Below are 56,480 nucleotides of genomic sequence, written 5' to 3'. Positions count from 1 at the left end.
CATACACGCCCGCGGACTTGCGGAGGGATGCGCCATGAAGCTCTACGGCCTTGCCATCAGTAATTATTACAACGTAGTTAAGCTCGCCCTTCTTGAAAAACAGCTCGCTTTTGAGGAGGTTAAAGTCGCACCATCCCAGGAACCCGAGGTGATTGCCCACAGTCCGATGGGCAAGATCCCCTACCTGCAGCATGAAGACCTTTACTTCAGCGAATCCCAGGCGATTCTGTTCTACCTCGAGGCCTACAAGCCCACCCCGCAGCTTTATCCCAAGGACCCGGCGCTGGCCGCCCGCGCCCAGCAGATTCACCAGTTTATCGACCTCTATATCGACGCGCCGCCGCGCACCCTGCTCGGCGCCGCTTTTTTTGGCGGCACGGCCAGCGAGGAGGCGATCGAAAAAGCCGAAAAACAGCTCGAACGGAACCTGCGCGCCCTGAACAGCATCATCAGCTTTTCGCCCTTTGTTGCCGGCACCGTCCTGACCCATGCCGACTTCGCCGCCTTTATGACCTTTCTGTTCGCGCAGGCAGTGATGGGGCGACTGGGGCGCCACGACCCCCTCTCCCACCTGCCCGGCATCGGCGCCTATATCCAGATGATGTCCGAGCGGGACAGCTGCCGGCGAGTACTGGAGGATCAAAAGGAAGCCCTGGCGTCCCTGCAGGGCAACTGAGCGTCGCCTTTAATGGCTCCAATCCGTATAATGCCGGCCGGGCGATTCAGCCCGTCCGCATTTGCCGTTGTCAGGAGCCCTCAATGCACACCCTTCCCCGCGCAGCGTTGCGCGTCCTCTGCGTATTGTCCGAGCAGCCGTGATGGGGTCACAGGTGCTGTTAATTTTGATAGCGGTCGTCGGCGGGATCGCGATCACCGTGCAGGGCCAGATGATGGGGGTCATCGACCGCCAGCTGGGAACCCTGGAGAGCGTGTTTCTCACCTACGCTCTGGGTACCGCCATCGTCTCCTTGCTGGTGCTCGCCGTACGGGGAGGCAACCTCGGCCAATGGCAGCAGCTGCCCTGGTGGACGCTCACCTCGGGCCTGGTCGGTCTGGTGATCGTCTCCAGCATCGGCTTCAGCGTCGCCCGGCTGGGAGCCGTGAGCGCCTTCACCCTGATCATCGCCAGCCAATGCGTGATCGCGGCCCTGATCGACCACTTCGGCCTGTTTGGCGCCGAGGTGCGCGCCATCAACTGGCAGAAGCTGGCCGGCATCGCCACCCTGCTGTTCGGCGTCTGGCTGACGATCCGCTAACCCAAATTCTCTAGGAGATTTCCATGATTCAGAAGTTGTGTGCATGGCTGCTCCACCTTGCCGGATGGACGCTGGCGATCGAGCAGCCCCAGATTCGTCACTACGTGCTGATCGGCTTTCCCCACACCAGCAACTGGGACTTCATCCTCGCCATGCTGGCCAAAGGCGCCCTGCGTTTTAAGTTCCACTGGGTGGCCAAACACACCCTGTTCAAAGGTCCCATGGGGGTGGTCATGCGCGCCATGGGCGGCATTCCCGTGGACCGGCGCAAAAGCAGCGGGTTTACCGAGCAGCTCTGCGAGCGTTTTGCCCAGGAAGAGGAGCTGGTGGTCGTAATCACCCCGGAAGGCACCCGCTCACGCACCCCGCACTGGAAATCCGGTTTCTACCACCTGGCCCGCCAGGCAAAGGTTCCCGTGGCGCTCGGCTACGCAGACTTCAAGCACAAGCGGCTGGGGATTGGCCCGCTAATCGAGCTGACCGGTGATATAACGGCGGATATGGACCGCATCCGCGCCTTCTACGCCGACAAGACCGCCCTCTATCCCGAGCTCGCCGGCCCCATCCGCCTGCGCGTCGAGTACGAACCCAAGGCCGACGCCGGGGCGCCGGAGCCGACCTCCTCTAGCTGAATTCAAGAATGGAATAAAACACGGGGCCCCGGAGCCGGGGATCTAACGGTGGCCGGCTCAGCTGTTAAGCAACCAGGCCCTGGCCTGCGCCGGGTAGTCGAACACCGCCGCCTCGATCTGCTGCAGTTCACAGACGTACTTGGAGTGCACGCAGTAATCGGAGAAGGCGTCATGGGAGCGGACAATCGCAACCTTGCTGAGCGCCGGCGCCACCTCCTTGATGCGGGCGGCGAAGGTATCGATATCAATCAGGCTCAGGGCGCTCAGGTCCCCCTCACTGAAATCCACCAGCGCAAGCCGCCACGCGCCGATTTGGGTATCCGTTTTATTCAGCGCCCGGGCCATTTCCGGGCGCTTGAGCGTGCCAAAGTGCTTGATGAGCACGATGTCGTATTGGCGGATATAGCTGATACTGACCGGCATTTTTGAACCCTCATCTTCAGCTACGGGTTTACCCCTATACTAAGGCGGACGATCCAACCGCTGAAGCGATTTCCACCAATACGGACAAGAACTTGTTTTGGGTCAAACTCCCGGGCGATTTCCCTGGAACCGACAACGCCCGGCCCTTGTGAAAGCGGTAGAGGGTGCGCCGGCAAACCGACAATCCACTTGCAGCCGGCACCAAAACAGGCAAGGGTTATGCAAACGGTTACCCGCTGCAGAGCCGCTGATGATTGCTGAACTCTCGCGCCATAAATCGACCCTTCGCATGCTGGCCGGCTTTGTGCGCCCCTACCGCGGCACCCTGCTGGCGGCGGCGACCGCGCTGGTGATCACCGCCGGGGTCACCCTCGCCCTGGGACAGGGCCTGCGGCTCCTGATCGACCAGGGCTTTCTGGCCGGATCGGAAGCAGCCCTGAACCGTTCGGTGGCGCTGATTCTGTTGCTGACCCTGATTATTGCCCTGGGAACCTTCGCCCGTTTCTACCTGATCTCCTGGCTGGGCGAACGGGTCAGCGCCGACATCCGCCGGGCGGTGTTCGACCACCTGGTCGAGCTGCAGACCGCCTATTTCGAGACTAACCGCAGCACCGAGATTATCTCCCGCCTGACCACCGACACCACGCTGCTGCAGTCCATTGTCGGCTCATCGCTCTCCATGGCCCTGCGCAGCGCCCTCACCTTCGTCGGCGCTCTGGTCATGCTGGCGGTCACCCAGCTCGAGCTGACCCTGATCGTGCTGGGAACGGTGCCGCTGGTGTTGCTGCCGATACTCGTCTTTGGCCGCCGGGTACGCCGCCTGGCCCGGCGCTCCCAGGATTCGGTGGCCGACGTGGGCAGCCGCGCCGGAGAGGCAATCGAGCAGATCAAGACCGTGCAGAGTTACACCCGCGAGGAGCTGGAAAAAGCGGCCTTCGCGCGGCAAGTGGAGGCCGCCTTCGCGGTTGGCCGCCAGCGCATCCGGCAGCGGGCGCTGCTGATCGCCACCGTGATACTGATGGTGTTTGGCGCCATCGCAGGCCTGCTCTGGAAGGGCGGTCATGAGGTATTGACAGGCAGTCTCAGTGCCGGGGAGCTGGGGGCTTTCCTGTTTTACGCCATTTTGATGGCCGTATCGGTGGCCACCCTCTCCGAGGTACTGGGCGAAGTGCAGCGGGCGCTGGGGGCGGCCGAGCGCCTGATGGAGCTGCTGCAGGTGCCGGCACGGATCAAGGCGCCTGCGGCGCCTGTGGATGCCGACGATCTGGAACCCTCGCTCACACTGGCAGCGGTCACCTTCGCCTACCCCTCTCGCCCCGGACAACCGGCGCTGCAAGCGCTTGATCTAACCGTTGAAGCGGGCACGCTCCTGGCCCTGGTCGGGCCTTCGGGGGCGGGCAAATCCACCCTCTTTGAGCTGCTGCTGCGCTTTCACGATCCAAAGCGCGGCGTTATCCAGTTGGGCGGTGTCGATCTTCGCCAGCTGGACCCCAGGGCCCTGCGTCGGCAGATCGCCCTGGTGCCCCAGCAACCGATCCTGTTCAGCGGCACCCTCTGGCACAACATCGGTTACGGCGACCCGGCGGCCAGCAAAGAGCGCGTGATGGAGGCCGCCAGGGCCGCCCAGGCCCACGATTTCATCCAGGCCCTGCCCAACGGCTACGACAGCGACCTGGGCGAGCGCGGCGTCCGCCTCTCCGGCGGTCAGCGCCAGCGTATCGCCATCGCCCGGGCGATCCTCAAAAATCCCCGCATCCTGCTGCTCGACGAGGCCACCAGCGCCCTGGATGCCGAAAGCGAGCACGCGGTGCAGGCCGCCCTGGGCCGGCTGATGGCGGGTAGAACCACGATTGTCATCGCCCACCGCCTGGCCACGGTGCAGAACGCCGAGCGTATCGCCCTGATCGACCAGGGCCGCCTGATGGACCAGGGAAGCCACGCCGAACTGCTGCAGCGCTCACCCCTCTACCGGCGCCTGGCCGAACTGCAGTTCCAGGAGCCCCCCAAGACCGGCAAACCGCCGCTCTCCGGTCCCGACCTCCGCGCGCAGAGGCTCTAAACTGAGGGCAGATTCAACGCCGACTCAGGAACGCCCCATGAACTGGAAGCGCATCGAAGGCTTTGTCCAGAACCTCTTTTTGCCCGCGGTCACCGTCGGTACCGCCACCATGGAGGCTTGGCTCAACTATTCAGTGTCCCAGGTCGACCAGGGCCTCAAGGAGCAGATCACGGCGGTGGACATCGCCATCAAGGAGGCACGGGACGAGCGCGAACAAATCAACGCCGAGCGCGAGTTCAACTTCCGTATCTACGAGCTGGTGCAGAAATCCCTGGAGGAGAACAACCAGCAGAAACAGGAGGTGGCCAAGCAGTTCGTGCTGGTCATGGTGGACGGCGAGCTGCGCAAACGCCTGCTCGGGGTGCTGGAAGCCGGCGGTACGCCGGCCATCCGTGAGGAGACCGCCCGGGTGATCGCCCAGGAGCAGGTCTTTGAAACCGAACAGCGGGCGGTACTGAAGAGCAGCCGCGACAACCCTCCCTCCTTCGACTGGGAGGACTGGGATTACGATATCTTCTGGTGCGCAAGCTCCGGGGCAGAAACCCGCGAGCAGGCCAATCTGATCGTCGACCAGCTCCGCCGGGAGGGCGCCAGAGGGCGCCTGCGGGTGCGCGAGTTACCGCCGTCGGTGAATGCCAAGTCGGGCTACAAGATCAGCGGCTACGTGATTCGGCGCGGTGGCGATGAGCGCCCCCAGGCCCAGGCGTTGGCGGAGCTCGCCGAACGGGTGCTGGCCGAGAGCGGCTTTCCCGCCGCGTTCGTCCAACAGCCCACCACCCAGCAGACCCGCTGGTACATCAGCGCCTTTGTCTGTCCCTGATCGTCCCGGCCGTCTGGGCCAGCGGGTGCCCAACCTGCCCGGGCGCACCGCGTGACTCACCCGGCCTGGAAGGCGTCGCGGGTAAAGTTCTCGCAGCCGGCAGGGGTAACGCGGACATTGTCCTCGATGCGGATCCCCCCGTAAGGACGCAGCGCATCCACTTTCGCCCAGTCCACCGCACCGCGGTGCGGCGCCTCGGCCAAGCGGGCCAGCAGGGGCTCGATAAAGTAGAGCCCCGGCTCCACCGTCACCACCATGTCCGTTTCCAGCGAGCGGGTCAGACGTAGAAAGGGGTGGGAGAGCGGGGGCGGTGCCGGCGTGCCCGCGGGATCCGCCTGCAGCCCGCCGACGTCGTGCACCTGAAGTCCCAGCAGGTGACCCAGGCCATGGGGGAAAAAGGTGGATGTGATACCGCTCTCAAGCTGCCCCTCCTCACTCATATCCACCAGCCCGAAGTCCCGCAGGATGCGGGCCAGTGCGCGGTGCATGGACAGGTGCAGAGAGGTGAAACCCTGGCCCGGGCGTACCTGTTCCAGGAGGTTGCGCTGGGCGGCGTCCAGGGCATCGATCAGTTCGCCGAAAAGGCCCGACTCGCCGCTGTAGGTGCGGGTGATGTCCGATGCGTAACCGCGCACCTCCACCCCCGCGTCCAGCAGAAAACTGAGCGGGCGGGCCGGCGGTTGCCGGTCCAGGTGCTGATAGTGAAGCACGGCAGCATGGGTGTTAAGGCCGACAATACTGCTGTACGGCAATTCCGTTTCCCGGGCGCCGGTCGCCGCGAGGTAGGCCTGGTGAATCCCGAACTCGGATTCGCCGCCACGGAAGGCTGCCTCGGCGGCGCGGTGGCCCGCCACCGCCACCCGGTTGGCTTCGCGCAGGCACTCGAGCTCGTAGCCGCTTTTGACCGCCCGCTGCCAATTAAGGGCGCTGAGCACGGGCGTCGGGTTGACGGCCTCGATGCCGAGCCGCTCGGCCAGGGCGGCCTCCTCGCCGATGAAGGCCAGGTGGCCGCCGTGGGGCAGCGACCGCTCCAGCTCTTCCCTTGAGTGCATCTCGACGATGTCGAAATGACGGGTCCAGAAGCCCTCGGGCCGCCCCGCCGGCAGGTGCCAGAAGTCCACCGGGTCATAGTGGTAGAGCAGGGGCCGCTGGTGAGGGCGCACCAGCAGGGCACAGTCCACCTGGCGCGGCAGCGGCACCCAGCGCTTGAAATGAGGATTGGCGACGAACGGCGCGGCCTGGTCATCCTGGAAGCGGTAGCGCGGGCTGCCGCTGAAGAGCAACAGGCCGTCGTACCCCAGCGAAGGCAGTACCTCTTCGAGCTGGCGTTGCAGCATCTGCAGGTGTCGGGCGTAGCTTGTATCGATATCGGTCAAACCGGTGTCTCCGTAAATTGGGTTTGCTGGGCGGCCTGTTGCCAGAGGCGTTCGAGGGCGCCGTGGCGATTGCGGGCCAGGCGGTAGAGGCGCAGCTGCAGCGGAATCTCCCAGCTGGCATCGCCAGCGGCCACCAGCCCCTGGCTGTCTCCGCTCTCCAGTATCCGCCGCGGCAGCCATCCCAGGCCGTAGCCCTGGGCGACCATCGCCTTGACGCTGATGGCCTGGGAGTTCTCGTTGACGCTCAGCAGGTGCGGCGGCGTGGGCAGACGCCGCAGGTGATCGGCGATCACCGGGGCGATAAAGGTCTTGGCGTTGTAGCTGATGTAAGGGAGCGGCCCGCGGTCACTCCCCGGTAACCAAAACTTGGGTTGGCCCTGGCTGTCACGGGCGGTAACCGGTACCAGGGTTTCTTCAGCCACGACCAGGTGGCTGTAGGCCTCCCCTTCCAGCACCTGGAGAAAATCGATCGCCGGGTGCCAGTAGCAGAGGATCAGGTCGCAGTCGCCACTTTGCAGGGCCTGGACGAAATCACTTCCCATCCAGGCGGTCGACTGCAGGTTGACCGCCATCTCCACGTCACTCTCCAGGGCCTCGAACCAGGGTTGGAAGAAGCTGAGGTAGAGGGTCTGGTTGGTGGCGAACTTGAGCTTCTGGGCTTCGGCCCGCTCCAGGTCCAGGCACTGCTCGCGGGTGTCACGCACGATCTCGATAATGCGCTGGGCGGAGGCGCAGAACAGCTCGCCGGCCGGGGTCAGCGAAAGCGGCAGGGTATTGCGGTCGATCAGCATCACCCCCACCTCCTCCTCCAGCATCTTGATGCGGCGGCTGAAAGTGGGCTGGGTGACATTCTGCTCCTCGGCCGCACGGGAAAAGTGCCGGGTGCGCGCCAGGGCGCAGAAGTCTTCAAGCCAGCGCAATTCCATCAGCGCGGCTCCCCTGCACCCGAATAGCTAGCGGTTTCCCGCCCCCGTTGGCGCATCAGCGTTCCTTTTGGCTGTGTTTGAGGTTCTGCCTAACGCAGCTTAGCCTGTACCGCCAGAATCGGCTGCAGCACCGCCGCGCCCAGGCGCCGGCTGCGCTCGGGCGACCACCCCTGGAGCGATCCGGGCAGGTCGGCATTGTCCTTGAAAGGCATTTCAAGGGTCAGGGCCAGGCAGTCAAAGCGCTGCCCCACCTGGTTGCTGGCCAGGGTCAGGGTCTCTTCCTCGAACTGCCCCTGGGGATAGCCGTGGGTGACCTGAAAATCCGGGCTGGCGTCGAGAAAGGCGTCCTTGAAGGCGCCTTCCAGGCCGGCGATACGCGCGCTGTAGCCGGGGTTGTTCTCGCAGCCGACGACGAAATTGTAGGGCAGTCCCTCGTCGCCGTGAATATCCAGGTACAGATCCACCCCGGTGGCATCCATCTGGTTGCGCACCGCCAGCACCTCGGGGCTGCGCTCGGCGCTCGGCGCGTGCCATTCGCGGTTGAGGTTAACCCCCGCGGCGTTGGTGCGCAGGTGACCGCGCACGCTGCCATCGGGGTTCATGTTGGGCACCAGGTAGAACACCGCCTGCCCCAGCAGCTTGCGGGTCACCGGGTCGGATTCATCCAGCAGGCGCTCGATCAGCCCCTCCATAAACCACTCCGCCATGGTCTCGCCGGGGTGCTGGCGGGCGGTAATCCAGACCCGCCGCTTTTCCGGGTCGGCGCTGCCGATCTGGAGCAGGTCCAGGGGCCGCCCGTCCAGGCTCTCCCCCACAGACACCACCCGCACCCGGGGCGAACCCTCGGCGCGGGCCAGCAGGTCCAGGTGACGCTCCCAGCTGTAGGGGGCGAAGTAGGCGAAATAGACGCTGTCCGTGGCCGGCTGGTGCTCGATCACCAGCGACTCGCCGTCGAAGTGGGTCGGTACCCGGAACCAGTTGCGCCGGTCGTAGGAGGCCACCGCCTTGTAATCGACCCAACCATCGGGGTAGGCCGCATCGCAGGCGTTGAGCAGGCGCAGCCGGCAGTGCTGGCCGCGTGCCCCCTGCAGGCGGAAATAGAACCACTGCAGGAACGCCGAATTACGGTCGGGAAGGATCCGCAACTGCACATCGTCGGGACGCGCCAGCTCCACCACCTCGATATTACCGCCGTCGAAGGCGCTGCTGATACGCAACCCGACGTTGCTCACAGCCGCCCCTCCTCGACCCCGTGACAGGCCACCTGGCTGCCGTCGCTCTGGGGCACGAGCTTCGGCACCTCCTGGCGGCAGCGGTCGTTGGCGTGGGGGCAGCGACCGTGGAACACGCAGCCGCTGGGCAGGTTCACCGGGGTCGGCACTTCGCCCTGCAGCTTGATGTGGTTGGGGCGATGGTCCTGCAGCCGCGGAATGGCGCTGAGCAGGGCCTGGGTGTAGGGGTGCCGGGGCGTGGCGAACAGGGTCTTGGTGGGCGCCAGCTCGCACAGTGTACCCAGGTACATGACCGCCACCCGGGTTCCGAAGTGCTCCACCACCGACAGGTCATGGGTGATGAACAGGTAGGTCAGGTTGTGCTCCTCCTGGGCCTTCATCATCAGGTTGAGTACCTGGGCCTGAATGGAGACGTCCAGCGCGGAGATGGGCTCGTCCGCCACCACGAACTCGGGGTCAAGGGTCAGGGCCCGGGCGATGGAGATGCGCTGGCGCTGGCCCCCGGAGAACTCGTGGGGGTAACGCACCCCCCAGCCGGGATCGATCCCCACATCAAACATCACCGCCTTCACCTTGTCCTTGACCTCGGTCTCGGACATCCCCGGGTTGTGAAAGCGCACCGGCTCTTCCAGGGTCTGGGTGATGGTCTTGCGCGGGTTGAGCGAGGCGTAGGGGTTCTGGAAGATCATCTGCATCTTCTTGCGGTAGGGCAGCACCGCCCGGTCGGACAGCTGATCGATGCGCTCGCCGTTGTAGTGGATGCTGCCGCCGGAGGGCTTGAGCAGCCCCATCACGGTACGGGCCACGGTGGACTTGCCGCAGCCGCTCTCCCCCACCACGCAGAGGGCCTCGCCCTTCATGACGTCAAAGCTGACGCCGTTGATGGCGTGGACATTCTCCTGCTTACGCACGATCTTGCCGCCCTGGAACTTGAGCTGGTCAAGAAAGTCGCCGGAGATGTTGAAGCGTTTTTCCAGGTCGCGAACCTGCAGTATCGGTTGTTGTGCATTCATCGTTCAGTCCTCAGCTCGCTTCCTGTGCCGCCTTCTCTTTCATCTCGCGCACCATGTGGCAGGCCACCTGACAGCCGCCGGAGCGGGTGAAGCCCGGTAGTGTCTGCTTGCACACATCCATCACGAACTCACAGCGCGGGTTAAACGCGCAGCCCGCGGGAATATTCTGCAGGCTGGGCATGGATCCCGGAATCTGGTTCAGCCGCTGTCCCGGCAGGGTCTGCTGGGGCAGCGCGTTGATCAGCCCCTGGGTGTAGGGGTGCTGGGCGTCGTTGATGATCTCCTTGGTCGGCCCCTGCTCGATCACCCGCCCGGCGTACATGACGATCGCCTTCTGGGTCACCTGGGACACGACGCCCAGGTCATGGGTGATCAGGACCAGTCCCACGTTGTTGGATTCGCAGAGCTCCAGCAGCAGCTCCATGATTTCCGCCTGGATGGTCACGTCCAGGGCCGTGGTGGGCTCGTCGGCGATGATCAGCACCGGGTCCAGCAGCAGCGCGATGGCGATGATGACCCGCTGGCGCATGCCGCCGGAAAGCTCGTGGGGGTACTGGTCGATGCGCTTTTCCGGCGACGGAATGTGCACCTGGCGCAGCTTCTCGACCGCGATCAGGCGCGCCTCCTGGGTGCTGATCTTGCGGTGCGCCTTGAGGCACTCCACCATCTGCTGGCCCAGGGTCAGTACCGGGTTCAGGGTCATCATCGGATCCTGGAAGATCATGGCGATGCGGTTGCCGCGGATCTCGCGCATCGCATCGCTGCTGAGCTTGCTCAGGTCCTGGCCCTCGAACCGGATCTGCCCGCCGGAGATATACCCCGGGCGGCTGATCAGGTTGAGAATGGAGAACGCCGCCACCGATTTGCCGGCGCCGGACTCGCCGACGATACCGACCCGTTCGCCCCGCTCCACGGTGAAACTGACGTCGCGCAGCGCCTTCACCGCGCCTTGGCGCAGACCGAAGGTCACCTCGAGGTTTTCAACTTCCAATAAGGCCATTTTGATCACCCCTTGTAGAGTTTTGCAGCGGTTAAGGGCTGGACATCGCGCAGCCCGGAGCCAGAGATCAGACTAAATACACTCATGGCTCACCCCTTGTAGAGTTTCGGGTTGAGGACATCACGCAGCCAGTCGCCGAGCAGGTTCATCACCAGCACCAGCACCACCAGCACGATGCCGGGCAGCACGGTAATCCACCAGGCGCCGCTGAAGATGTACTCGAAGCCGCTGGAGATCAGCGAGCCCAGGGAGGGCTGTGAAACCGGCATCCCCAGGCCCAGGAAGCTCAGGGAGGCCTCGCTGATGATGGCGTTGGCCACCTGCACGGTGGAGATCACCAGCAGCGGCGAGAGGGTGTTGGGCAGAATATGACGCCACATGATACGTCCGCTGCCAAAACCCATCACCCGCGCTGCATCCACGTACTCCTTGTGCTTTTCAGCGAGCACGGAGGCACGCACGGTGCGGGCGTACTGGGGCCACTCGGCGATGCCGATCACCAGGATCAGCATGAAGATGGCGAGGTCGGCGTAGAGCTCGGCGCCAAAGGCGGCCTGGAACACCGCCAGCACCACGATGGCCACCATCATGGTGGAGAAGCTGAGCTGGATGTCCGCCATGCGCATCAGGAAGCTGTCCACCCGGCCGCCGAAGTAACCGGCGCTGAGGCCGATCAGCACCCCCAGGAACATCTGCAGCATCACCGCGCAGATACCGATCATCAGCGAGATGCGGGTACCGTAGAGCATGGTGCTGAGCATGTCCCGGCCCTGGGCGTCGGTGCCCAGCAGGAACGCGGGATCGGCGCCCTCCTGCCAGATGGGCGGCAGCTCGGAGTTCATGATGTCGATCGACGCCGGATCGTAGGGGTTATAGGGGGCGATCAGGGGCGCGAACAGCGCCGCCAGGGCGTAGAGTACAAACAGCCCGAAGCTGACCATCGCCACCTTGTCCCGGGTAAAGCTGTGGAACAGGTGGGTGTCCTTGAACCGCGCCCAGGCGCTGGGGCGGGTCGGTATATCGAGAACTTCAACAGGTGTTGTCATGACTTTTTCCCTGCCAGTTTGACGGTGGGATTGACCAGGCCGTAGATCAGGTCCACCAGGGTGTTGGTGATGACGAAGATGGCCCCTACCACGATCAGGTAGGCGACGATCAGCGGTGTATCAACGCGGTTGACCGCCTCCAGGAACAGAAAGCCCATGCCCGGCCACTGGAACACGGTCTCGGTGAGAATGGTGTAAGCCACCATGGTACCGATCTGCACCCCGCCCACGGTGATCACCGGCAGCATGGTGTTCTTGAGGGCGTGCAGGAACCAGATGCGCAGCGGCGAGAGCCCCTTGGCCCAGGCGTACTTGACGTACTCGGACTCCAGCACCTCCATCATCTCCGAGCGGATCAGGCGGATGAACAGCGGCAGCATGATCGAGGCCAGAGAAGCACAGGGCAGCAGCAGGTGCAGCAGGCCATCCTTAGTCAGAAAACCGGTTTCCCAGCTGCCGAACACCGGCACCGTCTCCCCGCGCCCGTAGGAGGGGAGCCAGTTGAGCTCCACGGAGAACAGGTAGATCGCCATGATCGCGGTCAGGAACACCGGGATGGAGATGCCGACGATTGACATGCCCATCACGGTCTTGGAAAACCAGCTGCGCGGATTGATCGCCGAGTAGACGCCCAGGGGCACCGACAGCAGGATGATAATCAGGGTGGCGCCGAACACCAGTTCCAGGGTCGCCGGCAATTTGTTGAGGATCACATCCAGGGCCGGCTCCTTGAAGAAGTAGGAGGTGCCCAGGTCGCCCTCCAGGGCGTTGCCCACGAAGCGCAGGTATTGGGTCAGGAAGGGGTCGTTAAGGCCCAGTTCGTCGCGAAGCGCCTGACGCTCCTCCTCGGATACCGACTGACCCACCAGCTCGCGCAGCGGATCCCCCAGGTTGTCCTGAATGGAGAAGCTGAGCAGGCTGATCACGAACATGACGATCACGGCCTGAAATAGCCGACGTACCACAAAGGCGATCATAGTGTTGCTCTCTCAGCGAAAAATAAAAGACAGGCAGCCGAAGGCGGAGGCCGACGACCGTTGGGTTATGCGGGGTGACTCGGGTGAGCACCTTCCAAGGCGCTCACCCCAGTGCCCCGGGGGGCGGTCCCCGGCGCGCGCCGGGGACCTTGAGGCGACTTACTCCTCGATGACGAGATCACCCAGGTAGGGGAAGTTCATCACGTTGAGAATCGGCTCCACCTTGACCTTCTTGTTCGCGGCCCAGGCCAGGTTCTGCCAGTGCAGCGGCACGAAGGCGGCGTCGTCGTAGAGGATCTGCTCCACTTCCTGCAGCATGGCGGCCCGCTTGGCGGGATCGGTCTCGCTGCCGGCAGCCTTGACCAGCTCATCCACCTTGGGGTTGCAGTAGTTGCCGCTGTTGTACTGACCAGCACCGCTCTCCGCGTTGGGACACAGGGTCAGGAACTCGGAGAAGTTGGCCGAATCCTCGGTGTCGGCGTGCCAGCCGATCATCATCATGTCCGCAGCGCGGGCATCGAACTCGGGCCAGTACTGGGCCTTGGGCATGGTCTTGAGATCAACTTTGATGTTGATCTTGGCCAGCATGGAAGCCGCCGCCTGCGCGATCTTGTCGTCGTTCACGTAGCGGTTGTTGGGGGCCATCATGGTGATGCTGAAGCCGTCCTCGTAACCGGCCTCTTTCATCAGCTGCTTGGCCTTGGCCAGGTCATAGCGGGGCTTGAGCTCGGCCTTGTAGCCGGCGTAGCCCTCAGGCCCCTGCTGGGCAGCGGGGGTGGCGAAACCGCGCATGATCTTCTTGACGATGCCCTCGTTGTTGATGGCGTGCACAATCGCCTGACGTACGCGCACGTCCTTGAACTCGGGGCGACGCTCCTGGTTCATCTGGAAGGTGATGACACGGGTGCCCGGCATGGTGACCAGATCCACGTTGCTGCTGCTCTCGATGCGCTTGTGGTCGGTGGGCGGCACCGGGGCGATAAAGTCGACGTCGCCGGAGAGCAGCGCCGCGACGCGGGTGGGGGCCTCTTTAATGGGGGTCAGGACGATCTCGTCCACGTTGCCCGGAGAGGTGGTATCCCAGTAACCGTCAAAACGCTCGAACTCCACCTTGACGCCCTGCTCACGGCTCTTGACCACGTAGGGACCGGTGCCGGACAGGTGGCTGGAGGCGTAGGAGTCGCCGTGCTTGACCAGGCGATCCTTGGGTTCGCCCTTCTCGTCAGTGCCGGTGTAGAACTTGGAGTCCATGGGGAAGATGTAGGTGGCCGAGTGGAGCACCAGCGGGTAAGGCTCCTTGGTCACCAGGTCGAAGGTGTAGTCGTCCACCACCTTGACCCCTTCGAAAGCAGCGAAGATACCCTTGAAGTCCGGGCTGGTGACGAGGCGGTCGTAGGTCCAGCGGACATCCTCGGCGGTCAGCTCGTTGCCGGAGTGGAATTTGACCCCGCGGCGCAGCTTGAAGCGCACGGTTTTGTCATCGATCCGCTCCCAGCTCTCGGCCAGACGCGGGTCGAAGCCAAGCTCCTTATTCCAGCGCACCAGGGGGTCGAACACCATGTGGGAAAGCTGCAGGGTGCCGCCGGAGAGTTGCTCGTGGGGATCCAGGGAGACGGGATCGGCATCGTACGCCATCTTCAGGGTGGCGGCCTGGGCACCGAGGGAAAGCCCCAGGGTCAGGGCCGCGCCGGCCATCAGGGTACTGAATTTATTCATTGTCACTATCCTAATTGCGAACCCTGGAGCATCTCCCCGGGCGCCGAGTCCAGAAGGGCAGACTTCAACGCCGCCGGGGCGACAACCGCCGGGTTCTTGTTATGGTTGTGTTGAATATTCGACGAAGAAGGTTAGGGCAGGCCCGGGAAGGGCACAATCGAAATTCCGCAAGTGCCCTATTCAGAAAACGCATACCCCCTGATACACAAGCTGAATAGCGAATAGTTTCAGCCAGTTACAGAATACCGAAACAGCCGCAAGCCGGCCGGATCAGTGACAAAAAGGGTCAACCGCTGCGTTCTTCCTGCCAGCGCTGGCAGCACAGGTCAATGGCCCGCTGCAGCACCGGTGTAAGGGCCGCATCAGCCCTGTAGGCCAGCCCGATCTGTTGTTCCAGGCGAATCTCCGCCAACGGTCGCAGGACGATATCGTCCCGCGCCCGGGTGCTCTCCCAGTCGGGTACCAGGGCGCAGCCAACCCCGGCGCTGACCAGCGCCAGGGCGTACTCCAGGGTGCGGATATTAGCCCGCACCGCCGGCTCCACCCCCAGCTCGTGCAGGTGCCGCCGCAGGTGCACCAGGGCGCTGCAGGGATCGCGATTGATAAAGGCGATCCCGGCCAGGTCGCGACAGGCGATACGCTCCCCAAGGCTCAGCTCATGCCCCAACGGCAGCGCCAGTTGGTAGCGGTCCAGCCACAGGGGCTGAAAACGCTCCCCTGGCGCCAGGTCGACCGCATCGATGATCCGGGCGTCGCAGGGCTCCTCGGGGTTGACCAGGGTCAGCTCCAGGGCCTCCTCGGCGGCCACCAGCTCCTTGAGCAGCAGACTCATGCGCTCGGCCCCCAAGGAGCGCATCAACCCCAGCCGAAAGGGTTCCGGGCGCGGCTTGGCGGCAAACAGGCGCTGAATCGCCCGCGCCTCGCCGGTGAGTTTCTTGGACAGGGGGTAGAGCTGCTCCCCGGCCTTGGTGGGGCTGACGCCCCGCGGGTGACGTACGAACAGGCGGGCGCCGAGCTGCGTCTCCAGCTGGCGGATCGCCGCCGAGATCGACGGCTGGGCGATATAGCACAGGCGCGCCGCGGCGCTGATGCTGCCCCCCTCGTAGACAGCCTCGAAGTAATGTAGCGCGCGCAGATCCATAATCGCAGCCTCGTGTATAGGTTTTTGCTATAGGTGATAGAGGTAAAGAATATTATTCCTTTGTCAAAAAAACCCATAACCTGCTTTCATACCCACAATCCAATTGCCGCTTGACCGAGATTTCCCATGACTGCCAAACCCCACTTTGACTGGGCCGACCCGTTCAACCTCGACAGCCAGCTGAGCGACGAGGAACGGATGGTCCGTGACGCCGCCCGCGACTACTGCCAGGAAAAGCTGCTGCCCCGGGTGCTGGAGGCCAACCGCCACGAACACTTCGACCGGGAGATCATGAGCGAGCTGGGGGAACTGGGACTGCTGGGCGCCACCCTGCCTGAAAAATACGGCTGCGCCGGGGTCAACCACGTCTGCTACGGCCTGGTCGCCCGGGAGGTGGAGCGGGTCGACAGCGGCTACCGCTCGGCCATGAGCGTGCAGTCCTCGCTGGTGATGCACCCCATTCACGCCTACGGCAGCGAAGCGCAGCGCATGAAGTACCTGCCCAAGCTGGCTACCGGCGAATGGGTGGGCTGCTTCGGCCTCACCGAGCCCGACGCAGGCTCCGACCCTGCCAGCATGAAGACCCGCGCCGAGCGGGTAGACGGCGGCTACCGCCTCAAAGGCGCCAAGATGTGGATCACCAACAGCCCCATCGCCGACGTGTTCGTGGTCTGGGGCAAGCTCGAGGGTGAGATCCGTGGTTTTATCCTCGAGAAAGGCATGACCGGGCTTTCCGCGCCCAAGATCGAGGGTAAGTTCAGCCTGCGCGCCTCCATTACCGGCGAGATCGTGATGGACGACGTTTTCGTCCCCGAGGAGAACCTGCTGCCCGACGCCCGGGGGCTGAAAGGCCCCTTCGGCTGTCTCAACAAGGCCCGTTTCGGCATCAGCTGGGGGGCGCTGGGCGCTGCCGAGTTCTGCTGGCACGCCGCCCGCCAGTACACCCTTGACCGGACCCAGTTCGGCCGCCCCCTGGCCGCCAACCAGCTGATCCAGAAAAAACTGGCCGATATGCAGACCGAGATCGCGCTGGGGCTGCAGGGCTGCCTGCAAGCCGGCCGGCTGATGGACCAGGCGCAGTGCGCGCCGGAGCTGATCTCCCTGCTCAAGCGCAACTCCTGCGGCAAGGCGCTGGAGATCGCCCGCACCGCCCGTGACATGCACGGCGGTAACGGCATCTCCGACGAATTCCACGTCATTCGCCACGTCATGAACCTGGAGGCGGTGAACACCTACGAAGGCACCCACGACGTCCACGCGCTGATCCTGGGCCGGGCCCAGACCGGCATCCAGGCATTCTGCTAAGCCCCTAATCTGCTAAGCACCTCATCCTCTGAACCCCAGGACAGGAGCGAGACATGCAAAACCGGGCCGAGGTCGTCGACGCCAACTTCCATCGCCGGGTTGCCGCAGGCGACCTGCCGGCCACCGCCCAGCGGCACAGCCTCGAGGCGGCCGGTCTCGACCGGGCGAAGCTGGTTGAACTGTTCGAGAGCCAGGTGCTGAGCCGCCAGCTGGACCTCTGCTCGCGCCGTCTGCAGGCCCGGGGCGAGTCCTTCTACACCATCGGCAGCGCCGGCCACGAGGGCAACACCGCCGTCGCCGCGGCCTTTCGCGCCGACGACATGGCCTTTTTGCACTACCGGGACGCCGCCTTCCTGATCCAGCGCGCCCGGCAGACTCCGGGGGAGACGCCGCTGTGGGACATGCTGCTGAGCTTCGCCGCCTCCAGCGACGACCCCATCTCCGGCGGGCGCCACAAGGTGCTGGGCAGTAAATCCCTGCTCGTCCCGCCCCAGACCAGCACCATCGCCTCCCACCTCCCCAAAGCGCTGGGCGCCGCCTACTCCATCCCCCTGGCCAAGCGCATGGGGCACGCGGGCGAGCTGCCCCACGACGGGGTGGTGCTGTGCAGTTTCGGCGACGCCTCAGCCAACCACAGCACCGCCCAGGGAGCGATCAACAGTGCCTGCTGGACAAGCTACCAGAAGCTGCCGCTGCCATTGGTGTTCATCTGCGAGGACAACGGCATCGGCATCTCCACCGCCACCCCGGCTGGCTGGATTCACGCCGCGTTCGGGCAACGGCCGGGGCTCCGCTACCTTTACTGCGACGGGCTCGACCTGCTCGACACCTACCGGGTTGCCCGTGAGGCGGAGCGCCTGGCCAGGCGCCACCGGGTGCCGGTTTTTCTGCACATGGGCTGCGTGCGCCTGCTCGGTCATGCCGGTTCCGACGCCGAGGTGGCCTACCGCAGTCGCCAGCAGATCGAAGCCGGCGAGGCCCGCGACCCCCTGCTCCACTCTGCCCGGCTGCTGATCGAGCAGGCAGGGCTGCGCGCCGACCTGGTGCTCGATATCTACCGGGAGACCGGCGAGCGGGTCGAGCGGGTGGCGGAACTGGCCATTCAACGGCCCAAGCCCGGTGATGCCCGCAGCGTGATGGGCAGCCTGGTGCCGCCCGCCCGCACACCCCTGCCCGCCCACACTCCGGACGAGGCCAGCCGCGCGACACTGTTCGCCCGCGAGCGCAGCCAACTCGACCAGCCCCAGCACCTGGCCCGGCTGCTCAACTGGTCCCTGACGGACCTGATGGCGGCCCACGACGAGATCCTGATGATGGGCGAGGACATCGGTCCCAAGGGCGGGGTCTACAACGTCACCCACCAGCTCAGTGAGAAGTTCGGCCGCCACCGGGTGATCAACACCCTGCTGGACGAGCAGAGTATCCTGGGGCTGGCCATCGGCGCCGCCCACAACGGTTTTATCCCCATTCCGGAGATCCAGTTCCTGGCCTACGTCCACAACGCGGAGGATCAGATCCGCGGCGAGGCGGCCACCCTCAGCTTCTTCTCCCGGGGCCAGTACACCAACCCCATGGTGATCCGCATCGCCGGGCTCGGCTACCAGAAAGGGTTCGGCGGCCACTTTCACAACGACAACAGCCTCAACGTGTTCCGCGACATTCCCGGGGTGGTGATCGCCTGCCCCAGCAGCGGCGAGGACGCCGTGGAGATGATGCGTGAAGCGGTGCGCCTGGCCCGGGAAGAGCAGCGCATCGTGGTCTTTATCGAGCCGATCGCCCTCTACATGACCCGCGACCTGCACGAGGCCGGCGACGGCCTCTGGACATCCCGCTACCGCCCGCCCGCCGAGGCCCGCCCCATTCCCCTGGGCCAGTTGGGCCAGTACGGCAAAGGCACGGAGCTTGCGATCCTCAGCTACGGCAACGGCTACTACCTCAGCCGCCAGGCCGCCCGGCTGCTGGAAGCCGAGAGTATCGCGCTGCGGGTCATCGACCTGCGCTGGCTTGCCCCCCTGAACGAGGCGGCGATCCTGGCGGCCGTCGCCCCCTGCCAACACCTGCTGATCGTCGACGAATGCCGCCGCACCGGTTCCGTGGGGGAGCAACTGGTCACCCTGTTCGCCGAGCGGGTCTCGCCCCTGCCCGCGTTAGCAAGGGTCACCGCCGAAGACTCCTTCATTCCCCTGGGCCGGGCCGCCACCGCCACCCTGCCGTCGCGGGACGCTATCGTCGACGCCGCCCTGGCGCTGCTGAACCGCGAGCGGCGTGGAACCGCCTGAGCACGTTTTGAGGAGCCCACCCTTGAGGAAAAAAGAGAAAGCCCTGGTGATCTGCCCGGGGCGCGGCACCTACAACGCCACGGAGTTGGGCTACCTGGCCCGCCACCACGGCGACAAGCAGGGCTTGATCGCCCGGATCGACGGCTGGCGCCGGGGCCTCGAACAGACGCCCATCGGCGAGCTGGACGCGCGCGCCCGCTACAGCCTCAGCGAACACAGCCGCGGCGACAACGCCTCGACCCTGATCTGGGCCTGCAGTTATGCCGATTTCCTGGCCATCGACCGGGAGCGGTTCGATATCTGCGCCCTCACCGGCAACTCCATGGGCTGGTACATCGCCCTGGCCTGCGCCGGTGCTCTGGATGAACGAGGGGCCTTCCAAGTGATCAACACCATGGGCACCCTGATGCAGCAGACGCTGATCGGTGGCCAGCTGATCTACCCCGAGGTGGACGATAACTGGCGCCCGATCCCGGGCCGGCACGAGACCCTGGATGCCCTGACCCGGGCCATCAACGAGGAGCCCGGCTGCGCGCTGCACCTGTCGATTCGACTGGGCGGGCTGCGCGTGTTCGGCGGCAACGCCGCCGCGCTCAAGCGCCTGCAGGAGCAACTGCCCCCCGAGCAGGGGCGCTATCCCATGCGCCTGCACAACCAGGCCGCTTTCCATACCCCGCTGCTCACCGACGTGGCGGCGCTTGGGCGGGAGCGGCTGGGCGCGGCCCTGTTCGCCCCGCCACGCCTGCCGCTGGTCGACGGTCGCGGCGGCCAGTGGTCGCCCCATTCAACCCACACCCGCGCCCTGTGGGATTACACCCTCGACCACCAGGTGTGCCAGCCCTACGATTTCACCGCGGCGGTGCAGGTAGCGGTGAAGGAGTATGCGCCCGAGCGCATTATCCTGCTCGGCCCCGGCGCCACCCTGGGCGGGGCCGTGGCCCAGAGCCTGATCGCCATCGGTTGGCGGGGCTGGACCTGCAAAGGGGATTTTCTGGCGGCCCAGGCGGAGGATCCTTACCTGCTGGCCATGGGGCTCGAAGCCCAGCGCCAGCGGGTGGTCAACCGCTGATCGAGCCTTCCCAGGGGCCTAGAAAGACAGCCCGGTTGAAAACAGAATCAGATTGTTACGCGTGCCCCGGCGATGCCCGGGCTCCTGCTGGTGAACCAGGGAGGCTTTGAAGGTCGCGCGGGCGTCGGCCTTAAGACGATAGAACAGCTCGTAATCACGCTGACGGCCGCTCGGTGCGAGATCAATCTCCGCCCGAGTACGGTTGAACTGGTTGCCCACGTAGCCGTTGGAATAGGTCAGCGCCATTTCCCCCCGTTCGATACGCAACGGCTGGCTGAGCAGCACGCCAAGCTGGTGCCGCTGATCCAGCTGGTGATCCAGCCCCAGGGCGAAGCTCGAACTGATCAGATCCGAGATCCCCGTCACCAACCCCGCGCCCCGCTGGGGGCGCGCGCGCCCCAGGTAGGCCGCGGCCGCCAGCTGGGTGTTCTCCGCCAGCTGCCACTCCGCCTGCAGGCCGGTGTAGGTAAAAGGCGTCTTGTCGGAAAGCGCCAGGCCCCCCTGGAACCTGGCCCCCAGCACGCCGTCGGTTTCATGGCCGTGCCCCAGTTGCCACCCCAGCTTCAGCCCTGCCAAGGGGGTGAAGCTCACACTGGCAACCCCGACCCGGGCCTGAATGACGCCGGCGCTTGAGGGCGCTCCCCGGGAGGCCAGGAACGTCAGCCCCCAGGTCACGGGGCCATCGTTACTGGCGTAATGAGTACCCCAGAGAGGGCTGTCGGCATCCAGGTAGGGGAGGCTGAATCCAGTGGCGGAGTAGGCACCGTCGAGCCCGCGCCCCGGGGCGAAACTCAGCAGGGGGCGGGAGCGGTTGCTCATCCCCAGCCGCCATTCCCGGTCTGCGTGTTGAACCCGGTAGACCCCCCCCTGAAAGCCATTCCGGGCGCCACCGACGTACTGCAGGGTCAGTGTGGCTCCACCCCCCAGAGCCAATGGCAGTTGGCGGTCAGAGAAGCGGTAGCGATGCAGCTGGTCATCGGTGCTCGGTTGCGGCTGCGGAGCGGCCAGGCTGCCAAGGTCGATAAAAAAGCCAGCCCCCTGGCTATCAGCCACGGCCAGAGTGTTCCCCGCCAGGGCTGTGCTAAAGCCATCTCCCCAGGCGCGGGACAACTCAACCCTTAAGGCGGCAAGGGACAGCGCCTCGACGCCGCCCGTGGTGCTGATATCGGGGTCGACCACCGAGAGCGCTCCGAGCGGATCGGTTGCCTTCTCCAGGTCCAGCAGCCCCTGGCCGTAGAGGGCCGTTTCTGCGTAGATGCCCTCCTTGTTAGCGGTCAGGAACAGGCGGTCCACCACCGTGGCATTGTCGAGGGTGGGAAAGCGCTCTTTGAGCACCGCCAGGGCGCCGGTCACCATGGGCGTTGCCAGGGAGGTTCCCGCCGCGCCGGCATAATCGGCATCCCCGGTATGGGCGGCCGATACCAGCAATTCGCCATCCACCCCGACCTCGCCCCCCGGAGCCACCAGGCACCAGGCAGCGGCAGAACCGCAAGCCTGGGAGTAGCTGGCCAGCCTCCCGTCCGGTCCCACCGCCGACACCGCCACCCAGTGGTCCGTCAGCTCCGGGAACAGCACCGGCAGCCCGGCCAGCGCCTGGGGCTGAAGGGGGTGGTCCTCGCCCTGGTTACCAGCAGAAAACACCATCACCCGGTCCGCCGCGGCGGCATCGCGAAACGCCTGCAGCAAGCCGGGGAAAAAGCCCTCGACCTGGTCCGCTTCCACGGCATCAATGGGCGTAAATACGCCCCAGGAGTTGTTGGTAAAGGCACTGCCGGTAGCCACCGCAAAATCCACGGCCGCGGCCAGTTGCGCATCGTCGTTGGTCAGTTGACCGGCATCATCGCCAATCCGAATCCCCACCAAGCGGGCCCCCGGGGCCACCCCCGTCACCGGGCTGGCATTGAGCTTGGCCCCGATAATCGCTGCCACATGGGTGCCGTGCCCGTCCGGATCCACCGAAGCCGCCGCCCCGCTGGCACCGGTAATGGCGTTGAAAAAAGCATCGAACTGGCCGTCGAGTTCCAGATGGCTGGCGCGAAACCCGGTATCAAGGATGGCCACGGTCACCCCTTCGCCGTCATACCCCCGCGCATGGGCCTGCAGGGTGCCCACCATGGCGTGGCGATAGTCTGCGCTGTAGGCCTGGGTAATCGTGAACAGGGGCGGCTCGAAACCGTTTTCCAAGCTGTCTCCACCACCGGAGCTGGAGCCACCTCCTCCACCTCCTCCACCACCGCCACCACCGCCGAGGCCGGCCAGGACGGCGACCCCACCGCCACCAATCAGCACTTTTTTCCAGGCGGGGAAACCGTTGTAGACTAGGCGTCCGTCGGCGATCGCAATCCGCTTGTCGACCACCAGCGCCTGGATCTGCGTCTCGAGGGCCAGGCGCTGCTCGGCACTCAGGGCCTCGACCAGCTCGGCATGCAGGGAGACCAGCTTTCCGGGCGTCGTTTTGAGGAGGGTGTGGCCCTGTTCAGCAAGGGCAGTGGGGCTTCTCTGCGCAGCCTGCAACAGGCTCTCGCGCTCGCCTGTCTCCAGCCGGTTAAGGTAGTCCGGGTGCTTGCCGGCCCTGGTCAGGTGGCGGGGGGTATTTTCCGGGTCCTCCAGAATCTGCTCAACGACCCGGCGTTCCAGAGAGAATTCAACAATCTCGGCCGCAAATGCCCGGGCTTGCTCACCAACCGCCGGAGCGATCGCTCCCCAGCACAGCACCGACACCAGACCCGCACCCACCTGCAACTTCCACTTCTTGGCCATGCACTACCCGACTTCATTCAAAAAACAGCGAAACAGGCACCCGAGTGGGGCCGGCGACGAGCCAGAAAACGACCCGATACGCCTTGAAAGGATATGACAACCCGGCAAACACTGCCTCGATTATCGCCGGGCCCGCCGCCACCGGCAAGCCAGGGCGCTCGCCGCTGAGCCTCAAGGCCAACAGCCTCGGGAGGGTGACCGCCACCTTTAACCGCAGGTTTTACGTGTTTTTAAAACGACAGCCTCGCGATGACCCCGCCACTTTTTTCTTTAGTTTTTACATCAGCTAGACTTTCGTGTATCGCCAGGTCGGCGTTTACCCTCTGATTAAAAAGGTAAAAGTGTAATGGAAGAGCTCAACCAACTGGCTTCGCTGAACGGCGAACAGCTCAGCGCCTACAAGGATATGGCCATCGAGTACGGGGTCCTATACGGCGGCAAGCTGCTGATGGCAATCATTACCCTGCTGCTGGGGCTGTGGCTGATTCGCTACCTGGTACGCGGCTTGGACCGGGTCCTCAAAGCCGCCAAGGTGGAAGATACCTTGGCCTCCTTTTTGGACAAGCTGGCTTCCATCACCCTCAAGGTACTGCTGCTGGTCAGCGTTGCCTCCATGGTCGGAATCAAGACCACCTCCTTTATCGCCATTCTGGGTGCCGCCGGGCTCGCGGTGGGTCTGGCATTGCAGGGGAGCCTGGCCAACTTTGCCGGCGGTGTGCTGATCCTGCTGTTCAAGCCTTTCAAGGTGGGCGATTACATCGAGGCCCAGGGACATAGCGGCACCGTGAAGGAGATCCAGATATTCAACACCGTGCTTCACACCGTCGACCGCAAGACCATTATTATCCCCAACGGCAACCTCTCCAACGGCAGTATCATCAACTTCTCCCTGAGCCCCATTCGACGCGTCGATATGGTGTTCGGCATTAGCTACGATGATGACCTGCGCAAGGCCAAGGCGATTCTGCAACGGCTGGTCGCCGAGGACGATAGGATCCTCACGGACCCCGCGAGCCAGGTGGTGCTCTCCGCGCTCGCCGACAGCTCAGTTAACTTCTCGGTGCGCGCCTTCGTCAACGCGCCGGACTACTGGGATGTCTTTTTCGAAATGCAGGAAAAGGTCAAGCTGACCTTTGACGAGGAGGGGATCAGCATTCCTTACCCGCAGCAGGATGTGCACCTGCATCAGGTGGAGAAAACGGCCTGAGGCGCCTCAGCCCATTTCAAAGGGTAAACAGTTTAAAGGGAGCCCAGAGTACCTCCACGCCCCGATCCGCCCAACCGCGCCGAGAAAAGCGCACCACCGCCAGGGCAGTTGATCGGGGCGTGGTTTATTTGCCCTGCGAGCGCGCAAACACAAGGCCCCTGGCCCCGAAACAGGCTAAATACGCCCCGAACCCGGTCGGCCAAGATAGCCGCCGCGCCAAAGCCTGCCGCTCGCCCGCTAGTTGCTCAACCAGAACCACCATACGATCAGCGCCACCAGCCCGATTCCAACGCCGTTAACCAACAGTTCCATCAGAGCACCTCCTCGGCGGATTTCGGCTGGGTTCTATCCCCGGGCCGGAAAAAGCGCAGTCGATTAGCGTTGCTGACCACGGTCACCGATGACAGCGACATGGCAACGCCGGCGATCACCGGGTTGAGCAGCAACCCGGTGAAGGGAAAGAGAACACCCGCCGCCACCGGAATCCCGAGGCTGTTGTAGGCGAAGGCGCCCCACAGGTTCTGCTTGATATTGCGGAGGGTGGCGCGGCTCAGCTCGATGGCATCCGCCACCCCATGCAGAGAACCGCGCATCAGGGTGACATCCGCGCTCTCGATGGCCACGTCGGTGCCGGTGCCGATGGCAAAGCCCACGTCCGCCTGAGACAGGGCCGGCGCGTCGTTGATGCCGTCACCCGTCATCCCCACCCGCTCACCGGCCTGTTGCAGCTCGGATACGATCCGCAGCTTGTCTTCGGGGAGCAGCTGGGCCCGGTAGCTGTCGATACCGGTCGCCTCGGCCACTGCCTTGGCGGTGGCGGCATTGTCCCCGGTGAGCATCATCACCTTGATTCCCTCATCGTGGAGGCGCTTGATCGCCGCCACCGCGTCCTCCTTGATCGGATCGGATATGCCCACCAGCGCCAGCAGGCGCCCGGCTTCAGCGAGAAAAATGACCGTACGGGCCTGGGCTTCCCAAGCCTGGGCGCGCTCCTGCAACGCCCCCAGGGCAATGCTCTGCTCCTCCATCAAACGGCTGTTGCCCAAAAAATAGCGGCGCCCCTCGAAAGAAGCCGTAACCCCACGACCGCTCAGCGCCTCGAAACCCTGTGTCTTCGCGCTCAGGTCGCGACGACCGGTGAAGTTGATCACGGCCTCGGCCAGCGGGTGTTCAGAACCGCTCTCCAGGGCGTAGAGCACGTCCAGCGCCTGCTCCCGCTCCGCCCCTGCAGCCACCTCAAAATCTGTCACCTCGGGCCGCCCCTGCGTGATGGTGCCGGTTTTGTCGAGCACGATGGTGGTCAGGTTGCTGGCCTGTTGCAGGGCTTCACCGTTACGAATCAGGATGCCGAATTCGGCCGCTTTACCGATGCCGATCATGGTGGAGATGGGGGTCGCCAGCCCCAGCGCACAGGGGCAGGCGATAATCAGCACCGTGACCGCGGTAACCAGCATGTAGACCGACTGCGGCGCCGGACCGAAATTGAACCAGGCCAACGCCGTCAGTACGGCAATGATCAGCACCGAAGGGACAAAAATGGCGGCGACCCGGTCCGCCAGCTGGCTGATCGGCGGCTTGGTGTTCTGGGCCCGGCGCACCATGTCCACGATCTGGGCCAGGGCGGTATCACGTCCCACCCGGGTGGCCCGAAAAACCAAGGTGCCGGTACGGTTCAGGGTACCGGCCGAAACCGCATGACCTGCGCCCTTCTCCACGGCCAGGGGCTCCCCGGTCAGCATGGACTCGTCAACCAGGCTGTGTCCTTCAACCACCTCCCCGTCCACCGGCACCTTTTCTCCGGGGCGCACGCGGACGTAATCATCGAGGTGCACCTGCTCCACCGGGACGTCCACCTCGTCGCCATCGCGCAGCACCCGGGCGGTCTTGACCTGCAGGTCCAGCAGCCGTCGAATGGCCTGATTGGTGCGCCCGCGGGCGCGGATTTCCAACGCCTGGCCCAGGTTAACCAAACCGATAATCATCGCCGCCGCTTCAAAATAGAGCCCACGGGCCGAGGCCGGCAGCAGGTCGGGCAGGAGCACCACCAGCATGGAGTAGGCCCAGGCAGAGCCGGTGCCCATGGCGATCAGGGTATCCATGTTGGCGTTATGGTGCCGAAACGCCTTCCAGGCGCCAACAAAGAAGTGACGGCCGGCGGTCAGCAGCACCGCCAGGGTCAACAACCCCACCAACCCCCACCCCAGGCGCTGGGCACCGCTTTGCATGGCCATACCTTCCACGAGGCCGTAAAGCATCAACGAAACGCCCAGCCCCAGGCCGATGGCGGTGTTACGCAGGCGGCGGCGATATTCCGCGGCCTCGCTGGCCTCCCTTTCTGCCTCGGCCGCCCCGGCGTCTTCCACCAGGGTCGCGCCGTAGCCGGCATCAGACACCGCCTCAATCAGCTGCTCGGGCGCAGCCGTTCCTGTCACCAGGGCGCTGCGGCTGCCAAAATTGACATCCACCCGCTCGACCCCGGCCACCGCCCCCAACGCCTGCTCCACGGAGCGCACACAGCTGGCGCATGTCATGCCCTGCAGGGCCAGCTGAATGCCAGGGCCTTGGTCCGCCTGAGGCTGGGCGGCCGGTTGCACACCCGACACCGGCGGCGCCGATGGCTCGTGCTCGACCTTGGCTGGTCCCTGGGCCGAATACCCCAGCGTTTCCAGCAGGCCGATCAGCGCCGGCTCGCCTAAGCGGGTTGTGAAGGTCAATTGTTTGGAGTCCAGGTCCGCGCTCAGCTCGGCCTCGGGATCCTCGCTCGCGAGCGCCTTTCTGATCTTGTTGACGCAGCCGTTACAAGTGATGCCATCCACCCTGAAAGTGTGGGTTTCAGGCGCCAACGGCTGGGCCTGATAGCCCAGGTCGTCCAGCAAGGAGGTCAGTTCAGACCCGCTCAGCCGGCTGTTGAAGGTTAGCCGCTTGGTATCGAGGTCCGCGCTCAGCTTGGCATCGGAGTCCTCGCCCGCGAGCGCCTTTCTGATCTTGTTGACGCAGCCGTTACAACTGACGCCTTCGACGCGAAGCGTCTCGCTGTTTTTTGCCGCCAGCTCCACCCCGTACCCCAACTCGCTGATCAGGCTCTGTATCCGGTCCGGCGGCAGCGTGCTGAAAACACGGGCGCGCCCCGTTTCCAGGGTCACCTGCAGATCCGCCTCTTTATCTTCGGCTTGCAGGGTGCGGCGAATCTTGCCAACACAGCCGTTACAGCTGACGCCTTGCAACTGCAGGTGAAGGGCTTGGCTCATACTCGGGTATCCTGTCGGCAGATATCAAAGAAAGGATAAACCCTGAAGTAAACTACAGGGTCAATGCTGAAAGGGCTTCCTCATACCCACTGGCGCTTCTCCAGCGCAACATAGGCCCCCTGCAGGCGAAAGCAGCACTGCTCGTCCTCACACACTTCAACCACCAGGTCCAGGCGCGCCTTGCCGCGGGCCCGCAACTTCTCCAGGAAGCGCTCGACCTCGCCTGACGCGGGGAGCCTTGCAGTCACGGTGAAGTCCCGGGTCACCGGCAGGAAATACTCCAGGCGGCTGTCGCGAATGACCACGTCATAGGGGCGCGGCTCGTCGCTCAGCAGGAGGGTAATCAGCCCCCAGCCGGTCACGTTGGCGCTGGCGCTCAGCGCCCCGGCAAACGCAGTGCCCTTGTCATTTTTGTTGGGGGCCAGGGCGGCGCGCACGCTGAGTGAGGCTTCGTCGTACTGCAGCGATTCAAACCCCATGTGCTCGATCAGGGGAATCGCCGCCCGCAGTTCGCGCTCAAAATCGGCCAGTTTTGCCTGCAGACTCATCGTTCAGCCCCCTGCCAGACATCCAGTTTTGCCGCGGGGTCCTCTTGCGGCAACTTCTTGCTGCTGTTGGCGGGGGTTCCGAGATAAAGAAAACCGATGATCTCCTCGTCGCTCCCCAATCCCAGCCCCGCCTTGACCCGCGGGTGGTAGGCCAGGCTGCCGGTTCGCCACATGGCGCCAAGCCCCTGGGCCGCCGCCGCCAGCTCCAACGCATGGGCGGCGCAGCCAGCGGTGACGCGCTGCTCCACGGCCGGCACCTTGGGGTGTTCGCACAACGTGGCGATCACCACCAGCACCAGCGGCGCCCGCAGGGGCATGGCCAGCACTTTCTCGCGCCGCGCCTCGATCAGGTCGGGCTCATCGCTCAGGGTCGCCTCCAGGAACAGCTCTCCCAGCTCAACCCGGCGCCCCCCCTCGATGCTGAGGAACCGGTAAGGCTTGAGACAACAGTGATCGGGGGCACGCAGCGCCGCGCGCAACATCGCCTCAAGCTGCGCCTCGGTCGGCCCCGGCCCCGCCAGAGAGGGGGACGAAAGGCGGGTTTGCAAAAGCTCCAGTGCATCCATCAATCGGTCTCCACGCCGAAATTACTTACTGCCGGCTCAGCCGCGGGTTGGTCACTTCAACCGCCTCAGTGCTGCGCAAGGGGTTGATATCCAGCCCCCCTCGACGCAGGTAACGGGCGTAGACCCGAAGCCGCTGCGGCTGGCAGTGCTCAAGGATATCGAGAAAGATCCGCTCCACGCACTGTTCGTGAAAATCGCCGTGCTCGCGGTACGACACCAGGTAAGCGAGCAGGCCGTCACGGTCAATGGGCGCGCCGCGGTATTCGATCTGAACGCTGGCCCAGTCAGGCTGGCCGGTGACCGGGCAGTTGGACTTGAGCAAGTGACTGAAGAGTTGCTCTTCCACAGGTTTCTCGTCCCGGGTACGAAGCAGCTCCGGTGCAGGCTGGTAGTGGTTGATGGCGATGTCCCGATCGTCCAGGCACTCGCCGGTCAGCAGCCCGAAGGCGTCGACGTCGTCCACCGAGCGCAGGACCACCCCCACGGGCGCACCGGCGCAGGCAGTGAGGTCGCGCACCAATCGTTCGCGCAGCTCTTCCGGGCCCTCTAACGCGGTCTGGTTAAAGGAGTTGAGGTAAAGCTTGAACGACTTGGACTCGATGATATTGGGCGAATCGCAAGGCACGCTGAATTCGGCCATCGCCACCCGGGGCAGCCCCCGCGGGCTGAGCCAGGAGAGTTCGTAGGCGTTCCACAAATCGACGCCCTGAAACGGCGCCTGGCTGTAGCCACGCTCCCGCCAGCTGCTGGCGCGGGGAATCGGGCAGAGAAGAGACGGGTCGTAGTGGGCGACATAGTCGCTGGTCTGGCCCAGAGGGGAGTGTTTCAGGTGCTCGTGATGGTGACTCATAACAGGCCTCAGTGGCGGATCCCCTTGCCGATCCGCAACAGGTAAAGGGCGTAGGTATACAGCCCGACGATAAACAACAGGATGATACCGAAGGCGAACCCGACGTTGATGTCGGAAACGCCAAGAATGCCGTATCTAAAGGTATTGACCATGTAGAGGATCGGATTGATCAGCGAAACCTTCTGCCAGAACTCTGGCAGCAGGCTGATGGAGTAGAAAACGCCCCCCAGGTAGGTGAGCGGGGTCAGGATAAAGGTGGGCACCACGGCGATATCGTCGAAGCTGTTGGCGTAGATGGCATTGATAAAGCCCCCCAGGGAGAAGAGCACCGAGGTGAGCAGCACTACCGAGACCATGACGCCCAGGTTGTGCACCTGCAACTGGGTAAAGAAGAGCGACAGACAGGTGACGATCAGTCCGACCAAAAGCCCCCGGGCCATGCCGCCGATAACAAAGCCGGTCAGGATAATAAAGTTGGGCACCGGTGAGACCAGCAGCTCCTCGATATTGCGCTGAAACTTGGTGCTGTAGAACGAGCTGACCACGTTGCCGTAGGAGTTGGTGATCACTGCCATCATGATCAGCCCAGGCACGATGTACTCCATGTAGTCATAGCCACCCATCTCACCGATGCGCGAACCGATCAGGTTACCGAAGATGATGAAATAGAGGGTCATGGTGATGGCCGGCGGCAGCAGCGTCTGCATCCAGATGCGCAGAAAGCGGCGCACCTCGCGCCGGACGATGGTGGTGAGAGCGATGGTGTGATCCCGTAGTCTCATAACGTTCCTATCACTGCAGGTTGTTTTCCACCAGCTGGACGAAGAGCTCCTCCAGCCGGTTGGTCTTGTTGCGCATGCTCACCACCTTGATCTCCAGGTCGGCCAGCTGCTGGAAGAGGCTGTTAAGCCCCTGCTCCTTTTCCACGTCGACGATCAGGGTGTGATCGCCAGACAGCTCCAGCGGATAGCCCTCCACCCGGGGCACGCTGGTCAGCGGCGGCGCCACGTCAAGCACGAAAGTTTCCCGGTGCAGCCGCGCCAAGAGCTCGCGCTTACTGGTGTTGGCCCGAATCTCGCCCCGGTCGATGATGGCGATGTTGCGGCACAGACTCTCGGCCTCCTCCAGGTAGTGGGTAGTCAGGATGATGGTGGTGCCCTGGCTGTTGATCTGCTGCAAAAAGGCCCACATGGAGCGCCGCAGTTCGATATCTACCCCGGCGGTGGGCTCATCCAGAATCAGCAGCTTGGGCTCGTGAATCAGCGCCCGGGCGATCATCAGCCGCCGCTTCATGCCCCCGGAGAGCATGCGTGCCTGTTGCTCCCGCTTGTCCCACAACCCCAGCTGCTGCAGGTAGTGATCAGCACGCTCCCGGGCCACTTTCGGCGACAGTCCGTAGTAGCCGCCCTGAGTGGTGACGATGTCCCCCACCTTTTCGAACTGGTTGAAGTTGAACTCCTGGGGTACCACGCCAAGCAGTTTCTTGGCCGCCACCGGGTCGCGGGTCACATCGTGGCCGAAGATCCTGACCTCGCCGCCGCTCTTGTTGACCAGTGAGGAGACGATGCCCAGGGTCGTGGATTTGCCGGCGCCGTTGGGTCCCAGCAGGGCGAAGAAGTCCCCCTGCTCCACTTCCAGGTCGATGCCCTTGAGTGCTTCAAAACCGTTGTCATAGACCTTGGTCAGTCCCCGGATGGACAGGGCCTTGGGGATCGCCTCGCCGGCAGACGCAGCGGCCCCCGAAGCCGTGGTCTCAGTCGCAAGTTCCGTGGATATCTGGGTCATGTTGTTCCCCTGTCGTGTTCGGGATAAGCGTTCATATCTTGGGGTTCAGCCCCGGGTTTTCAAGGCGGCTGGACCCTCGCCCGCCACCCCCTTTAAAATGGGGTTTTGCAATTGCGGTACAAGCGCCATGTCGACACCCCATCAGGAATTTCACCTCAACTTACTCAAGGCCAGCTTCAACCGGCTGCTCAAGGCCCCGCCCTTCAATACCCAGGAGCTGGTGCCGGACGACCTGGATTTTCTGGAACAGCTGGTGAACCTGGTCAAGGCCCTGGAGGCCGATCAGGAGGACGCCCTATACCTGGGCCAGGATGCGCTGTGCCGGTTGGTTCGCGCCTATCCGCACCTGGTCCAGCTGGTGGATCGCGACCTGTTCTGGTTCTTCGGCGGCGACTGCCTTCACTTTATGCCCGACGAGGAAATCGCGGTCTTCCAAAGGCTCGACGAGCTGCGCTTTGAGGCCGAAGCGGCAGGCGAGCCGTTCAACCTGGAAGAGGCCCGGGCCCGTCTGTTCCAGATGCACTGAGCGCGTTGCCTCCGGCACCTCAGCCCCAAACACCTCCAACAAAAAAGCCGGCCCCGAGGCCGGCTTTTTCATGGGCGCTGCGCCTTAGAGGCTGGGACCGGCGGCCACCAAGGCCTTACCCTCGTCGGTATCGGTAAAGCGCTCAAAGTTGGTGACGAACATCGCCGCCAGCTTTTGCGCCTTGGCTTCCCACTCGGCGACGTCGCTGTAGGTGTCCTGGGGATTCAGAATTCCGCTGTCGCAAGCGTTCAGCGCCTGGGGCACCGCCAGGTTGAAGAACGGCAGCGCCTTGAACTCGGCATCTTCAATGGAACCGTCCAGGATGGCATCGATAATGGCACGGGTGTCCTTGATGGAGATCCGCTTGCCGGTACCGTTCCAGCCGGTGTTGACCAGGTACGCCTCGGCCCCGGAGTCCTGCATGCGCTTGGTCAGCACTTCGGCATACTTGGTCGGGTGCAGGCTGAGGAAGGCCGCCCCGAAGCAGGAGGAGAACGTGGGCGTCGGCTCGGTGATGCCGCGCTCGGTACCCGCGAGCTTGGAGGTGAAACCCGACAGGAAGTAGTACTGGGTCTGCTCGGGGGTCAACTTGGAGACCGGCGGCAGCACACCGAAGGCGTCAGCGGTCAGGAAGATCACCTTGGTCGCATGCCCCGCCTTGGAAACCGGCTTGACGATGTTGTCGATGTGGTGAATCGGGTAGGAGACGCGGGTGTTCTCGGTCTTGGAGCCGTCGTCAAAGTCGATCTTGCCGTCGGCGTCGACGGTGACGTTCTCGAGCAGGGCGTCACGACGGATGGCGTTGTAGATATCCGGCTCGTTTTCCTTGCTCAGGTTGATGGTCTTGGCGTAGCAGCCTCCCTCGAAGTTGAACACGCCGTCGTCGTCCCAGCCGTGCTCGTCGTCACCGATCAGTTCCCGCTTGGGGTCAGTGGACAGGGTGGTCTTGCCGGTGCCGGACAGGCCAAAGAAAATGGCGGTGTCGCCGTCCTTGCCGACGTTGGCCGAGCAGTGCATGGAGGCAATGCCACGCAGCGGCAGATAGTAGTTCATCATCGAGAACATGCCTTTCTTCATCTCGCCGCCGTACCAGGTGCCGCCGATCAGCTGCATCTTTTCGGTCAGGTTGAAGGCCACGAAGTTCTCGGAGTTCAGCCCCAGCTCTTGCCAGTTGGGGCAGGTGGTCTTGGCCCCGTTCATCACCACGAAGTCAGGCTCGAAGCCCTGCAGCTCTTCCTCGCTGGGGCGGATGAACATGTTCTTGACGAAGTGCGCCTGCCAAGCCACCTCGGTGATAAAACGAACTTTGAGGCGGGTGTCTTCGTTGGCGCCGCAGAAGGTGTCTACAACGAACAGCCGCTTGTTGGAAAGCTGGTTGCCGACAAGCGCCTTCAGCTCGCTCCAAGCTTCAGGAGAAAGGGGCTTGTTGTCGTTCTTGCCTTGGTCGGACCACCAGACGGTGTCGCGAGTAGTGTCGTCGCGTACGATGAACTTGTCCTTGGGAGAGCGCCCGGTAAAGATCCCGGTGTCCACGGAGACAGCCCCCAGTTCGGTCACTACCCCTTTCTCGTAGCCTTCCAGACCGGCCTTGGTCTCCTCTTCGAACAGCAGCTCATAGGAGGGGTTGTATACGATTTCGAGGGGCTCGCTGATCCCGTACTTGGAGAGATCCAGGTTGGCTTGGGCTGTCGACATTCATTCCTCCGATCAGGCAAAACACACGGGTGGCCCCGCGACGACGAGACGTTAACCGCAGTTCGTTTTTCAGGAGCGGCATTCTACCACCGCTACCGCCAATACTGAATCGATCATACCCCTCAGGCGGAGTAAATTTTCTCAACTTGAGAAAAAAATCAGCTTATCCCCTCAAATAAAGCGGATTTCGTGAATAATACAAAGCATTCGCTGAGTATTTTAAACGCCTGGTTGCCGCCCGAGCCGTTACTGCCCGAGACGCTCCTGCCAGAGGATGACCCGGTCGTGCCCCCGGTAGCGCCCGAAGGTCAGCTGCGCTTTCGGATCCCGCTGCCCGCTTCCGTCCCAGTCGAACTCCAGCCAGGCGCCGACGTCCAGGATCAGGTCCACCTGGCCCTCACGCCCCTCACCGGGTGCCGCCACCTGCAAGGCACCACCGACGGCGGAGACGCCCCCCTGCAGGGTGGTTTCAGCCTGGGGCGCCAGCATCTCGGTGTCGCCGGGAGTGAGATTGTCATCCCCGTAAGGGGCATGATCCAGCTCTGCCTGCCCCGCCCGGTAAACGGTACAGCCATCCAACCGGTTTAAGGCAAAACCCGAGCCGTCGAAATACTCGGCCGTCAGGGGGACGCTCAACGCCTCGGTCTCGGGGCCGAAAGCATTGGCCAGCCGCAGCCGCCCAAAACGCACCTCCACCCCGGCGGGCGCCAGGGTCGGCAGCGGGCCCTGCGCCAGCACATCGTTGCCGTTGACACCGTCACCGTTGAAGTCACGCACCTCCTGCACCGAGAACGCCAACTGGCTGACAAAGGGCGCCACGCGACTGTTGGCATCACGCACGTAGTAAAACCCATCGGCCGGGTTTAAACGGTAGTCCAGGTAGCCAGCCTCGCCATCAACCTCCGCAGGGGTCAAACTGCCTTGGGCCATGCTCGCCGTGATCGCCAGCGCACTGGCGCCATCCGCCCCCAACGCCGCCCCATCAACCAACGGCGGCGCGACCACCACCCCATCAACCGTCAGCGTGGCATACTCTCCCTGGTAGTTGACGGTAAGCTCGCCCTCGGCGCTGCGCGGCACGATCCGCAGCAGCGGCGGCGTCGTCGGATAGCCCAGCGCGCCCTTGCTCTCAGCGCCAAGCTGGCCGGAATAGACAAAGCTGTCGCAGGGGCTTTCGAGCACTCCCGCCTCGGCCACCTCCAATTCGAAATAGTGAGGATGAAAGCGCCCCACCGCCGCGCCGGCCGGCCCCACCGGCCCACCGGGAAACCCAGAATCCTCGACACTCAGGGTCAATGACCCCACCTCGCTGTAGCGGGTATTCGCATCGCTCACAGCACCCTCTTTAAATAATGCTGTTATTGACTGAACCCGGCCGTCCGCAACCAGAGTCTCACCGGCAAACGCCAACTGCCCGGGACGCGGCTGATCCTGGGTAACACGCAGTTCGGCGGACACCGGCTGGTAATTGGGCGTTCTAGTGCCATCACCGCACTGTGCCTGTATTTGCAGGGTAAAAGGCAACCCGGCCGGCTGCATCGTACCCGCCCGCGGCCCCTCACCGTGCAGGGAACCGGCTGCGTTACTGGCGACGATGCCAAACCCCGCGGGCACCACATCAATCGGCCCGGTATCCGCCTCCATGGCCGCGTAGGGGTCACCGGCGTAGGGGGAGTCATCGTGCTTGAAGCGAACTCGAATCCGGCCGGCATCCGGATACGAAAGATTGAACAGGGCACGCCCGTTGACAAAGTCGAGCCGATAGCGGCTGGACTCCACGGCGGGAAGCGTCGCCGCACCGTTGATGGTGACCCGGCTCTCGCTGGGGTTGGTCGCCGGCAACACGTACTCCGACCAAATCTTGAGCTCTTTGCCTCCCTCGAACCCTTCAAGCACCCCGCAACCACTGGCTTGGTCCAAGCGCCCGTAAGCCACGAGCGCCAAACTGGGGGACGCCTCGCAGGAGGCCAGACTTGGCAGCGCTTCGGCGCGCAAGCCAAAGGCGCGAAAATCCGTTCCCTCGCTCCACGAGAGCACCCCGGCATCGGGGTCCTCCACCGACACCGACACAAGCGCCTCATCGTCGTGATAGAAATAGAGGGTCGCCAGGCCCGCATCCTCGGGAACGAAAGCGTACTCCGCAATGGCGTCTCCGCCACTGGCCTCGGCAAAAAAGCGGGTACCGTTTTCGCTGCTGGCGAGAAAAATTCGCCCCTGATAATCGGTTTTGGTGGAACCGTCGTCGCAGAGAGCCCGAATACCGACAGCGGCGCGGGTGTCAGGACAGGCCAGGGCTGTCACATCCGGCATCAGTTCAAAGCCGGCCAGCTCGCAACCTGCGCCCACGGGCTGGTTGGAGCCACCAGGCGAGGGCACGCATGACGCCGCCTCCCAGTCATCGACAAGCTCCGGGTGACCATCCGGCAACGAGCAAACCTGCCTGTCGCCGGGCTGGTAAGGAACGCGACTGCTATCGAGATGATCGCAAGACGGCGTCAGGGGGCTCTCGTCGCCGCCAAAACGCAAGAAGTCGACATCCCGCCCTTCGTCATCCGACAGCAGCAGGTCATTGCCCGGGGTTTTAAGTTCGCCACCGCTAAAGTCGAGCAGAATATAGCTCCCCGCAGGGTACGTTGCGGCAGGCACCTCTTTAACAACGGCGGCACCACCACTGTTTCCCGGACGACTGGTATTGCCCTGCACTATCAGCCGCCAGCCGGACTTGATTTCCAGAGCCTCGGCCACAAACAGCTCGACAAACGGCGTTACCCTGTCCGCCTGGGTCGTCAGCACTTCATTGATCGCCACTTTGCCCACGTAAGGAGAACAGGCCGCCATAAGCCGCCCGGGCAGGATGAGAACACAGAACAAGACGAGCAGTACCGCAGGCTTCGCTACCATCAACACCAACCGACCCCAGAAATTCCAAAAGACGTCACTGAGGGGAAAGCTAACAACAACAGCCAGTAGCAACAAGCAATCCAGCGTGTTAGGTGCGAGAAGCAGGGGATGTAAGATAAGAGAAGAGGCGCTGGAGCGGGAAACCGGGTTCGAACCGGCGACCTCAACCTTGGCAAGGTTGCGCTCTACCAACTGAGCTATTCCCGCATGGCGTCCCATAGGGGGTTCGAACCCCTGTTACCGCCGTGAAAGGGCGGTGTCCTAGGCCACTAGACGAATGGGACGCAGCCGTTTGCTTTGGACATTGGAGCGGGAAACCGGGTTCGAACCGGCGACCTCAACCTTGGCAAGGTTGCGCTCTACCAACTGAGCTATTCCCGCGAATGGCGTCCCATAGGGGGTTCGAACCCCTGTTACCGCCGTGAAAGGGCGGTGTCCTAGGCCACTAGACGAATGGGACGTCGAATTCACTGCCTAAGCATTCCCCGAAAGGAGGCGCGTATAATAGGGAGATTTAAAAAAACCGTCAAGCGCCACGTCGGGATTTTTTCTCCCCCCTTTTTTCCTGCCGCCCCTGCCCCTGCGCACCGGCCCTCCGCGCCCCCCGGGACCAGCCTACCGGCGCTGGCAAATCCCAAGCTCAGCCCGTCGATACAGTCATCATTATCCCTTCCGGCAGGCCAAAAACACTGCGTTTATCCCATGTTTACGTGACAAACTTTAAATTCTGCCCCACCATGGCCGATAAACTCAAAGACACGCACTAAGCCGAGATAACGAATGAGCCCTGCAGTCATCGTTTCCCTGATCGCCGCCGGCATCGTTCTGATGGTGGTCGCTGCCTTCGTGGCCCAGACCCTCGAAAACGCCCGCCAGGAGCGGCACCGCATGGTCCTCACCCTGCAGGAGCGGGCGCGCACCGGATGGGAAATTCTCAGCGACCTACCCACTGCCTACCTACCTGAAGCGCTTCGCAATTGCCTGCTTCAATACATCAAGAGCTGTTACGAGCAGATGCAGACCCTGGAGCCCAAGCAGCAGTCCGCCACCGCCCAGGCCAAACTGCGCAACGTCGAAGAAGCGCTGCATGAGACCTATACGAGCCAACTGGACAGCGCTAATCCTCCTTTCAACGACGCCGTAACCGGCCAGGCGGCACGCAGCCGGGTAAAAGCCATGGTTGATCTCTTCGTCGCCGCCCACCAGGAAGGCAAACTGGATCGCCAGGCCGCACAACAACTCATCAATCGGGGTAAGGGTATTTTTGAGCTGGTCAACATCGACCTCAATCTCATCAACGCCCGCAAAAACGAGCAGAGCGGCAACCCAAAGCTAGCGCTCGCCCACTTCAACACCTGCCTTAAACGCCTGAACAAGCTCAACGCCAATGGTGAGCTTGAGCAACGCACTGCCAGCGTTCAACGCAAGGTCGCACAGCTGCAAGAAGAGGTGAAGGCACTCCAGGAAGGCGCTCCGGCATCTGCCGCGAAGCAGCAAGCGGCCCAGGAATGGGACGAGTTCACTGAAGAAAGCAACTGGCAGATCAAGCAGGATTACGATTAGGGACAAGGATCGAGTCCGCGCATAAGCGCGACTGAACTCACCGCCCTGATTCGTTTACGAGCGGAACGCGGAAAAATCAGAAAGAATGATGGTCGGGACGGCAGGATTTGAACCTGCGACCACTTGCACCCCATGCAAGTGCGCTACCAGGCTGCGCTACGCCCCGAACGGGAAGAAAATAAGCAAGAAATTGGTCGGGACGGCAGGATTTGAACCTGCGACCACTTGCACCCCATGCAAGTGCGCTACCAGGCTGCGCTACGCCCCGAACGGGTCTTGCGGCGTCATCTCTCGACGACGGGCGTGAATATTACTCTAATGCCCGCCTGAGGAAAACCCCCTTGAGGATTTTTCATGGAGGAGATCAGTGCTCTTTTATCGAGCGCAGAATATCCTCGAGCTCCGAGACGGTCTGGCGAATCAACTGGTGATAGCGATCGCCGTCAACGCGGGCTTCCTGGCCGGACAACCACTGCCGCGCTCCGGCGATGGTAAACCCACGCCCGTAGAGAAGATCGCACAGCTGACGCACCAAAAGCACGTCCTGGCGACGGAAATAGCGGCGATTTCCCCGGCGCTTCACCGGCGAAAGCTGTTCGAACTCCTGCTCCCAATACCGCAACACGTGAGGCTTAACGCCGCACAGATCACTGACTTCGCCGATGGAAAAATAGTGCTTGTCGGGAATCGGGGGCAGGGAGTCACTCTTCCCCTGGTCCGGCATAGGTCTCGACTTTATCCTTGAGCTTTTGACCAGGCCGGAACGTTACCACCCTGCGGGCGGAGATGGGGACCTCTTCTCCGGTTTTGGGGTTGCGGCCGGGCCTTTGACGCTTGTCCCTGAGGTCGAAGTTCCCGAAACCGGACAACTTGACCTGCTCATTTGAAGCCAGACAGGAGCGAACTTCGTCAAAAAATGACTCGACCATGTCCTTGGCTTCGCGCTTATTGAGGCCGAGCACCTCGAACAGACGCTCGGCCATTTCCGCCTTGGTCAAAGACCCCATATCACAGCCCTCTGTCGGTTAGCCTCTCAGCGTTGCGGCAAAGCGCTGCTTGGCAGCAGCCACGATCGCTTCAAACACCTCGTTTACCTCTTCATCATTAAGGGTGCGCGACGGATGTTGCCAGGTCAAGCCGAGGGCCAGACTTTTTTTACCGTTTTCAATGCCTTCGCCCTGATAGACATCAAACAGGGTAACGTCCTTGAGCCATGCCCCTGCATTTTCCCGAACCGATTCGAGCAATGCCGAAACCGGTACCGACTCGTCCACCAGCAGCGCCAGATCACGACGGGTCTCCGGGAATTTCGACAGCGCCTCAAAGGCAGGCAGCACGCCGGGCTCAATGCCGGCCAGGGCGAGCTCAAAGAGGAAGACCGGGCCATTGAGATCCAGCGTCTTCAAGAGGCTGGGATGCAGCGCGCCCAGGTAGCCGACCGCCTCCCCGTTACGCTCAATGCGTGCACACTGCCCGGGATGCAGGGCCGGATGCTCAGCCGCAACAAAGCGATACTGATCCAGCGCGCCGCCATGGGCCAGCAGCGCCTCGACATCCCCTTTCACATCAAAGAAGTCGCTCGGCTCGTTACCGGCAGCCCACCCCTCGGGAAAACGGCTGCCGAACACCGCCCCGGCCAGGACGTTGTCCTGCACCAGCCCATCCGCACCGGGGAGAAAACGCTGCCCGGACTCAAACAGGCGGATCCGCGGCTGCTGACGATGCTGGTTATGCTGTACGGCCTTGATCAGACCGGGCCAAAGACTGGTCCGCATTACCGCCATGTCCGCGGAGATGGGATTGGCCAGCGCCACCGGCTCACGCTCGGGGTCGAACAGCTTCTGCACCTTGGGCTCCACGAAACTGTAGGTGATGGCCTCCTGGTAACCGCGGGCCACCAGCAAGCGGCGCAATTCGGCCAGCCCGGCCTTTGCTTCAGGCTCCGGACGCAGCGCCAGCGAGGCGTTGGTGGTGCGCACCGGCAGGCGGTTGTAGCCGTAGATGCGCGCCAGCTCTTCCAGCAGATCCTCTTCCAGCGCCACGTCGAACCGATAGGAAGGCACACGAACTCGCCAGGCCCCCTCCCCGTCCGCCTGCACCTCCATTCCCAGGCGCTGAAGAATCTCTTCCACTTCAGTCGCCGGAATATCCAGCGAAAGCAACTTTTGGATACGCTCGGCACGCAGACGCACCTCGGCCACAGGCGGCAACGCCGCTGCCACGCTCACCTCGCTGATCGGTCCGGGCTGGCCACCGACGATGTCCAGCAGCAGCTGGGCGGCCCGCTCCGCAGCCCTGACCTGAAGCTCATGATCCACTCCGCGCTCGAAACGATGGGAAGAATCGGTATGCAAGCCGTAAGCCCGGGCCTTCCCGGCAATGCTGACAGGATCAAAGAAGGCGGTTTCAAGGAAGATGTCCCGGGTCTGATCACTCACCCCGGAATGCTCGCCGCCCATGACTCCCGCCATGGCCAGCGGCCTGCGCTGGTCGGCGATGACGAGGGTGTCACTATCGAGCTCGATCTCCTGGCCGTCAAGCAGCACCAACTTTTCGCCGGTCTCGGCCTTACGCACGCGGATACCGCCCTCGAGCTCGGCCAGGTCGAACGCGTGCATGGGCTGACCCAGCTCCAGCATGACGTAGTTGGTGACATCGACAACCGGGTCAATGCTGCGAATGCCGCCCCGGCGCAACCGCTCCTGCATCCACACGGGGGTGGACGCGGCGGGGTTGATACCGCGGATTACCCGCCCGACATAGCGGGGACAGGCCTCGGGCGCCTCAATCTCGATAGGGAAACGGTCGTCAATCACAGGAACAACCGGCTCACAGGCCACCGGCTTGACGGGGGCCTTGTTGAGCACCCCCACCTCCCGTGCCAGGCCGGCGATACTGAGGCAGTCACCGCGGTTAGGAGTCAGATCCACTTCGATCACTTGATCGTCAAGCCCCAGGTAGCTCCGGAAATCCTCGCCCACCGGCGCGTCCGCGGCCAGTTCAAGAAGCCCGTCGTGGTCGTCGGAAACCCCCAGTTCGCTGGCCGAGCAGAGCATGCCAAAAGACTCCACCTGGCGCAGCTTGGCCTTCTTGATCTTGAAGCCCTCGGGCAGCACGGCACCGACCTGGGCAAAAGGCACCTTGATGCCCGGGCGGGCATTGGGCGCGCCGCAAACCACCTGGAAGGACTCGTCGCTACCGTTGGATACGCGACAGACCTGCAGCTTGTCCGCGTTGGGGTGAGGCTCGGCGCTGAGAATCTCCCCCACCACCACACCGCTGAAATCGGCCGCCGCCGGCTCCACGCCGTCCACTTCCAGCCCTGCCATGGTGATCTGGGCCACCAGTTCCTCTGTGTTGATCGCGGGGTTTACCCACTCCCGCAGCCACTGTTCGCTGAATTTCATTGCGATTTCCCGTTAATTCTGTTGCCTGGCCGAGGCTCCGGCCGCGTAAGTCTGCGTTGCGCCTAGCGGAACTGGGCCAGAAAGCGCAGGTCGTTCTCGAAGAAAAGGCGCAGGTCGTTGACCCCATAGCGCAGCATCGCCAGCCGCTCAACGCCCATGCCGAAAGCGAAGCCGCTGTAGGTTTCGGTATCCACCCCGCAAGACTCGAATACCTTAGGGTGAACCATGCCGCAGCCCATGACTTCCAGCCAGCCGGTGTGGCTGCACACCCGGCACCCTTTACCGGCACACATCACGCAGGCGATATCCACCTCGGCGGAAGGCTCGGTGAAGGGGAAATAAGAGGGGCGGAAGCGCACCGCCAACTCCTGCTCGAAGAACACCCGCAGGAACTCTTCCACCGTCCCCTTGAGGTCGGCAAAGCTGACATCGGTATCCACCAGCAGCCCCTCGACTTGATGAAACATCGGGGTGTGGGTCAGATCCGAATCGCAGCGATAGACCCGTCCGGGGCAGACCACCCGAATGGGCGGCTGCTGGTTCTCCATGGTACGGATCTGCACCGGGGAGGTGTGGGTGCGCAGCAGCGTGTGGGCGTCAAAATAGAACGTATCGTGCATCGCACGGGCCGGGTGATGGCCGGGAATGTTGAGGGCTTCGAAGTTGTGGTAGTCGTCTTCAATCTCCGGCCCTTCGGCGACGGCATAGCCGACACCGGCAAAGAAATTCTCAATCCGCTCCAGGGTACGGGTTACCGGGTGCAGGCCACCGCTGGTCTGGCCACGCCCGGGCAGGGTGACGTCAATGCGCTCAGCTGCCAGCTTGGCCTCCAGGGCCGCATTAGCGAGACGCTCGCGGCGCGCATTGATCTCTTCCTGCAACGCTTGCTTGGCCTCATTGATGGCCGCTCCCGCCTGAGGCCGCTCCTCGGCGGAGAGCTTGCCCAAACCTTTGAGCAACTGGGTCATTTCGCCCTTTTTGCCCAGGAACTGGACGCGTACCGCCTCCAGCGCCTTGATATCATTCGCGTTCTCTACAGCCTCTTTACCCTGGGCCAGCAGGCGGTCTAGGTTTTCCATTGGGAGCTCCAAATACAAAATAGGGGAAGGATTTGCACCCTTCCCCTATTCAAGCCCGAGGACCTAAGGCGCTCGGGCGGCGATCAAATTACCAACCAGGATAGGTGGGTGAATTAAGCCAGGGCACCCTTGGCTTTTTCAACGATCGCGGCAAAAACTGCCTTCTCATGCACGGCCAGGTCGGCCAGCACCTTGCGGTCGATCTCGATCGAGGCCTTTTTCAGACCGGCGATCAGACGGCTGTAGGACAGACCGTTGATACGGGCGGCGGCGTTGATACGGGCGATCCACAGGGCACGGAACTGACGCTTGCGCTGACGACGGTCACGGTAGGCGTACTGACCGGCCTTGATGACCGCCTGCTTGGCTACACGAAAGACCCGGCTACGGGCTCCGTAATAACCCTTGGCTTGCTTGAGAATTTTCTTGTGACGACGACGAGCGACAACACCACGTTTTACGCGAGGCATAATTGTATCCTTCTAAATAACTTGAATCTGGACCGAATCAGGATTCGCGCAGCATGCGCTTAACCAGGGCGACATCGTTGGCGTGAACTTCGCTGGTGCCGCGAAGGTGACGCTTACGCTTGGTGCTCTTCTTGGTCAGAATGTGGCTAGTGAAGGAAGACTTACGCTTGAAGCCATTTGCGGTTTTTTTGAAGCGCTTGGCCGCACCGCTCACAGTTTTCATTTTAGGCATGACAAAAACATCTCCACGCATTCGTTAAGTTATGTATAACCCGCTAAAACGGCAAAAGCCCGCCAACCCCACCCGCAAAGGTGAAGCGCGCGGACTTGCTGCCGGGCGCGTTACTTCTTCTTTTTGGGAGCGATGACCATGATCATCTGACGGCCTTCCATTTTCGGATGCTGTTCAACGGCACCCAGCTCGGCGAGATCGGCTTCGATCCGCTTCATCAGCTGCATGCCCAACTCCTGGTGGGCCATCTCACGACCGCGGAATCGCAATGAAACCTTGGCCTTATCTCCCGCTTCAAGGAAACGTACCAGGTTGCGCAGTTTTACCTGGTAATCCCCTTCTTCCGTCCCGGGACGGAATTTCATCTCTTTGACCTGCGTCTGCTTCTGCTTCTTGCGTTGCGCCGCTTTCTGCTTCTTCAGCTCAAAGACGTGTTTGCCGTAGTCCATGATTTTACAGACTACCGGTTCAGCATCTGGAGCGATCAGCACAAGATCCATCTGGGCTTCCTGGGCGGTCTTCAACGCCTCATCCAGGGGCACGATCCCCAGCTGATCCCCCTCTGCTCCTACCAGTCGGACCTCGCGAGCCTCGATATCCTCGTTAATCGTGGCTTTTTTCTCGCGGCCCTTGTTGTATCCTTTTTTAATGTTTAACTCTCCGTTGCACGACCTTTGCGCGCCACATCGTCGGCCAGCAGCTGACGGAAGGCGTCAACACCCATGGAACCCAGGTCTTCCCCGGTTCTCAGGCGTACGGTCACGGTGTTGGTTTCTACTTCCTTATCGCCTACGACTAACTGATAAGGAACCTTCTGAATTGTGTGCTCGCGAATTTTAAAGCCGATCTTCTCGTTTCTCAAGTCCGCTGAGACGCGGAAACCGGCTTCACGCAAGGTTTCTTCCACTTTGCGGCAGTAATCCGCCTGATTGTCGGTGATATTGAGCACCACGGCCTGCTGCGGCGACAGCCACGCGGGCATAGCGCCGGCATAGTTCTCGATCAAAATCCCGATAAAACGCTCGAAGGAGCCCAGGATCGCCCGGTGCAGCATCACCGGCGTCTCACGCTCGCCCGACTCGTTGACGAACTGGGCGTCCAGGCGCCCCGGCATGGAGAAGTCCACCTGGATAGTGCCGCACTGCCAGACCCGACCCAAACAGTCGGTGAGGGAGAATTCGATCTTGGGCCCGTAGAAAGCCCCCTCCCCGGGCAGCTCTTCCCACTCCAGGCCCTTGTTGTCCAGGGCCGCCGCCAGCGCCTTCTCCGACTTGTCCCAGACCTCATCGCTACCCACCCGTTTCTCAGGACGGGTAGAGAGCTTAAGGATCACGTCGTTGAAACCAAAATCCCGGTATACGGCGTAAAGCAGGTCGATAAACGCCGAGACCTCCTCCTGGATCTGGTTCTCGCCACAGAAGATATGGGCATCGTCCTGAGTAAAACCACGCACCCGCATCAGACCGTGCAGGGTGCCTGAGGGCTCGTTGCGGTGGCAGGAGCCAAATTCGGCCAGGCGCAGCGGCAGGTCACGGTAGCTGCGCAGCCCCTGGTTGAACACCTGCACATGGCAGGGGCAGTTCATGGGCTTAACCGCGTAATCCCGGCTCTCGGAGTGGGTGGTAAACATCATGTCGCTGAACTTGTCCCAGTGACCGGACTTCTCCCACAACACCCGGTCCACCACCTGCGGCGTCTTGATCTCCTGGTAGCCCGCCTTATCCAGCACGCTACGCATGTACTGCTCCACCGCCTGGTAAATGATCCAGCCATGGGGGTGCCAGAACACCATTCCCGGCGCCTCTTCCTGGGTGTGAAACAGTCCCAGGCGCTTGCCCAGCTTGCGATGGTCGCGCTTTTCCGCCTCTTCCAGGCGGTGCAGGTAAGCCTTGAGGGCCTTCTTGTCGCTCCAGGCGGTACCGTAGATTCGCTGCAGCATCTCGTTGTTGGAGTCGCCGCGCCAGTAGGCACCGGCCACCTTCATCAGCTTAAAAGCCTTGATATGGCCGGTACTAGGGACGTGAGGACCGCGGCAGAGATCGATAAACTCGCCCTGCTGGTAGAAAGAGAGGGTCTGGTTGCCGGGAATGTCCTGGATGATCTGGACCTTGTAATCTTCCCCCTTCTCTTTAAAGAAGGCCACCGCCTCATCCCGGCTCATCAGCGAGCGAGCCACCGGCAAATTTGCCTTGGCCAGCTCTTTCATCCGCTTTTCGATCTTCTGCAGATCCTCGGGGGTGAACGCGCGCTCGTAGGCGAAATCGTAATAGAAGCCGTTTTCAATCACAGGACCAATGGTTACCTGGGCGCCGGGGAACAGCTCCTGGACGGCCATCGCCATCAGGTGCGCGCAGGAATGGCGAACAACGTCCAGCCCCTCTTCGTCCCGCACCGTCACGATCGCCAACTGGGCGTCCTGTTCGATCACATGACTGGTATCCACCAGCTCACCGTCAACCTTGCCGGCCAGCGCGGCCTTCGCCAGTCCTTCGCCAATGGAGGCGGCCACATTTAAAACAGTAACGGGGTGGTCGAACTGACGGGTGCTACCGTCGGGGAGCGTAATAACAGGCATTTCGGTTCCTTTCCCAGTGGTGGCCCCTACCAAAGGCCACTGTAGGCGAAATTGAAGCTGAAAGCGGGCCCGGAGCCCGCATTGAACCGGCCATTCTACCAGTGTGGCAGCGCAGCACAAGCCACGGCTAAGCGCTCAGCTGCTGCCGGGTATAAGCGATATGCTCACGGGCGGCGCGACGGGCTCGCTCGGCCTCGCCGGCCAGCACGGCACGGTAAATCTCCTCGTGCTGCGCCCCGATCCCCGGCGGGTAGCGACCGGTCTTGCGCAGGGTGCGGGAAAGCACCGCGTAGATGACGTTGAAGTAACGGGTATAGAGCACCTGACTGAGGGAAACGACCAGCAAATGATGGCTGGATTCGGCGATCAGCATGTGAAAGGTAAGGTCAGCCTTGGCCTTACGCAGCGTGGTCTCGCCGCTGCCGCGTTCACGCATGCGGGCGTACTCCAGACTCAGCGCCTCCCGCTGCGCCGGCGTCGCCCGCCGCGCCGCAAAATAGGCCGCCTCCCCCTCCAGCATCTCGCGCATCTCCATCACCTGCTGCTGCAACTCGCGACTGCCACCACCTTCTTTCACCTCCGGCTCCGGGTACCCTGACTCCAGCAGGTTGCAGCACACGCTGCCGCCACCATGGAACGTCTCCACCAGACCGCGACTTTCCAGTGTAAACACCGCTTCGCGCACCGTGGCCCGGGAGACTCCGAAGCCCTGCGCCATGGCCCGCTGCGCGGGCAGCTTATCGCCAGGGATGATATCCCCGAACAGCAGCTTTCGCTCGAGTTCATCAACCAGCTGTGCCACCAACCCCGTTGCCGCCTCGCCCATCAATCCCCCATTACTGGCCATACTGTAAACAGCTGCGGGTGCGGTCTGAGCTGCAAGCCCCCATGCTTGGTCAGACCACTTCGCCAGCTAAAATTATAACCGTCTTGTCATTAGGTTACAGTGCGCCTAGTTCAGGGGCAGCCGGACCTGCCCAAACCACAATAAGAGAAACGGTCACTGCCATGAGCCAACAAACGCCCCGTCCCCAGGTCGGTCTGTTCGTCACCTGCCTAGTGGACATGTTCCGCCCATCAGTGGGTTTCGCCACCGTCAAATTACTGGAAATGGCCGGTTGCCAGGTGGACGTCCCCGGCACCCAGACCTGCTGCGGACAGCCCAGCTTCAATTCCGGCGATCGCGCCTCGACCAAGCGACTGGCCAAAGACGTGATCGACGCCTTCGATGGCTTTGAGTACGTGGTCGGCCCCTCCGGGTCCTGCATCGGCATGCTGCACCACTACCCGGCGCTGTTCGCCCCGGACGACCCCTACCGGGCGCGAGCTGAATCTCTGGCGGAACGCGCCTACGAAATCACCTCATTCCTGACCGACGTGCTCAACTTTGACGCCATCCTGGCCGACTACGAGCACCGGGTCACCTACCATGACTCCTGCGCAGGCCTGCGGGAACTGGGCGTTAAAAATCAGCCCCGGCAATTGCTGGAAAAGGTTGGCGGCCTTGACATCAGCGAGATGGAAGAGGCGGAAACCTGCTGCGGCTTCGGCGGCACCTTCTGCGTCAAATACCCGGATATCTCCAACCGCATGGTCTCCAACAAAACCAGCAACGCCACCGCCACCCAAGCCGATACCCTGCTGGGGGGCGATCTGGGCTGCCTGCTGAACATGGCCGGCAAGCTCAAGCGCGAAGGCTCCCCACTGCAGGTGCGTCACGTGGTCGAGGTCCTGGCCAACATGACCGACACCCCCGCCATCGGCGAAAGCCAATATGACCTGGCCAAGGAGCTCTGACGCCATGCAGATCAACAGTCCCCAGTTTAAAGAACGGGCCAAGACCGCCCTGCACGACCCCTCGCTGCAGAAGGCACTTGGCAACCTGCGCCACGGGTTTCCCGGCAAGCGCGCCGCCGCCGTGGCCCGCATGCCCGAGTTTGAGCAGCTGCGCGACGAAGGCCGGGACCTGAAAAACCATGTCATCGAGCACCTGGACTTCTACCTGGAGCAGTTCGAGACCAAGGTCATTGAGCAAGGCGGCCAGGTCCACTGGGCGCGGGACGCGGAAGAGGCGCGCAAGGCCATCCTGGACATCTGCCGCAAAGCCAACGCCAAGACGGTTACCAAGGGCAAGTCCATGGTCTCAGAGGAGATCAACCTCAACGACTACCTGGAGGAGCACGGCGTCCATCCGATTGAAACCGACCTCGGGGAGTACATCCTGCAGCTGCGCGAGGACCACCCCAGCCACATAATCGCACCGGCCATTCACCTCAACCTGGACGATGTCAGCGACATTTTCTCCAAGAAGCACGGCACCGAGCGCACCGATGACCCGGCGGCACTGATGCAAGAAGCCCGGGAGATGCTGCGCAAACAATTCGTGGCCGCGGATGTGGGCATTACCGGGGCCAACTTCTGCGTCGCGGAAACCGGCAGCACGCTGATCGTCACCAACGAGGGCAACGGCGACCTCACCCAGATTCTGCCGCGGGTTCATGTGGTGATCGCCACCATCGACAAGGTGGTCCCCACCCTGGAAGACATGACCCTGTTCCAGCGCCTGCTGGCCCGCTCGGCCACAGGACAGGAGTTTACCGTCTACAACACCCTCTCCACCGGCCCCCGACGCAGCGACGACCAGGACGGCCCCGAGGAGTACCATGTGGTGCTGCTGGATAACGGTCGCAGCGAGATGCTCGGCGGCGACTTTCAGGAGATGCTGCGCTGCATCCGCTGTTCGGCCTGCATGAACCACTGCCCGGTTTACGGTGCCGTGGGCGGCCACGCCTACGGCTGGGTCTACCCGGGCCCCATGGGCGCGGTGCTGACCCCGAAGCTGATCGGCATCGACAAGGCCGGCCACCTGCCCAACGCTTCCACGTTCTGCGGCAAATGCGAATCAGTGTGTCCGGTCCGCATCCCTCTGCCTAAGATGATGCGGCACTGGCGCGAGCGGGAATTTGAACGCCACCTCTCCCCCAAAGGGGTGCGCCTGGGACTTGGCGCCTGGTCCTACTTCACCCGACACCCCAAACTCTATCGCTGGCTGGCGCGCGCCGGCAGCTTCGGACTCAAGCTGATGGCCGGCAAAAAAGGCCGTGTGCACTCCCTGCCCCTGAGCAAGGGCTGGACCGCCTGGCGGGAGATGCCCGCCCCCGAGGGCGGCACCTTTATGGACCAGTGGAAAAAGCAGCAACGCCAGGCGGAGGAGAACTGATATGAGCAACGCACGCGAACAGATCTTTGCCAACATCCGCCGGGGCCTGGGCCGCGGCCCCCTCGAAGGCGACGCACTTGACCACGTCCGCCAGCGACTGAAGGCGCACCCAGCGAACTGCATTCCTGCACGCAGCGCACTCGCCTTTAACGAGCAGGTCAACCTGTTCAAGGAGATGGCACTGGAGGCGGCTGCCGAGTTGCACGAGCTGGATCGCCTGGAGGCGCTCCCGGCCAAGGTCGCAGAGCTGCTGCCGGAACTCGGCGGCGGCCCCCTGGTGATGGCCAGCGAACCGGAGCTGACCGCCCTTGCCTGGCCCGAAGAGCTGCCCCGCGAAGAGCGGGTGGCACGGGCCGGCGATCACGTCAGCCTGACCGGAGCCTTTGCCGGCATCGCCGAAACCGGCACCCTGATGCTCCTTTCAGGCGCCCAGAGCCCCACCACCCTCAACTTTCTTCCCGATACCCACCTGGTAGTCTTGCGCCGCTCCGCCATTGTCGGCCCCTACGAGGCGGCGTGGCAGAAGGTTCGAGAGCTGGGCGGCACCTGGCCGCGCACGGTCAACATGATCACCGGACCTTCGCGCAGCGCCGATATCGAGCAGAAGCTGCAGATGGGCGCACACGGCCCCAAGCGGCTGATCATTTTCCTGCTTAACGACTGACCCTTTCATCCACCCAAGCACGGGGGCCCCGCCCCCGTTGTCTTCTCCCGCCACCCCGGTTAAGGTCAGCATCTTTGGCCCACGCCCTCAACTCGATTTGCTTCCGCGCCACGGGCGCCACTCAGCCTGGACGCCGACCGTATGAACCTGATCCTTCTCAACCCCGACGATTTCACTGCGCCCGGCCGTGTCCGCCTGGACGGTCGCCGCCTGCAGCATATCCGCGACGTGCACAGCGCCGCCCCCGGGGATTCCCTGCGGGTAGGCTTGGTGGACGGGCCGATGGGCTCCGGGCAGTTGGTCAGCCTTACCGATACGGCCCTTGAGCTGGAGGTCACTCTCGACCAAATACCTCCGCCTCAACTGCCCCTGACCCTGCTGCTGGCCCTGCCCCGGCCAAAAATGCTCAAGCGCATCTTTCAGACCTGCGCCACCTTCGGTGTGCAGGAGCTGATCCTGTTCAACAGTTACCGGGTCGAGAAAAGCTACTGGCAATCCCCCTGGCTGACACCCGAGCGCATTCACGAGCACCTGTTGCTGGGGCTGGAGCAAGGGGTCGCTACCCAGCTTCCCCGCGTCCGCCTGGAAAAGCGCTTCAAACCCTTCGTGGAAGATCGGCTACCGGCCCTGGTCGCTGGCAAGCGGGCGCTCCTCGCCCACCCGTACCAGGCAAGCCCCTGCCCGGGTCCGCAGACGCCGGCCCCCAACACCCTGCTCGTGATCGGACCGGAGGGGGGGCTGATCGGCTACGAGGTCAACAAGCTGATCGACGCGGGCCTGCAGCCGGTCCACCTCGGCCCCCGCATATTACGGGTTGAAACCGCGCTCAGCGCCCTCCTCGGCCGACTTTTTTAAATCAGTAAATAATTTTTCCGACTACGTAGTTGACATTGGCTCAATGATAAATAAGAATCTTTCTCATTAGTATTTAGATCAACAGCAACTCAAGGAGCCGTTGCCAATGTTCTCATTCAAAAAGCTGAAACCCCTTGCTGCTCTTATCGCCCTTCCTGTCGCCGCCGCGGTGACCACCCCCGCTCAGGCTGCGGAAGAGGTCAACATTTATTCCTACCGCCAGGCTTTTCTGATTGAGCCCATGCTGGACGCCTTCACCCAGGAGACCGGAATCAAGACCAACGTCGTTTTCGCAAAAGAAGGTCTGCTGGAGCGCCTAGAGCGCGAGGGCCGCAACAGCCCCGCCGATCTGCTGCTCACCTCGGACTTTGGCAAGCTCTGGGACGCGGTCAACAAGGACCTGACCCAGCCGGTTGAGAGCGACGTGCTGGAGCAGAACATCCCCGCCCAGTACCGCGATCCCGATGGCAAGTGGTTTGGCCTGACCTCCCGCGCCCGCATCCTCTATACCTCCAAGGAGCGGGTCAAGGAAGGGGAAGTCAGCACCTACGAGGACCTGGCCGACCCGAAATGGAAAGGCCGCATCTGCACCCGCAGCGGCAAGCACAATTACAACATCGCCCTGTTCGCCTCCATGATCCAGCACCACGGCGAAGAGAAGGCTGAGGCTTGGCTTGAGGGGCTGAAGAACAACCTGGCGCGCAAGCCCCAAGGGAATGACCGCGCCCAGGTCAAGGCCGTGAAGGAAGGCGTCTGCGACATCGCCCTCGGCAACAGCTACTACTTCGGCAAGATGATCACCAACGCCAAGAACCCCGAGCAGATCGAGTGGGCCCAGTCCGTTAACCTGATCTTCCCCAACCAGGCAGACCGCGGTACCCACATGAACATCTCCGGTGTTGCCTTGACCGAGCACGCCCCCAACAAGGCAAACGCTATCAAGCTGATGGAGTTCCTTTCCGGGCAACTGGCCCAGTACATGTATGCTCAGGAGAACTTCGAGTTCCCGGTGCGGCCCAACACGCCCCGCTCCAACCTGATCAACAAGTACATGGGTGAATTCAAGGCCGACGAGGTGAGCCTGGCGGAAGTCGCCAAGCACCGAGAGCAGGCCAGCAAGCTGGTTGATAAAGTCGGTTACAATAACTGATAATCCCAGGATATCAGCGTATAACGGCAGTCCGGCCCCGCTGGCTGCCGTTTTTTTGTTTCTAAACCCGGCCTTTTCAAGGCCGGCCGTCGAGCCGTAACCCATGAATGCCCCCGTGAACGTACCACCCAAACAGCAGCGCACCCTTCTTCGCTTCGGCGGTAGTGGCGGCTGGACCAGCGCCGTTACCCTGGTGGCGCTGATGGTGGTGCTGCCGGTCTTTGCCGTTTTTTACCTGGCGCTGTTCCCCACGGAGAACATCTGGGCCCACCTGGTCGATACCGTGCTGCCCCACTACGTGACCACAACCCTGAAACTGATGGTCGGTGTGGGGGCGGGCTCGGTATTGCTCGGGGTAGCCACGGCATGGCTGGTGACCATGTGTCGTTTTCCCGGCCAGCGCTGGTTCGAGTGGGCGCTGCTGCTCCCCTTCGCCGTACCGGCGTATGTCGTCGCTTACGTCTACACCGACCTGCTTGAGTACGCAGGCCCGGTGCAGGAGACCCTGCGCGCCTACTTTGGCTGGCAGACAGCCCGGGACTACTGGTTCCCGGAGATCCGAAGCCTCGGCGGGGCAATTTTGATGTTCACCCTGGTGCTCTACCCCTACGTTTACATGCTGGCGCGGGCGGCCTTTCTTGAGCAATCCATGAGCATCCAGGCCGCGAGCCGAACCCTGGGCTGCACCCCCTGGCAAAGCTTTCTACGGGTCTCACTCCCCATGGCCAGGCCTGCCATTGCCGTAGGGCTCTCCCTGGTCTCCATGGAGACCATCAACGATTTCGGCACCGTGGACTACTTCGCCGTGCGCAGTCTGACCGCCGGTATTTACGACACCTGGCTCAACATGGGCAACCTGGGCGGCGCGGCGCAGATCGCCAGCCTGATGCTGGTGTTCGTAGTACTGTTGATAACCCTTGAGCGGCTGGGCAGAGCCCGCCAGCGCCACTTCAGCGCCCCGGACCGTTTTAACACCCTGCTGACTTTCCGCCTGCACGGCTGGCGTGCGGCGGGTGCCTGGCTGGTCTGCGCCCTGCCCCTGGCCGCCGGTTTTTTGGTTCCGGTGTGGGTGCTGGGCCGTTACGCCTGGATCAATTTGGCGAGTTCCTGGACCCCGGAATTTGCCGCCATTGCCCGCAACAGTTTTGTGCTCTCGGCCACCGCGGCGCTCATCGCCTGCGCCCTCGGCCTCGTTCTGAGCTACGGCAAGCGCCTCTACCCCACCCGGGGAGTGAGTCTGATGGGACGCCTTTCCAGCCTGGGCTACGCCATGCCGGGTGCGGTACTGGCCATCGGTGTGATCGTGCCCTTCGCCGCTTTCGACAACAGCCTCGACCAACTGATGGACAACCTCTTCGGCATCTCCACAGGGCTGCTCCTGAGCGGCACCCTCTTTGCGGTGGTATTTGCCTACGTGGTTCGCTTTCTGGCGGTGGCCAACGGCGCCGTCGAGTCAAGCCTGGCCAAGGTCACCCCTACCATGGATATGGCCGCACGCTCCCTGGGCTACAACAGCCTGCAGACCCTGTTCCACGTGCACCTGCCACAAATTCGCGGTGGCCTCCTGACCGGGGCACTCATCGTCTTTGTCGACTGTATGAAAGAACTGCCGGCGACCCTAATTCTGCGCCCGTTCAACTTCGACACCCTGGCCACCCACGTCTATCAGTACGCCTCCGACGAAATGCTGGAGGCCTCCGCACTGGGAGCGCTGATGATTGTTGCGGTGGGGATTATCCCGGTAATCGTGCTTAGCCGTTCCATCGCCGGCTCAAGACGCACCGAGCGCGGATAATCATCCCGGGGGAAGCGGAGGAGGTCAGCACAATGCACCGAGAGGCTTGCAGCGAGCCTTAAGCCGGCTCAGGAAAGCCCTCCCCGATGCTAAAGAGAAGAAGGCGTAGGGGGGGGGACGCCGCCACGGCTCAACAGGACAAGGGTCAGGACGCGGCCGGGAACGCCACCAGGTTATCCGTTTCCACTCTCAGCCCGACGGTCTCTCCCATCTGAAAGTCCGCGTTGATGAAGGTGGACTCAACCTGGCGTTCGTTATCCAGGGTAAAGGTGTAGAGGGTGGTGGTTCCCAGAAACTCCTTACGGGTCACCCGGCCCCGCACATCGCAGTCGCTGCACCCGGGCACGATTTCGTGCGGCCTTAAAAACACGTCCACCTCATCCCCGGCCTGCCAGGACATCTGCTGCGCTTTGACCAGCCCGATATCCGTCTCCACCAGCCCCCCTTCCAGGGCCCGCCCGCGAATAAACTTGCCCTCGCCAACAAAGCTGGCCACCGTGCGGTTGGCCGGCTGGTGATACACCTGGAAGGGGCTGTCCCACTGCTGCAGACGTCCCTCAGCCAGAACGCCCAGCTTATCACTGACCGTAAACGCCTCGTCCTGGTCGTGAGTAACCACGATGGCAGAGATCCCCTCCTCCTTTAGAATGTCCCGCACTTCCTGGGCCAGTTGGCGACGCAACTCCGTGTCCAGATTGGAAAAAGGCTCATCGAGCAATAACAGGCGCGGCTTGGGAGCGAGCGCGCGAGCCAAGGCTACCCGCTGCTGCTGACCGCCGGAGAGCTCGTGGGGGAAGCGATTCTCCATCCCCTGTAACTTAACCAACTCCAACAGATGCGTAACCGCCTGCTGTCGCTCTCGTGCACTCCACTTCTGCAGCCCAAAGGCCACGTTGTCACGCACATTGAGGTGAGGAAACAAGGCATAATCTTGGAACACCATACCAATGCCACGCCGCTCCGGAGCCATACCGTTCCCCGGCGAAGCAATCACTTCCTGCTCCAGGGAAATGCTACCGGCATATATGGCGTTAAACCCGGCGATGGCCCGCAACACCGTGGTTTTACCGCAGCCGCTGGGGCCCAACAGACAGGCAATTTCGCCCGGCTGGACAGCAAACGACAGATCGCTGACGACCGCCTGTTGCTGGTAACGACACTCAATTCCTTTAACGCTGAGCAGGGATCCCATAACCACGCCCGAATAACCTTATTAACGACAGTGTATTGATATCATAAATGCTAATCGTTCGCGTTACTAACACTTTTTCTTGATTTGCATTTGCCCTCCCTGAAGGCCTCCGCCACCCTAAGCCTGCGCTAAAAGCGCGCTAAACCGAGCCCAGTCAAACGCCGGCCCTGGATCGCTTTTACGCCCCGGGGCAATATCACAGTGGCCGACAATACCCTCCGGGGAGAGCGCCGGGTATGCCCTCATCAACGCGCGGCTAATCCCGGCCAACGCTTCATACTGGGCATCGGTGTAAGGTGTTTCATCGGTTCCCTCAAGCTCAATCCCGATGGAGAAATCATTGCATTCATCTCGCCCCTGGAAACAGGACCGGCCGGCATGCCAGGCACGCCGATCAAAGGGCACGAATTGTACAACCTGTCCGCAGCGGTCAACCAATAGGTGGGCGGAAACCTGAAGATCTGAAATCTCGGCAAAAAATGGGTGTTCGTGGGCATCCAGTTGATTCAGGAAGAAACGCTCAATGCAGTCCCCACCAAACTGCCCCGGAGGAAGGCTGATGTTGTGAATAACCAGTAGATCGATCGCTGTGCCTGCTGGCCGCTCCCCGTGATTGGGGGAGGGCTGAAACCGGGCTTGCTGCAAACGATGATCAACCACCTCGAAATGTGCCATGGCTTTCCCGCAAAGGTCCGAGGAAACGAAGGGCCTAGTATAAAGCCCTGTCCCCTTTCTGCTACAATTCGCGCCACTTCGAAATATCGTTAATCCGCTGCTGCCCCGAGAGGGAACCATGTCCGTACCCGCACACCTTAAAACCGACCTGGAACTCACCGTTCAACGTGCCCTGCAGGAGGACGTCGGCAGCGGCGATATTACCGCCGCCCTGATCCCCGCGTCGCAGAAGGCCAAAGCCCGGGTCATCGCTCGCGAAGTCGCGATTATTTGCGGCCGCGACTGGGTCAACGAGGTCTTCCGGCAAGTCGATCCACAGGTACAGCTCCACTGGCTTGTGGCAGACGGTAACCGGGTCGAAGCCGACCAGGTCCTGTTCGAGCTGGAAGGCCCGGCCCGCTCACTGCTCACTGGCGAGCGCTGCGCCCTCAACTTTCTGCAGACCCTTTCCGGCACAGCGACCCGCGCCCATGACTATGCCGAGATGGTCCGCGGCACCTCAGTCAAGCTGCTCGACACCCGCAAAACACTCCCAGGACTGCGCAATGCACAGAAGTACGCGGTCAGTTGCGGCGGGTGCTTCAATCACCGCATCGGACTCTACGACGCCTTCCTGATCAAGGAAAACCACATCGCCGCTTGCGGCTCCATCGCCAACGCCATCGCTCAGGCACGCACCAATGAACCGGGAAAGCCGGTAGAAGTGGAAGTTGAAAACATGGATGAGTTCAAGCAGGCGCTGGGCGCCCAAGCCGATATCATCATGCTCGATAACTTCAGCCTGGCGGAAATGAGGACCGCCGTCAGAGATGCCGACGGCCGCGCCAAACTCGAAGCATCCGGCGGCATTACAGACGAAACCCTGCGCAGCTACGCTGAAACCGGCGTCGACTACATCTCCATCGGCGCGCTGACCAAGGACTGCAAATCCATCGACCTGTCGATGCGCGTCACCGAAATCGGGTGAATCCCGCTCCAGCGGTTTTCACTGACGGGCAGCTCTAGCTGCCCGTTTTTTTGCACGGAGCCAACCAGCCTTCCTTTCGTTCGCCCGCCCCACCTACCGATTGAAACCCGCCGTTTAAGATTCTGCCGGCCCAAACGAAAAACCCCCGGCACGGTGTGCCGGGGGTTTCTCAGGATAAGGCGCTTGGCGATGACCTACTCTCACATGGGGAGACCCCACACTACCATCGGCGCTGGACCGTTTCACTTCTGAGTTCGGGATGGAGTCAGGTGGTTCCGGA

The 56,480-nt window shown here is 62.7% G+C and carries 48 protein-coding genes, 6 tRNA genes and 1 rRNA gene; 18 read left to right on the top strand and 37 right to left on the bottom strand.

What is annotated here, in order from left to right; all coding sequences use genetic code 11:
* Nucleotides 1-34 precede the first annotated feature (34 nt).
* From JGZ97_RS16560 to JGZ97_RS16550, 3 genes are all read left to right on the top strand, one after another.
* A complete protein-coding gene (locus tag JGZ97_RS16560; protein ID WP_207063804.1) occupies nucleotides 35-676 on the top strand; it encodes a glutathione S-transferase family protein in 642 nt (213 codons plus the stop codon).
* Between the two features lie 166 nt (nucleotides 677-842).
* Nucleotides 843-1,256, top strand: a complete 414-nt coding sequence (locus JGZ97_RS16555; RefSeq protein ID WP_207063803.1) for a DMT family transporter — start codon at nucleotides 843-845, stop codon at nucleotides 1,254-1,256.
* 23 nt (nucleotides 1,257-1,279) lie between these two features.
* Entirely contained in the window at nucleotides 1,280-1,888 is a 609-nt protein-coding gene (locus JGZ97_RS16550; RefSeq protein ID WP_207063802.1) for a lysophospholipid acyltransferase family protein, read from the top strand.
* Between the two features lie 57 nt (nucleotides 1,889-1,945).
* On the opposite strand, the gene JGZ97_RS16545 is transcribed toward JGZ97_RS16550, so the two are convergent.
* Entirely contained in the window at nucleotides 1,946-2,311 is a 366-nt protein-coding gene (locus JGZ97_RS16545) for a hypothetical protein (RefSeq protein ID WP_207063801.1), read from the bottom strand.
* A gap of 250 nt (nucleotides 2,312-2,561) precedes the next feature.
* On the opposite strand from JGZ97_RS16545, the gene JGZ97_RS16540 reads away from it, so the two are divergent.
* Together JGZ97_RS16540 and JGZ97_RS16535 are read left to right on the top strand one after the other, a co-directional pair.
* Nucleotides 2,562-4,370 carry an ABC transporter transmembrane domain-containing protein gene (locus JGZ97_RS16540; protein ID WP_207063800.1) on the top strand — a complete coding sequence of 603 codons (1,809 nt, stop codon included), beginning with the start codon at nucleotides 2,562-2,564 and terminating at the stop codon, nucleotides 4,368-4,370.
* A gap of 37 nt (nucleotides 4,371-4,407) precedes the next feature.
* Nucleotides 4,408-5,190: a hypothetical protein gene (locus tag JGZ97_RS16535; RefSeq protein ID WP_207063799.1), complete on the top strand. Its 783-nt coding sequence runs from the start codon at nucleotides 4,408-4,410 to the stop codon at nucleotides 5,188-5,190.
* A gap of 56 nt (nucleotides 5,191-5,246) precedes the next feature.
* On the opposite strand, the gene pepQ is transcribed toward JGZ97_RS16535, so the two are convergent.
* The 9 genes from pepQ to JGZ97_RS16490 all read right to left on the bottom strand — a co-directional run bounded on the left by pepQ (nucleotide 5,247) and on the right by JGZ97_RS16490 (nucleotide 15,617).
* Nucleotides 5,247-6,566 carry a Xaa-Pro dipeptidase gene (gene pepQ / locus JGZ97_RS16530; RefSeq protein WP_242521849.1) on the bottom strand — a complete coding sequence of 440 codons (1,320 nt, stop codon included), beginning with the start codon at nucleotides 6,564-6,566 and terminating at the stop codon, nucleotides 5,247-5,249.
* Nucleotides 6,563-7,492 (bottom strand): LysR family transcriptional regulator, encoded by a 930-nt coding sequence (locus tag JGZ97_RS16525; RefSeq protein ID WP_207063798.1) that lies wholly within the window; start codon nucleotides 7,490-7,492, stop codon nucleotides 6,563-6,565. Before JGZ97_RS16525 ends, pepQ begins: the two co-directional genes overlap by 4 nt.
* An 89-nt stretch (nucleotides 7,493-7,581) precedes the next feature.
* A complete protein-coding gene (locus JGZ97_RS16520) occupies nucleotides 7,582-8,724 on the bottom strand; it encodes a M14-type cytosolic carboxypeptidase (protein ID WP_370584088.1) in 1,143 nt (380 codons plus the stop codon).
* Nucleotides 8,721-9,737 (bottom strand): ABC transporter ATP-binding protein, encoded by a 1,017-nt coding sequence (locus JGZ97_RS16515; protein WP_207063797.1) that lies wholly within the window; start codon nucleotides 9,735-9,737, stop codon nucleotides 8,721-8,723. The genes JGZ97_RS16520 and JGZ97_RS16515 overlap by 4 nt, the downstream gene beginning before the upstream one ends.
* A gap of 10 nt (nucleotides 9,738-9,747) precedes the next feature.
* On the bottom strand, nucleotides 9,748-10,737 hold the full coding sequence (locus JGZ97_RS16510) for an ABC transporter ATP-binding protein (protein ID WP_207063796.1): 990 nt from the start codon (nucleotides 10,735-10,737) through the stop codon (nucleotides 9,748-9,750).
* An 89-nt stretch (nucleotides 10,738-10,826) separates the two neighbouring features.
* Complete coding sequence (locus tag JGZ97_RS16505; protein ID WP_207063795.1) at nucleotides 10,827-11,783, bottom strand: ABC transporter permease; 957 nt, start codon at nucleotides 11,781-11,783, stop codon at nucleotides 10,827-10,829.
* On the bottom strand, nucleotides 11,780-12,760 hold the full coding sequence (locus tag JGZ97_RS16500) for an ABC transporter permease (RefSeq protein WP_207063794.1): 981 nt from the start codon (nucleotides 12,758-12,760) through the stop codon (nucleotides 11,780-11,782). The genes JGZ97_RS16505 and JGZ97_RS16500 overlap by 4 nt, the downstream gene beginning before the upstream one ends.
* Nucleotides 12,761-12,919: 159 nt before the next feature.
* Nucleotides 12,920-14,476, bottom strand: a complete 1,557-nt coding sequence (locus JGZ97_RS16495) for an ABC transporter substrate-binding protein (RefSeq protein ID WP_207063793.1) — start codon at nucleotides 14,474-14,476, stop codon at nucleotides 12,920-12,922.
* A 286-nt stretch (nucleotides 14,477-14,762) separates the two neighbouring features.
* The gene (locus JGZ97_RS16490) at nucleotides 14,763-15,617 is read right to left on the bottom strand and encodes a LysR family transcriptional regulator (RefSeq protein WP_207063792.1); all 855 of its coding nucleotides are present in this window, start codon (nucleotides 15,615-15,617) and stop codon (nucleotides 14,763-14,765) included.
* Nucleotides 15,618-15,743: 126 nt separating this feature from the next.
* Between JGZ97_RS16490 and JGZ97_RS16485 the strand changes: the two genes are divergently transcribed.
* From JGZ97_RS16485 to JGZ97_RS16475, 3 genes are read left to right on the top strand one after another with little or no spacing between them, the layout of a single operon-like run.
* The gene (locus JGZ97_RS16485; protein ID WP_207063791.1) at nucleotides 15,744-16,922 is read left to right on the top strand and encodes an acyl-CoA dehydrogenase; all 1,179 of its coding nucleotides are present in this window, start codon (nucleotides 15,744-15,746) and stop codon (nucleotides 16,920-16,922) included.
* Between the two features lie 53 nt (nucleotides 16,923-16,975).
* Nucleotides 16,976-19,201, top strand: a complete 2,226-nt coding sequence (locus JGZ97_RS16480; protein ID WP_207063790.1) for an alpha-ketoacid dehydrogenase subunit alpha/beta — start codon at nucleotides 16,976-16,978, stop codon at nucleotides 19,199-19,201.
* 22 nt (nucleotides 19,202-19,223) lie between these two features.
* Complete coding sequence (locus JGZ97_RS16475) at nucleotides 19,224-20,270, top strand: ACP S-malonyltransferase (protein ID WP_207063789.1); 1,047 nt, start codon at nucleotides 19,224-19,226, stop codon at nucleotides 20,268-20,270.
* An 18-nt stretch (nucleotides 20,271-20,288) separates the two neighbouring features.
* Here the strand turns inward: JGZ97_RS16475 and JGZ97_RS16470 are convergent, their stop codons facing one another.
* On the bottom strand, nucleotides 20,289-23,030 hold the full coding sequence (locus JGZ97_RS16470) for a S8 family peptidase (protein ID WP_207063788.1): 2,742 nt from the start codon (nucleotides 23,028-23,030) through the stop codon (nucleotides 20,289-20,291).
* Nucleotides 23,031-23,376: 346 nt separating this feature from the next.
* Here JGZ97_RS16470 and JGZ97_RS16465 point away from each other — a divergent pair, with 346 nt between their 5' ends.
* Nucleotides 23,377-24,237, top strand: a complete 861-nt coding sequence (locus JGZ97_RS16465) for a mechanosensitive ion channel family protein (RefSeq protein ID WP_207063787.1) — start codon at nucleotides 23,377-23,379, stop codon at nucleotides 24,235-24,237.
* 311 nt (nucleotides 24,238-24,548) lie between these two features.
* On the opposite strand, the gene JGZ97_RS16460 is transcribed toward JGZ97_RS16465, so the two are convergent.
* The 6 genes from JGZ97_RS16460 to JGZ97_RS16435 all read right to left on the bottom strand — a co-directional run bounded on the left by JGZ97_RS16460 (nucleotide 24,549) and on the right by JGZ97_RS16435 (nucleotide 31,162).
* Nucleotides 24,549-27,485, bottom strand: a complete 2,937-nt coding sequence (locus JGZ97_RS16460) for a copper-translocating P-type ATPase (RefSeq protein ID WP_207063786.1) — start codon at nucleotides 27,483-27,485, stop codon at nucleotides 24,549-24,551.
* 80 nt (nucleotides 27,486-27,565) lie between these two features.
* Nucleotides 27,566-28,033: a YiiD C-terminal domain-containing protein gene (locus tag JGZ97_RS16455; protein ID WP_207063785.1), complete on the bottom strand. Its 468-nt coding sequence runs from the start codon at nucleotides 28,031-28,033 to the stop codon at nucleotides 27,566-27,568.
* Nucleotides 28,030-28,599: a nitroreductase family protein gene (locus JGZ97_RS16450; protein WP_207063784.1), complete on the bottom strand. Its 570-nt coding sequence runs from the start codon at nucleotides 28,597-28,599 to the stop codon at nucleotides 28,030-28,032. Before JGZ97_RS16450 ends, JGZ97_RS16455 begins: the two co-directional genes overlap by 4 nt.
* Nucleotides 28,600-28,624: 25 nt before the next feature.
* The gene (gene queF, locus JGZ97_RS16445) at nucleotides 28,625-29,449 is read right to left on the bottom strand and encodes an NADPH-dependent 7-cyano-7-deazaguanine reductase QueF (protein ID WP_207063783.1); all 825 of its coding nucleotides are present in this window, start codon (nucleotides 29,447-29,449) and stop codon (nucleotides 28,625-28,627) included.
* 8 nt (nucleotides 29,450-29,457) lie between these two features.
* On the bottom strand, nucleotides 29,458-30,231 hold the full coding sequence (locus JGZ97_RS16440) for an ABC transporter permease (protein WP_207063782.1): 774 nt from the start codon (nucleotides 30,229-30,231) through the stop codon (nucleotides 29,458-29,460).
* Between the two features lie 10 nt (nucleotides 30,232-30,241).
* The gene (locus tag JGZ97_RS16435) at nucleotides 30,242-31,162 is read right to left on the bottom strand and encodes an ABC transporter ATP-binding protein (protein ID WP_207063827.1); all 921 of its coding nucleotides are present in this window, start codon (nucleotides 31,160-31,162) and stop codon (nucleotides 30,242-30,244) included.
* 199 nt (nucleotides 31,163-31,361) lie between these two features.
* On the opposite strand from JGZ97_RS16435, the gene JGZ97_RS16430 reads away from it, so the two are divergent.
* Nucleotides 31,362-31,760, top strand: coding sequence for a PA2817 family protein (locus tag JGZ97_RS16430; RefSeq protein WP_207063781.1), 399 nt, complete (start codon nucleotides 31,362-31,364; stop codon nucleotides 31,758-31,760).
* Nucleotides 31,761-31,844: 84 nt separating this feature from the next.
* Here the strand turns inward: JGZ97_RS16430 and pckA are convergent, their stop codons facing one another.
* From pckA to JGZ97_RS16400, 6 genes are all read right to left on the bottom strand, one after another.
* Nucleotides 31,845-33,455, bottom strand: coding sequence for a phosphoenolpyruvate carboxykinase (ATP) (gene pckA / locus JGZ97_RS16425; RefSeq protein WP_207063780.1), 1,611 nt, complete (start codon nucleotides 33,453-33,455; stop codon nucleotides 31,845-31,847).
* A 246-nt stretch (nucleotides 33,456-33,701) separates the two neighbouring features.
* Nucleotides 33,702-36,356, bottom strand: coding sequence for a DUF6701 domain-containing protein (locus tag JGZ97_RS16420; RefSeq protein WP_207063779.1), 2,655 nt, complete (start codon nucleotides 36,354-36,356; stop codon nucleotides 33,702-33,704).
* Nucleotides 36,357-36,487: 131 nt separating this feature from the next.
* Nucleotides 36,488-36,563: transfer RNA gene (locus JGZ97_RS16415), tRNA-Gly, on the bottom strand.
* Nucleotide 36,564: 1 nt separating this feature from the next.
* A tRNA-Glu gene (locus JGZ97_RS16410) sits at nucleotides 36,565-36,640 on the bottom strand.
* Nucleotides 36,641-36,661: 21 nt separating this feature from the next.
* Nucleotides 36,662-36,737, bottom strand: a tRNA-Gly gene (locus JGZ97_RS16405).
* A 3-nt stretch (nucleotides 36,738-36,740) separates the two neighbouring features.
* A tRNA-Glu gene (locus JGZ97_RS16400) sits at nucleotides 36,741-36,816 on the bottom strand.
* A gap of 320 nt (nucleotides 36,817-37,136) precedes the next feature.
* Here JGZ97_RS16400 and JGZ97_RS16395 point away from each other — a divergent pair.
* Nucleotides 37,137-37,919: a hypothetical protein gene (locus JGZ97_RS16395; protein WP_207063778.1), complete on the top strand. Its 783-nt coding sequence runs from the start codon at nucleotides 37,137-37,139 to the stop codon at nucleotides 37,917-37,919.
* 89 nt (nucleotides 37,920-38,008) lie between these two features.
* Here JGZ97_RS16395 and JGZ97_RS16390 read toward each other — a convergent pair.
* From JGZ97_RS16390 to JGZ97_RS16340, 11 genes are all read right to left on the bottom strand, one after another.
* Nucleotides 38,009-38,085: transfer RNA gene (locus tag JGZ97_RS16390), tRNA-Pro, on the bottom strand.
* A gap of 25 nt (nucleotides 38,086-38,110) precedes the next feature.
* Nucleotides 38,111-38,187, bottom strand: a tRNA-Pro gene (locus tag JGZ97_RS16385).
* Between the two features lie 96 nt (nucleotides 38,188-38,283).
* A complete protein-coding gene (locus JGZ97_RS16380; RefSeq protein WP_207063777.1) occupies nucleotides 38,284-38,643 on the bottom strand; it encodes a MerR family transcriptional regulator in 360 nt (119 codons plus the stop codon).
* Nucleotides 38,621-38,926 carry an integration host factor subunit alpha gene (gene ihfA, locus JGZ97_RS16375; protein ID WP_207063776.1) on the bottom strand — a complete coding sequence of 102 codons (306 nt, stop codon included), beginning with the start codon at nucleotides 38,924-38,926 and terminating at the stop codon, nucleotides 38,621-38,623. The genes JGZ97_RS16380 and ihfA overlap by 23 nt, the downstream gene beginning before the upstream one ends.
* An 18-nt stretch (nucleotides 38,927-38,944) precedes the next feature.
* Nucleotides 38,945-41,326 carry a phenylalanine--tRNA ligase subunit beta gene (pheT, locus tag JGZ97_RS16370; RefSeq protein WP_207063775.1) on the bottom strand — a complete coding sequence of 794 codons (2,382 nt, stop codon included), beginning with the start codon at nucleotides 41,324-41,326 and terminating at the stop codon, nucleotides 38,945-38,947.
* 62 nt (nucleotides 41,327-41,388) lie between these two features.
* The gene (pheS, locus tag JGZ97_RS16365; protein WP_207063774.1) at nucleotides 41,389-42,405 is read right to left on the bottom strand and encodes a phenylalanine--tRNA ligase subunit alpha; all 1,017 of its coding nucleotides are present in this window, start codon (nucleotides 42,403-42,405) and stop codon (nucleotides 41,389-41,391) included.
* Between the two features lie 113 nt (nucleotides 42,406-42,518).
* Nucleotides 42,519-42,875, bottom strand: coding sequence for a 50S ribosomal protein L20 (gene rplT, locus JGZ97_RS16360; RefSeq protein WP_207063773.1), 357 nt, complete (start codon nucleotides 42,873-42,875; stop codon nucleotides 42,519-42,521).
* Between the two features lie 37 nt (nucleotides 42,876-42,912).
* On the bottom strand, nucleotides 42,913-43,107 hold the full coding sequence (gene rpmI, locus JGZ97_RS16355) for a 50S ribosomal protein L35 (protein WP_207063772.1): 195 nt from the start codon (nucleotides 43,105-43,107) through the stop codon (nucleotides 42,913-42,915).
* A 110-nt stretch (nucleotides 43,108-43,217) separates the two neighbouring features.
* Nucleotides 43,218-43,757 carry a translation initiation factor IF-3 gene (infC, locus tag JGZ97_RS16350; protein WP_207063826.1) on the bottom strand — a complete coding sequence of 180 codons (540 nt, stop codon included), beginning with the start codon at nucleotides 43,755-43,757 and terminating at the stop codon, nucleotides 43,218-43,220.
* 2 nt (nucleotides 43,758-43,759) lie between these two features.
* The gene (gene thrS / locus JGZ97_RS16345) at nucleotides 43,760-45,682 is read right to left on the bottom strand and encodes a threonine--tRNA ligase (RefSeq protein WP_207063771.1); all 1,923 of its coding nucleotides are present in this window, start codon (nucleotides 45,680-45,682) and stop codon (nucleotides 43,760-43,762) included.
* A gap of 127 nt (nucleotides 45,683-45,809) precedes the next feature.
* Nucleotides 45,810-46,529 carry a FadR/GntR family transcriptional regulator gene (locus JGZ97_RS16340; RefSeq protein WP_242521847.1) on the bottom strand — a complete coding sequence of 240 codons (720 nt, stop codon included), beginning with the start codon at nucleotides 46,527-46,529 and terminating at the stop codon, nucleotides 45,810-45,812.
* A gap of 161 nt (nucleotides 46,530-46,690) precedes the next feature.
* Between JGZ97_RS16340 and JGZ97_RS16335 the strand changes: the two genes are divergently transcribed.
* The 6 genes from JGZ97_RS16335 to JGZ97_RS16310 all read left to right on the top strand — a co-directional run bounded on the left by JGZ97_RS16335 (nucleotide 46,691) and on the right by JGZ97_RS16310 (nucleotide 53,366).
* On the top strand, nucleotides 46,691-47,479 hold the full coding sequence (locus JGZ97_RS16335) for a (Fe-S)-binding protein (protein WP_207063770.1): 789 nt from the start codon (nucleotides 46,691-46,693) through the stop codon (nucleotides 47,477-47,479).
* 4 nt (nucleotides 47,480-47,483) lie between these two features.
* Nucleotides 47,484-48,902, top strand: a complete 1,419-nt coding sequence (locus JGZ97_RS16330; RefSeq protein ID WP_207063769.1) for a LutB/LldF family L-lactate oxidation iron-sulfur protein — start codon at nucleotides 47,484-47,486, stop codon at nucleotides 48,900-48,902.
* Between the two features lies 1 nt (nucleotide 48,903).
* Nucleotides 48,904-49,566 (top strand): LUD domain-containing protein, encoded by a 663-nt coding sequence (locus tag JGZ97_RS16325; RefSeq protein ID WP_207063768.1) that lies wholly within the window; start codon nucleotides 48,904-48,906, stop codon nucleotides 49,564-49,566.
* Nucleotides 49,567-49,707: 141 nt separating this feature from the next.
* Nucleotides 49,708-50,421, top strand: a complete 714-nt coding sequence (locus tag JGZ97_RS16320; RefSeq protein ID WP_207063767.1) for a 16S rRNA (uracil(1498)-N(3))-methyltransferase — start codon at nucleotides 49,708-49,710, stop codon at nucleotides 50,419-50,421.
* 106 nt (nucleotides 50,422-50,527) lie between these two features.
* Nucleotides 50,528-51,571, top strand: coding sequence for a Fe(3+) ABC transporter substrate-binding protein (locus JGZ97_RS16315; protein ID WP_207063766.1), 1,044 nt, complete (start codon nucleotides 50,528-50,530; stop codon nucleotides 51,569-51,571).
* 115 nt (nucleotides 51,572-51,686) lie between these two features.
* Nucleotides 51,687-53,366: an ABC transporter permease gene (locus tag JGZ97_RS16310; RefSeq protein ID WP_370584087.1), complete on the top strand. Its 1,680-nt coding sequence runs from the start codon at nucleotides 51,687-51,689 to the stop codon at nucleotides 53,364-53,366.
* A gap of 145 nt (nucleotides 53,367-53,511) precedes the next feature.
* Here JGZ97_RS16310 and JGZ97_RS16305 read toward each other — a convergent pair whose 3' ends face one another.
* Both JGZ97_RS16305 and ampD read right to left on the bottom strand, forming a co-directional pair.
* The gene (locus JGZ97_RS16305; RefSeq protein ID WP_207063824.1) at nucleotides 53,512-54,558 is read right to left on the bottom strand and encodes an ABC transporter ATP-binding protein; all 1,047 of its coding nucleotides are present in this window, start codon (nucleotides 54,556-54,558) and stop codon (nucleotides 53,512-53,514) included.
* A 117-nt stretch (nucleotides 54,559-54,675) separates the two neighbouring features.
* The gene (ampD, locus tag JGZ97_RS16300; RefSeq protein WP_207063764.1) at nucleotides 54,676-55,233 is read right to left on the bottom strand and encodes a 1,6-anhydro-N-acetylmuramyl-L-alanine amidase AmpD; all 558 of its coding nucleotides are present in this window, start codon (nucleotides 55,231-55,233) and stop codon (nucleotides 54,676-54,678) included.
* 118 nt (nucleotides 55,234-55,351) lie between these two features.
* Between ampD and nadC the strand changes: the two genes are divergently transcribed.
* Nucleotides 55,352-56,200, top strand: a complete 849-nt coding sequence (gene nadC, locus JGZ97_RS16295) for a carboxylating nicotinate-nucleotide diphosphorylase (RefSeq protein WP_207063763.1) — start codon at nucleotides 55,352-55,354, stop codon at nucleotides 56,198-56,200.
* A 181-nt stretch (nucleotides 56,201-56,381) separates the two neighbouring features.
* Here nadC and rrf read toward each other — a convergent pair.
* Nucleotides 56,382-56,480, bottom strand: a 5S ribosomal RNA gene (rrf, locus tag JGZ97_RS16290); the annotation flags it as partial.

Origin of the sequence: Motiliproteus sp. SC1-56 (assembly GCF_017309075.1) — a bacterium.
Taxonomy (GTDB): Bacteria; Pseudomonadota; Gammaproteobacteria; order Pseudomonadales; family Balneatricaceae; genus Motiliproteus.
This window is presented reverse-complemented; position numbering and strand designations above follow the sequence as displayed.

Bases quoted from the DNA above. Each gene is read 5' to 3' on its own strand.
- JGZ97_RS16560 (WP_207063804.1), top strand. From the start codon at position 35: ATGAAGCTCTACGGCCTTGCCATCAGTAATTATTACAACGTAGTTAAG.
- JGZ97_RS16550 (WP_207063802.1), top strand. From the start codon at position 1,280: ATGATTCAGAAGTTGTGTGCATGGCTGCTCCACCTTGCCGGATGGACG.
- JGZ97_RS16545 (WP_207063801.1), bottom strand. From the start codon at position 2,311: ATGCCGGTCAGTATCAGCTATATCCGCCAATACGACATCGTGCTCATC.
- JGZ97_RS16540 (WP_207063800.1), top strand. From the start codon at position 2,562: ATGATTGCTGAACTCTCGCGCCATAAATCGACCCTTCGCATGCTGGCC.
- JGZ97_RS16535 (WP_207063799.1), top strand. From the start codon at position 4,408: ATGAACTGGAAGCGCATCGAAGGCTTTGTCCAGAACCTCTTTTTGCCC.
- JGZ97_RS16525 (WP_207063798.1), bottom strand. From the start codon at position 7,492: ATGGAATTGCGCTGGCTTGAAGACTTCTGCGCCCTGGCGCGCACCCGG.
- JGZ97_RS16515 (WP_207063797.1), bottom strand. From the start codon at position 9,737: ATGAATGCACAACAACCGATACTGCAGGTTCGCGACCTGGAAAAACGC.
- JGZ97_RS16510 (WP_207063796.1), bottom strand. From the start codon at position 10,737: ATGGCCTTATTGGAAGTTGAAAACCTCGAGGTGACCTTCGGTCTGCGC.
- JGZ97_RS16505 (WP_207063795.1), bottom strand. From the start codon at position 11,783: ATGACAACACCTGTTGAAGTTCTCGATATACCGACCCGCCCCAGCGCC.
- JGZ97_RS16500 (WP_207063794.1), bottom strand. From the start codon at position 12,760: ATGATCGCCTTTGTGGTACGTCGGCTATTTCAGGCCGTGATCGTCATG.
- JGZ97_RS16495 (WP_207063793.1), bottom strand. From the start codon at position 14,476: ATGAATAAATTCAGTACCCTGATGGCCGGCGCGGCCCTGACCCTGGGG.
- JGZ97_RS16490 (WP_207063792.1), bottom strand. From the start codon at position 15,617: ATGGATCTGCGCGCGCTACATTACTTCGAGGCTGTCTACGAGGGGGGC.
- JGZ97_RS16485 (WP_207063791.1), top strand. From the start codon at position 15,744: ATGACTGCCAAACCCCACTTTGACTGGGCCGACCCGTTCAACCTCGAC.
- JGZ97_RS16480 (WP_207063790.1), top strand. From the start codon at position 16,976: ATGCAAAACCGGGCCGAGGTCGTCGACGCCAACTTCCATCGCCGGGTT.
- JGZ97_RS16470 (WP_207063788.1), bottom strand. From the start codon at position 23,030: ATGGCCAAGAAGTGGAAGTTGCAGGTGGGTGCGGGTCTGGTGTCGGTG.
- JGZ97_RS16465 (WP_207063787.1), top strand. From the start codon at position 23,377: ATGGAAGAGCTCAACCAACTGGCTTCGCTGAACGGCGAACAGCTCAGC.
- JGZ97_RS16460 (WP_207063786.1), bottom strand. From the start codon at position 27,485: ATGAGCCAAGCCCTTCACCTGCAGTTGCAAGGCGTCAGCTGTAACGGC.
- JGZ97_RS16455 (WP_207063785.1), bottom strand. From the start codon at position 28,033: ATGAGTCTGCAGGCAAAACTGGCCGATTTTGAGCGCGAACTGCGGGCG.
- JGZ97_RS16450 (WP_207063784.1), bottom strand. From the start codon at position 28,599: ATGGATGCACTGGAGCTTTTGCAAACCCGCCTTTCGTCCCCCTCTCTG.
- queF (WP_207063783.1), bottom strand. From the start codon at position 29,449: ATGAGTCACCATCACGAGCACCTGAAACACTCCCCTCTGGGCCAGACC.
- JGZ97_RS16440 (WP_207063782.1), bottom strand. From the start codon at position 30,231: ATGAGACTACGGGATCACACCATCGCTCTCACCACCATCGTCCGGCGC.
- JGZ97_RS16430 (WP_207063781.1), top strand. From the start codon at position 31,362: ATGTCGACACCCCATCAGGAATTTCACCTCAACTTACTCAAGGCCAGC.
- pckA (WP_207063780.1), bottom strand. From the start codon at position 33,455: ATGTCGACAGCCCAAGCCAACCTGGATCTCTCCAAGTACGGGATCAGC.
- JGZ97_RS16420 (WP_207063779.1), bottom strand. From the start codon at position 36,356: ATGGTAGCGAAGCCTGCGGTACTGCTCGTCTTGTTCTGTGTTCTCATC.
- JGZ97_RS16395 (WP_207063778.1), top strand. From the start codon at position 37,137: ATGAGCCCTGCAGTCATCGTTTCCCTGATCGCCGCCGGCATCGTTCTG.
- JGZ97_RS16380 (WP_207063777.1), bottom strand. From the start codon at position 38,643: ATGCCGGACCAGGGGAAGAGTGACTCCCTGCCCCCGATTCCCGACAAG.
- ihfA (WP_207063776.1), bottom strand. From the start codon at position 38,926: ATGGGGTCTTTGACCAAGGCGGAAATGGCCGAGCGTCTGTTCGAGGTG.
- pheT (WP_207063775.1), bottom strand. From the start codon at position 41,326: ATGAAATTCAGCGAACAGTGGCTGCGGGAGTGGGTAAACCCCGCGATC.
- pheS (WP_207063774.1), bottom strand. From the start codon at position 42,405: ATGGAAAACCTAGACCGCCTGCTGGCCCAGGGTAAAGAGGCTGTAGAG.
- rplT (WP_207063773.1), bottom strand. From the start codon at position 42,875: ATGCCTCGCGTAAAACGTGGTGTTGTCGCTCGTCGTCGTCACAAGAAA.
- rpmI (WP_207063772.1), bottom strand. From the start codon at position 43,107: ATGCCTAAAATGAAAACTGTGAGCGGTGCGGCCAAGCGCTTCAAAAAA.
- thrS (WP_207063771.1), bottom strand. From the start codon at position 45,682: ATGCCTGTTATTACGCTCCCCGACGGTAGCACCCGTCAGTTCGACCAC.
- JGZ97_RS16340 (WP_242521847.1), bottom strand. From the start codon at position 46,529: ATGGCCAGTAATGGGGGATTGATGGGCGAGGCGGCAACGGGGTTGGTG.
- JGZ97_RS16335 (WP_207063770.1), top strand. From the start codon at position 46,691: ATGAGCCAACAAACGCCCCGTCCCCAGGTCGGTCTGTTCGTCACCTGC.
- JGZ97_RS16330 (WP_207063769.1), top strand. From the start codon at position 47,484: ATGCAGATCAACAGTCCCCAGTTTAAAGAACGGGCCAAGACCGCCCTG.
- JGZ97_RS16325 (WP_207063768.1), top strand. From the start codon at position 48,904: ATGAGCAACGCACGCGAACAGATCTTTGCCAACATCCGCCGGGGCCTG.
- JGZ97_RS16320 (WP_207063767.1), top strand. From the start codon at position 49,708: ATGAACCTGATCCTTCTCAACCCCGACGATTTCACTGCGCCCGGCCGT.
- JGZ97_RS16315 (WP_207063766.1), top strand. From the start codon at position 50,528: ATGTTCTCATTCAAAAAGCTGAAACCCCTTGCTGCTCTTATCGCCCTT.
- JGZ97_RS16305 (WP_207063824.1), bottom strand. From the start codon at position 54,558: ATGGGATCCCTGCTCAGCGTTAAAGGAATTGAGTGTCGTTACCAGCAA.
- ampD (WP_207063764.1), bottom strand. From the start codon at position 55,233: ATGGCACATTTCGAGGTGGTTGATCATCGTTTGCAGCAAGCCCGGTTT.
- nadC (WP_207063763.1), top strand. From the start codon at position 55,352: ATGTCCGTACCCGCACACCTTAAAACCGACCTGGAACTCACCGTTCAA.